The sequence below is a fragment of the Streptomyces silaceus genome, assembly GCF_001419745.1.
Lineage (GTDB): Bacteria > Actinomycetota > Actinomycetes > Streptomycetales > Streptomycetaceae > Streptomyces > Streptomyces silaceus.
The window spans coordinates 1-52,978 of the sequence record NZ_LIRJ01000040.1; the positions used below are offsets into that span (position 1 = coordinate 1).

The following is a 52,978-nucleotide window of genomic DNA, read 5'->3' on the forward strand; positions in this document are numbered from 1 at the left end:
CTCTCTGCTTCCGGTCGCGGAGCGGTCCGGGCTCTGTAAAAAATGTACAGGACGGACGTTTCTCGGGGAGTGGGAGAAGTGAGGTGTGCCGCCGTGCGGGGCCCGCACACCCTCTTCGGGCGATGAGGGACGACGCGGGGGAGTGGGCGATGGCCGTGCACGGCGGCGCTCCCGTGCCGATCTGCCACACCAGGGCCGCCAACCGCGCCTCCCGCGCGGTGGCTCGGGCCCTCGGCCTCGCCCTGCCGGGCTGGATCTGGGCCGTGCGCTGAGCCGGCATCCCCGGAGGGCGGGCGGCGGCTCGCCCCGGCGGCCCCGGAAGGACGGCGTCTAAGCTGGAGGCATGGCCTACGAGATTCCGGTGACGCAAGCCCGCGCAGAACTCGCGGAGCTGATCAACCGCGTCGTCTACGGCGGCGAACGGGTCGTGGTCACCCGCCACGGCAAGCCGCTCGTGGCGCTCGTGTCCGCCGCCGACCTGGAGCGCCTCGAACAGCTCGCGGACGCGGAGCGGGAGCGGACCGTCAGTACGGTCACCTCGATCGGCTCCGTGTCGTCCGCGCCGTCCGAGCCGCGGCGCTTCGGCATAGCGGCCGAGCACCGGGGGCCCAACGCGACGTAACGCGGGAGTCGTTGGCGCCCCGGCGGCGCACGCGCACATGGCCGTACGTCCCCGTCCGCTACAGCGGGGGCGTACGGCCGTTCCTGTACGGCGCGGACCGGCGGGCGTCAGCCGACCGGCGCCGGCTCCGGATGCGCGGCAGCGGCCTGCGGGGTGGGCGCGGGCCGCCCGCGGCGGGCACCGAGCAGCACCGCGGCGAGGCCGGCCACGGCCCAGACGCCGAGGGTCAGGGCCGGGCCCCCGGCCCCCGCGCCGTCGAAGAAGGACACCGAGCGCAGCAGCGAGCCCCCGGCTCCCGGTGGCAGCAACTGGCCGAGGAATCCGACCGGTTCGGGCAGCAGCTGCGGCGCTGAGGTCACGCCGGAGAACGGGTTGCCGAGCAGCACCATCAAGAGCGCGCCCACTCCGATGCCCGCCGGTCCCAGCAGCGCCGCGAGCCCGGCGACGGCGCCGCCCACCGCGAGGGTGGCGAGACTCAGCACCCCTGCTTCCGCCCACCAGTTGCCGGTCAGTACGCCCAGCCAGCTGTGCGTGAGCGCGGCCGCGACGACGCCGACGAGCGCGGCGGCGACGAGCAGCGTCAGTACCGCGCGCACGCCGCGCAGCCCGCGCACCGTGACGAGCGCGCCGGCCGCGACGCCCGCCATGGCCAGCGGCAGCACGCTCGACCCGAGCGCGGCGCCCCGGGGGTCGGCAGCGGGCGCCGGCACCACGTCGACCACCGGCACGGCGGCGCCCTCGGGAGCCTGCTTCTGGACGGCCTGCCGCAGCAGCTGCGCGACGACCGGGCTCGCGGCCGTCGCGGTGAGGAGCTTGGGCCCCCGGGGCGTGGCGACGACCGCGCCGTACACGCTCCGGTCCTCGACGGCGTCCCTGGCCGCGGCCTCGTCCGCGTACCGGTGGATCTCGAACGCGCCGTCGTGCTGCTGGAGTTGACGGCTGATCGGCTCCGCGGCGGCGGCCGGTCCGGCGACGCCGAGGGGCAGGTCGCGGGGGGCGGTGCGGGTCGCGGGCCAGGCGAAGGCCCAGAGCGCGAAGGTCACGAGCACGGGGACCAGGACGGCCACCATCACCATGCGGGGGCCCTGGGCGGGCGCGCCGGTGGACGGTGTGGACATGGGGTTCTTCCTCCAGGGAGAGGGGAGGTCGCTTTATAGAGAAGGATCGTTCGTTTTACGTGTGGGCCCACTGTCCTGCGGTGCGGCACGCTTGTCAAGAATGAATGTTCGTTTTACGTTGAGGGCATGGCCCGCGTATCCCAAGAACACCTCGACGCACGTCGTCGGCAGATCCTCGACGGCGCCGCGCTGTGCTTCGCGCGCAACGGCTTCCACGCCACGTCCATGCAGGACGTGCTGAAGGAGGTGGGCCTGTCGGCGGGCGCGGTCTACCGCTACTTCCGCGGCAAGGACGAGCTGATCGCCGCCATCGTCGCCGAGGTGCTCACCGACATCAGCGGGATCTTCGAGGCGGCGGCCCGGCAGAGTCCGCCGCCCCCGCCGGACGTCCTGGTGGGCAAGGTGCTCTCCGAGGTCCTCGATCTGCGGCCCGGCATGCGGGAGGGCCCGCGGACGTACTTCCCGCGGCTGATGATCCAGGTGTGGACGGAGACTCTCCGCAACGACGAGCTCTCGGCCCTCATGGCGGACATCTACGTCAAGGTGCGCGCGGCGTGGGTGAAGATCGTGACGGGCTATCAGGAGGCGGGCATGATGCGCGCCGACATCCCCGCCGACCATGTCGCGCGGACGATGATCGCGGCGGCGCAGGGGTTCGCCGCGCAGTACGCGCTCTTCGACGAGGTGCCCGTGGGGGCCCTCCAGGACGGTCTACGGGCACTGATGAGTATGGCGCAGACCAGCTGATGGTCATGAGCCGGTCAATGGCTGGTTAACCTCGTTGAAACTCCTCCCAACTACCCTCCCGTGCCACGCCACCAGCGGATTTTGTATCCGGGGTGCGCAAGATCGCGCATCTTCGCTGTGTGTTACATCTATATCCGTCGCGGTGGCCGCGGCAACCGGACCCCGCACGGTTCGGAGCGAGGACTGTGAGGTGGGACGCGTGCAACTGACCCCGCACGAGCAGGAGAGACTGCTCATCCATGTGGCCGCGGATGTGGCCGAGAAGCGAAGGGCGCGGGGGCTGCTGCTCAATCACCCCGAAGCGATCGCCCTCATCACCTCCCACATCCTCGAAGGCGCCCGGGACGGCCGCACCGTCGCCGAGCTCATGTCGTCGGGCCGGAAGATCCTCACCCGCGACGACGTCATGGAGGGCATCCCCGAGATGATCCACGACGTCCAGGTCGAGGCCACCTTCCCGGACGGCACGAAGCTCGTCACCGTCCACGATCCGATCGTCTGACGGGAGTTCGCGCCTCATGCATGCCGCAACGCACGGCACGGGTCAGGGGATGATCCCCGGAGAGATCCTCTTCGCGGACGAGCCCGTCTCCTTCAACGAGGGCCGCGAGGTCACCCGCCTCACCGTCCTCAACGCCGCCGACCGCCCCGTCCAGGTCGGCTCCCACTACCACTTCGCCGAGGCCAACCCGGGTCTGGACTTCGACCGCGGCGCCGCACACGGAAAGCGGCTCAACATCGCCGCCGGGACCGCCGTGCGCTTCGAGCCCGGAATCCCCGTCGACGTCGAACTCGTCCCGCTGGCCGGCAAGCGCATCGTGCCCGGTCTGCGCGGCCAGACCGGAGGTGCCCTCGATGCCTGAGCTGTCCCGTGCCGCGTACGCCGATCTGTTCGGCCCCACGACGGGCGACCGGATCCGGCTCGCCGACACCGATCTGCTGATCGAGATCGAGGAGGACCGCTCCGGCGGCCCCGGACGCTCCGGCGACGAGTCGGTGTTCGGCGGCGGCAAGGTCATCCGCGAGTCGATGGGCCAGGCCCGCACCACGCGCGCCGAGGGCGCCCCCGACACCGTGATCACCGGCGCGGTGATCATCGACCACTGGGGGATCGTCAAGGCCGACATCGGCATCCGCGACGGCCGTATCACCGGCATCGGCAAGTCCGGCAACCCGGACACGATGGACGGCGTCCACCCCGACCTCGTCATCGGTCCCGAGACCGAGATCATCGCGGGCAACGGCAAGATCGTCACCGCGGGCGGCATCGACACCCACATCCACTTCATCTCGCCGACCATCGTCGACGAGGCGCTGGCCTCCGGCGTCACCACGCTCTTCGGCGGCGGCACCGGGCCCGCCGAGGGCAGCAAGGCGACCACCATCACCCCCGGCGCCTGGCACCTCGCGCGGATGTTCGCCGCGCTGGAGTCGAGCCCGGTCAACGTGGGCTTCCTCGGCAAGGGCAACACCGTCAACGCCGAGTCGATGCACGCCCAGCTGCGCGCCGGCGCCGTCAGCTTCAAGATCCACGAGGACTGGGGCGCGACGCCCGCCACCATCGACGCCTGCCTGAACGTCTGCGAGGAGACCGGCGCCCAACTCGCCGTCCACACGGACACGCTGAACGAGGCCGGCTTCGTCGACGCCACCTTCGACGCGGTCGCGGGCCGGACCCTGCACGCCTTCCACGTCGAGGGCGCGGGCGGCGGGCACGCCCCCGACATGATCACGGCGGTCTCGCTGCCCAACATGCTGCCGAGTTCGACCAACCCGACCCGGCCGCACACCGTCAACACCGTCGAGGAGCACCTCGACATGCTGATGGTCTGCCACCATCTCAACCCCGCCGTGCCCGAGGACCTGGCCTTCGCCGAGTCCCGCATCCGGCCCACCACGATCGGGGCCGAGGACATCCTGCACGACCTCGGCGCCATCTCGATCATGTCCTCCGACTCCCAGGCCATGGGCCGCATCGGCGAAGTGATCATGCGTACGTGGCAGACCGCGCACGTGATGAAGCGGCGCCGAGGGTTCCTGCCGGGGGACATCCGCGCCGACAACCACCGCGCCCGCCGCTACGTCGCCAAATACACGATCAACGCGGCCGTCGCCCAGGGCATCGAGCACGAGCTCGGTTCGGTCGAGAGCGGCAAGCTCGCCGACCTGGTGCTGTGGGAACCGGCGTTCTTCGGCGTCAAGCCGCAGGTGGTGCTCAAGGGCGGACAGATCGCGTACGCGCAGATGGGCGATGCCAACGCCTCCATCCCGACCCCGCAGCCGGTCCTGCCGCGCCGCATGTACGGCGCGCACGGCAGGGCCCCCGCGCTGAACTCGATCAACTTCGTGACCCAGTCGGCCCTGGACGACGGGCTGCCCGAACGCCTGGGCCTGGAGAAGCAGTTCACCGCGATCCGTTCCACGCGCGGCCGCACCAAGGCCGACATGCGCGAGAACGACGCGCTGCCCCGGGTCGAGGTCGCCCCCGACAGCTTCGCCGTCACCATCGACGGTGAACTCGTCGAGCCGTCGCCCGCCGCCGAACTGCCGCTCGCGCAGCGGTACTTCCTGTTCTGACGGCACGACGAACCTGGCGACGACACCCATGTCCCGAGCAGCACTACTCGTTCTGGCCGACGGCCGCTTCCCCGCCGGCGGGCACGCCCACTCCGGCGGGGCCGAAGAGGCCGTCAAGGCGGGCCGCATCACCGGGGCCGCGAGTCTGGAGGTCTTCTGCCGGGGACGGCTGCACACCTCCGGGCTCGTGTCGGCCGCCCTCGCGGCGGCCGCCGCCCTCGGCGCCGACCCGGTCGCCCTGGACACGGCGGCCGACGCGCGCACCCCGTCGCCCGCGCTGCGCACCGCGGCGCGGCGGCTCGGACGGCAGATGATGCGGGCCGCCCGCGCCACCTGGCCGCACCCCGAACTCGACGCGCTGGCACGGCGGTTCCCCAAGGGCGCGCATCAGCCCGTCGTCCTCGGGCTCACCGCCCGCGCCGCCGGGCTCGGACCCGAGGACGCCGCGTACTGCTCGGCGTACGAAGCGGTCAGCGGACCGGCGACCGCCACCGTGCGGCTGCTCAGTCTCGACCCCTTCGACGCCACGGCGGTCCTGGCCCGGCTCGCCCCGGACCTCGACCACGTGGCACTCCGGGCGGCCGACGCCGCGCGGCGCGTGGCCGACGAGGGCGTCGACGCGCTGCCCGCGGCCTCCGCGCCGCTCCTGGAGATCGGCGCGGAGGCGCACGCCGCCTGGCCCGTACGCCTCTTCGCGTCCTAGCGCCCACGCCCCGGGACGCCCCTGCCGGGCGTCCCGCGACCAGGCGCCCGCACAGACCACTCGCACCACCGGCACCACCATGAAGGAGCAGCATCATGCACCTCGACCACTCCCACGACGGCCCCGCCGCCGTCTCCGCCGACGCCCACCGCCCCGACGGAACCCGCCGCGCGGTGCGCATCGGGCTCGGCGGGCCCGTAGGCTCCGGCAAGACCGCGACCGTCGCCGCGCTCTGCCGCGCGCTGCGCGACGAACTCTCGCTCGCCGTCGTCACGAACGACATCTACACCCGTGAGGACGCCGACTTCCTGCTGCGCGAGGCCGTCCTGCCGCCCGAGCGCATCACCGCCGTCGAGACCGGCGCCTGCCCGCACACCGCGATCCGCGACGACATCTCCGCCAACCTGGAGGCCGTGGAGGACCTGGAGGACGAGGTCGGGCCGCTCGACCTGATCCTCGTCGAGTCCGGCGGCGACAACCTCACGGCCACCTTCTCCAAGGGCCTCGTCGACGCACAGATCTTCGTCATCGACGTGGCGGGCGGCGACGACATCCCGCGCAAGGGCGGCCCCGGCGTCACCACCGCCGACCTTCTCGTCGTCAACAAGACCGACCTCGCCCCGCACGTCGGCTCCGACCTCGCCCGGATGGCCGCCGACGCGAAGGCGTCGCGCGCCGAACTCCCGGTCATCTTCCAGTCGTTGAGGTCCGAGGAGGGTGTCGGCCCGGTCGCCGCCTGGGTGCGCGAGCAGTACGCCGCTTGGACCGCGTCGGCGTGACGATGGACCTCGCCCCTCGGGGCGCCGGCGAAACGAGGGGCATCTACCGTCAGGGCAGCGCGGGCGTCCGCGCCACCGCCCGCGTCGAGGCGCGTGCGGACAAGGGGGGCCGGACCGCGCTGCCCGTGCTGGACGGCGAGGGGCCGCTCGCGCTGCGCCGCACGCGCTCGACCACGGGCGCCGCGCGCGTCACGCTGGTCGGCGCGATGAGCGGTCCCCTCGGCGGCGACCGGCTCACCGTCGAGGCCGCCGTCCACGAGGGGGCGGCGCTGCACATCGGCTCCGCGGCGGCCACCATGGCGCTGCCCGGCCAGAGCGAGGCGGCGGCGCACTACGACGTGCGTCTGAGCGTGGCCGACGACGCCGAACTGCACTGGCTGCCCGAGCAGTTGATCTCGGTGCACGGCAGCGACCTGCGCGTCACCACCCGCGCCGACCTCGCCGAGGGCGCGCGCCTGGTGCTGCGCGAGGAGCAGGCGCTGGGCCGCACGGGTGAACCCCCGGGCCGCCTCACCAGCCGCCTCACCGTCCGTCGCGCCGGCCGTCTCCTCCTCGACCAGGAACTGGCCTGCGGCCCCGGCGCCCCCGGTGGCTGGGACGGCCCCGCCGTCCTGGGCGGACACCGTGCGGTGGGGCAGCTCGTCGTCGTGCGACCGGAGTTCGAGGACGTCAAACCGTCGGCGGCCCCCGTCGGGGAGTGGGCCGCCCTGACGCCCCTGGCGGGCCCCGGCGTCCTGGTCACGGCGGTGGCCCCGGACGCCCTCCAGGTGCGCCGGGCCCTGGACGAGGCCCTGCACCGGCTGGCGTGAATCGCCGCCGCGGCGCGGCCGGCCGCGCCGCGGCGACCGGTCAGGTGCTGCCACCGCCGGTTCGGGCCGTCCGCAGGGCCAGCCAGTCGTCCTCCGCGGCATAGTCGAACAGATCGCCCAAGGGGCCGTCCGCCATCTTCGGGAAGGCCTCGCGCCAGTCGTCACGACCCGCGAGCCGCGCGGCGAGCCAGTCCACCGTCTCCTTGAGGCTGTCCGCGTACGTCGTCACGGCGCGGTAGCCCAGTTCACGCTCCGCCGCCGACATGTCGTACACCACCGGGTGTCCCGTGGACCACGGCGTGTCCCCGACGTTCGGCGCCGGCGGCGCGCCCGGCACCGTCACCGTCTCCGTCGCGACCCCCATCACGGCGTCGATGGCCGCCCCGATCTCCGCGACCGTGGGCGCCTCGGGATCGCCCGCGTTGAGGACCCGCGACCCGGGCCGGGCCGCGGCGAGCCGCACCAGCTCGGCGAGGTTGTGGACGCTCACCGGATGGAAGCGGCTGCCCCCGCCGTGGGCGAGGACGCGCGTGCGCCGCCCGTCCAGGTTCCGCTTCACGAAGTACAGCTCGCGGGAGGCGTGGCAGTGCGGCCCGTGGATCGCTCCCGCGCGCAGGAGCGTCACCGGCAGCCGCTCGCCGAGCGCCAGCAGCCCGCGCTCCAGCGCGATCTTGCGGGTGCCGTACGTCGAGTCGCCCGGCGCCACCGTGCGCTGGCTCTCCGGGAGCGGCACCGGGTACCGGGGAAATCCGTCGGGCTCTTCCTGGGTGTCGAAACTGCGGCCCCACTCGTCCTCGTAGACGGCGCCACTGGAGAGGACCACGGCCGACCCGATCCGGTCGGCGAGGGCCTCGTACTGCCGGGCGTGCGCCGCCGTGAACGCCACCATGTCGACCACGAGGTCCACGCCGTCGCCGACCGCCTCGGCGAGCGCCGCGTCGTCCTCGCGGTCCAGCCGTACCGTACGCACGTCGCCGGGCCACGCCGCGTCGCGGCCCGCACCCCGCGACGCCGCCGTCACCGCCCAGCCGTCCTCGGCGAGCGCCTTCACCGTCACGCGCCCGGTCTGCCCTGTCGCACCGATCACCATCGCGTTCTTCATGATCGGACCGTACGTTCCGGCGGCCGGGCGGGACAGACGATCTGCTCTCGGCAGAGGCCGGCAACCCGGGCCTCGGCGGACACGTCGCCACGGCAGCGGGCCGGCGCTTCAGCTCAGCGGCATCCTCGGGAACTTCCGCTGGTCCTTGGCGCCCGCCTCGGCGCGCTCGGCCTCCTCCGCCTTCACGACGGCCGCGTACTTGTCGACGTACTCCTGGCCGGAGAGCCCGAGGATCGCGTACATGATCTCGTCGGTGACGGCCCGCAGGACCGCCTTCTCGTTGTCCATGCCGACGTAGCGGGAGAAGTCGAGGGGCTCGCCGAAACGAATCGTCACGCGCTTGAGGTTCGGGACCTTCTGGCCGGGCGGCTGTGCCTCGAACGTGCCGATCATCGCGCACGGCACCACCGGCACCTGGGCCTTGAGCGCCATCGCGGCGACGCCGACCTTGCCCTTGTACAGCCGGCCGTCGTGCGACCGGGTGCCCTCCGGATAGATGCCGAGCAGCTCGCCCTTGCGCAGCACGCCGAGGCCCTCACGGATCGCCGCCTGGCCCGCCTCCTTGCCGGAGCGGTCCACGGGGATCTGTCCCGCGCTGCGGAAGAAGGCGGCCGTCAGCCGGCCCTTGATGCCGGGGCCCGTGAAGTACTCGGCCTTCGCGAGGAAGGTGATGCGGCGTTTGATGATCGCGGGCATCAGGAAGTGGTCGGAGAACGACAGGTGATTGCCCGCGACGATCGCCGCGCCGCTCTCCGGCACATGCTCCAGGCCCTCGATTCTGGGCCGGAACATCAGCCGGAGCAGCGGGCCGAGGATCACGTGCTTCAGCAGTAGATAGAACATGGCGGCCGCCTTCCCCGTGGACCAGGTGCCGACGCACAGTAGCCAATCGAGCGCGCGTACGCGAGAGCCCGTTCGGGCCCTTGCGTGCGCCCCAGCGGGGGAACGGACGGCGTGGCGGCTCGCCCCGCGGCACGGACGGGGGTGCTCTGGCCTCTTCCCGATGTCACCGTCCGTTCCCGGAGGTCACCGATGCGCCCGCTCACCGTCACAGCCGCCGCCCTGCTCGCGCTCGCCGCCGTGGCGCCCGCCGCCCACGCCGCGCAGGAGATCCCCACCCCGCAGCGCGGCCTCTTCCTCACCGTCTCGGGATCGGACAACACCTGGATCCGCGGCGTGCTGCTGCACTGCGAGCCCGAGCCCTCGGGGCACCACCCCCAGGCGGCCAAGGCCTGCGAGGCGCTCGCCGAGGCCGGGGGAGACCTCGACGCGCTCCCCGAGGACCCGCACGCGTGCACGAAGGAGTTCGACCCGGTCACGGTCAGCGTGACGGGGACCTACCAGGGCCGGACGATCGGCTGGCACAAGACGTACCCCAACGCCTGCACGATGGACGCGGACACCGGGTACGTCTTCCGGTTCTGAGCCGCGGGGCCCTCCGTGCCGGGCCGGGTCACCCGCTCACGTGGCGCGCGACAGCACCATCGCCAGCGTGATCAGGCCCAGCACGACCCAGCCGAACCACAGCCAGCCGTTGCTTCCGAGTGCCACTGTGTAGGCCGTCACCATCACCAGGCCTCCGATGGTGAACCCACCCATGGTCTTCGTGGAACCGGGCATCGCTCAGCCTCCTCCCGGCAGCCCTGTGCGCCCACGCGCCGCGGCTGCGGTCCGAGGTCCATCGTCCCCCGTGACGCCCGGTTGCCGCTAGCGTCCGCGTGCGGCCAGTGAGGCCAGATAGGCGTTGTACTCCTCGAGCTCCTTGTCCCCGTCGCGGTCCGCGGCGCGGTCCTTGCGCCGGGCCTCGCGCTCCTCGGACTTGCGCCACTGGAACAGCAGCGCCACCAGGACCACCACGGAGGGGATCTCGCTGAACGCCCAGGCGATGCCGCCCGCCGCCTCCTGGTCCTGGAGGGCGTCGATGCCGAGCGAGGCGGGCGGATGCATGTACGTGCCGATCATCGGCTGCGTCGCCATCATCAGCGCGATGCCGAAGAACGCGTGGAACGGCATGCCCGCGAAAAGCTCCAGCATCCGCATCACGTAACCGGGCCGGTGCGGACCCGGGTCCACGCCCATGATCGGCCAGAAAAAGACCAGGCCGACGGCGAGGAAGTGGACCATCATCCCGATGTGGCCCGCCTTGGAGCCCATCAGCGTGTCGAAGAGCGGCGTGAAGTACAGCGCGTACAGGCTCGCGATGAACAGCGGGATCGTGAACGCGGGGTGCGTGATGATCCGCATGTACCGGCTGTGCAGCAGCCACAGGAGCCACTCGCGCGGCCCCTTGCTGCCGCGAGCCGCCACGGGCAGCGCGCGCAGCGCCAGCGTGATCGGCGCGCCGAGCAGCAGCAGGATCGGCGACAGCATGCTGATCACCATGTGCTGCACCATGTGCACGCTGAACATGACCATGCCGTAGTCGTTCAGCTTGGTGCACATCACGAGCAGGACGGTGAGGACGCCGAGCACGAAGGAGACCGTGCGGCCCACCGGCCACTTGTCACCGCGCCGCACGAGCCGGGCCACGCCCCACCCGTACAGGGCGAGGGCCACCAGGCAGCCGATGAGGAAGAAGGGGTCGGCCGAGGGTTCCAGGCCTCGCCCCAGCGTGAACGGCGGCAGATCCATGTTCATGCCGTGCCCGCTGTGATCCATCCAGTGGCTCCTGATTCGTGCGGATTGTGCGACGTGTTCGGCACCAGAGTAGAACCGCCCCCGGCCGCTGACGCGACCGGGGGCAGGTAGTTCAACAGGTGATGAGTTGGGCTACAGCACGCACTCCGCCTCGGCGTACCGCTCGTCCGGCACCGTCTTCAGCGTCGCGACCGCCTCGGCGAGCGGCACCATCGTGATGTCGGTGCCGCGCAGCGCGGTCATCCTGCCGAACTCGCCCCGGTGCACGGCCTCGACGGCGTGCCAGCCGAACCGGGTCGCGAGCACCCGGTCGTACGCGGTGGGCGTGCCGCCGCGCTGGACGTGCCCGAGGATGACGGGACGCGCCTCCTTGCCGAGGCGCTCCTCCAGTTCGAGGGAGAGCTGCCGGGCGATGCCGGCGAAGCGCTCGTGGCCGTAGACGTCCTTGCCGCCCTCGTCGAACTCCATGGAACCCTCGCGGGGCTTGGCGCCCTCGGCGGCCACGACGATCGCGAACTTCTTGCCCGCGGAGAAGCGCTCGCCGACCTTCTTGGCCAGCTCCTCGATGTCGAAGGGCCGCTCGGGGACGACGATGGCGTGCGCGCCGGCCGCCATGCCGGAGTGCAGGGCGATCCAGCCCGTGTGCCGGCCCATCACCTCGACGATGAGCACCCGCTGGTGCGACTCGGCGGTCGTCTTGAGGCGGTCGAGCGCCTCCGTCGCGACACCGACGGCGGTGTCGAAGCCGAAGGTGACGTCGGTGACCGCGATGTCGTTGTCGATGGTCTTGGGCACCCCGACGATGGGCAGGCCCGCGTCCGACAGGAGCCGGGCCGCCTTCAGCGTGCCCTCGCCGCCGATCGGGATGATCGCGTCGAGACCGAGCTCGGCGACGTGCCCCCTGGCGCGCTCCACGCCGTCCCGCAGATGGGCGGGCTGGACGCGCGAGGAGCCGAGAATCGTTCCGCCGCGGGCGAGGATGCCGCCCACCGCGTCGAGGTCGAGCTTGCGGTAGTCGCACTCCAGGAGGCCTTTCCAGCCGTCGTGGAAGCCGATGACCTCGTCGCCGTGGTCCGCCACCGCGCGGTGCACGACGGATCGGATGACGGCGTTCAGACCGGGGCAGTCGCCGCCGGAGGTCAGGACACCAATGCGCATAGCCCGGAATACCTTTGCAACGTGGGCCGAAGACCGGACCACGTCGTCCGGCGGGGTTCCCGCCACACCCTATAGGCGCCGGGGGGCGGGACCGCATCAGGCGTCCGAGGGCTGGACGCCCCCGCTCACATGTGCGGGCGGGGCGTCAACCGGGCCCTCGGGCCGGGGTGTTACGCGGGCTGCTGGGCGGCGTTGATCCGCTCGTTGCGCAGCGCCTCGTACCACCGGTCGTCCGTCGGCGGCAGCGCGTTCACGTCGAGGGCCAGCTTGAGCAGCAGGTCCGCGATGAGCGGGTTGCGGGCCAGGACCGGGCCGTGCATGTACGTACCGAACACCGTGCCGTTGTACGCGCCCTCGGTGCCGTCGCCCGTGCCGTTGCCCCGGCCGAGCTGGACGCGGGCGAAGGGGCGGGCGGAGGGACCCACGTGCGTGACGCCCTGGTGGTTCTCGAACCCGGTCAGCTGGGGCAGGCCCAGCTGCGGGTCGATGTCGGCGAGCACGTCGCCGACGCACCGCTCGCCCTCGCCGCGCGTGGAGACCACGTCGAGCAGGCCGAGGCCGGGCTCGCGCTGACCGAGGTCGTTGATGAACTCGTTGCCGAGGATCTGGTAGCCGGCGCAGACCGAGAAGACGATCGCGCCGTTGCCCACGGCGCGCTGCAGGCCGCCGTCGCGGCGCAGCCGCTCGGCCGCGAGGCGCTGCGGGCGGTCCTCGCCGCCGCCGATGAGATAGATGTCACCGGAGGTGGGCACCGGCTGGTCGCTGCGTACGTCGTAGCGCTCGACCTGGAGGCCGCGCTGGCGGGCGCGGCGCTCCACGACGAGGGCGTTGCCCTGGTCTCCGTACGTGCTCAGGAGGTCGGGGTAGACCCAGACCAGACGCAGGCTGTTGTCGCTCATGCTCATTGTCCTTACCCGGGGTCAGTTGCCGACGCGGCGGCGCAGGTCCTGGAACGCGGTGTAGTTCGCGATGGTCTCGATGCGTCCCGGCGGGGCGAGCTGCACCGCCTCGTCGACGGACTCGCAGACCCGGAAGTCCAGGCCCGCGACCTCCAGACGCACGGCGAGGTCCAGCTTGCGGTCGCCGAGGACGAAGATCGGGTGACCGGCCAGGCGGGTGTAGTCGACGTCCCACAGCCAGGAGGTGTCCGTGCCGTCCGCGCCGCGGGCGTTCACGGAAAGGATCACCGGGGTCGGCGGCGGGTCGATCAGCGAAAACGTTTCGAGCCAGCCGGCCGGGTTCTTCGCCAGCAGCAGGCGCAGGTCGCGGCCCTGGAACTGCACGACGTCGTAGCGTCCGGCGACGGCCTGCACCTGGTACATGCGCTCCAGGGCGACCTGCGGCGGCACGCCGAAGACGGCGGCGACGGCGGCCGAGGAGGCGGCGTTGGCCTTGTTGGCGCGGCCGGGGAGCTGGAGGTGGATCGGCCAGGCCGAGCCGTGCGGGTCCAGGACGTGGTCGCCGGAGAGCACCCAGCTGGGCGCGGGGCGGCGGAAGCCGCACTCGCCGCAGAACCAGTCGTCCCCGGGGCGCTGCATGACGCCGCCGCAGGACGGGCACGACCAGGCGTCGTCCTTCCACTCCTGGCCGGCGGCCACCCACACCACGTTCGGCGAGGAGGAGGCGGCCCAGACGACCAGCGGGTCGTCGGCGTTGGCGATGACGACGGCCTTGGAGCCGGCCAGGCCCTCGCGCCACTTCTCGGCGAGCATGCGGGTCTCCGCGGCGCGGTCCAGCTGGTCGCGCGAGAGGTTGAGCAGCGCGATCGCCTTCGGGTCGACGTCACGGGCGACGCCCGCGAGGTACTTCTCGTCGACCTCGATCACGCCGAACTTCGCGTCGGAGCCGCCGGCCAGGGCCGAGGTGATTCCGGCGGGCATGTTCGCCCCGAGGGCGTTCGAGACGACCGGGCCGCTGGCCCGCAGTGCCTCCGCGATGAGACGCGTGGTGGTCGTCTTGCCGTTCGTGGCCGACACGAGGACCACGTCCAGGTGCTGGGCGAGCCGTCCGAGCAGTTCGGGGTCGAGCTTGAGCGCGACCTTGCCGCCGATCACCGATCCGCTGCCGCGGCCCGCCGCGCGCGACACCGCCGCGGCCGCCTTGCCCGCCGTCACGGCCAGCTTGGCCCGCGGCGACAGCGGGTCCGTGTTGCCTGACATCTGTCGAGATCCTCCTTGCGTACGGCGCCGCGCCTGCCCCCGGCATCGTTTCGCTGCTCAGCCTATCGAGATCCACTGGCAAGCCCGAATCACGGCACCACCTCGATGCCGCTCGCTCACCTGGACCGTACTCTTGCCGCCATGCGACACGGCTCGATCCCGGGCGCCTCGGGGCGCGTACGACCTCTGACCCTGCTCGGTGACCCCGTGCTGCACACACCCTGCGAGGAGGTCACCGACTTCGGCCCCGAACTGGCGGACCTGGTCGAGGACATGTTCGCGACCATGTACGCCGCGAACGGCGTGGGGCTCGCCGCGAACCAGATCGGCGTGGGCCGGCGGGTGTTCGTGTATGACTGCCCCGACGACGAGGACGTCCGCCATCTCGGGTACGTGGTCAACCCGCGGCTCGTCGAGGCGGACGGCGTGACGGTGCGCGGCCCCGAGGGCTGTCTGTCGCTGCCCGGCCTGGAGGCGCTCACGCCGCGCTTCGACCACGCGGTGGTCGAGGGGGTCGATCTGCGCGGCGAGCCCGTGCGGGTGCACGGGACCGGCTGGTTCGCGCGCTGCCTCCAGCACGAGTGCGACCACGTGGACGGCGGGGTCTACACCGACCGCGTCACGGGCTGGCGGCGGCGCAGGGTGCTGCGGGCCGCCGCCAGGGCCTCCTGGAACGCCTGAGCGCCCTCTGAGGCGCCCGGGATCAGAAGCCGGGGCCGCCGACGCGGTTGCCCGCCGCCGCCAGCCGGCCCCACAGGAGGTCGGCGAGGCTGCGCACCAACTGCGCGCGCGGGCAGGGCCGTTCGCCGAGCCACCAGTCGCCGGCCGCGTGCATCATGCCGACGATGCCGTGGCCCCAGACACGGGCGAGTTCGGCGCTCTCCGGGCCGAGGTCGACGCGCTCCTCGATGACCTCGGCGAGCTCCTCGCCGAGGCGGCGGAGCAGGGGCGCGGAGTGCAGTCCGACGTCGAAGCCCTGCTCTCCGGGGGAGGGGGATTCCGACGGATGCATGAGGAAGCGGTAGACCTGCGGGCGTGCCTCGATCGCCGCGAGATAGGTGTCGAGCGTCGCCTCGACCCGCTCCCTGCGTTCGGCGGGGGCGTCGAGCGCGGCGCGCAGCGCTTCGAGCAGCGCGTCGGTGTGGCGCTTGGCGAGCGCCGCGTACAGGCCGCCCTTGTCGCCGAAGTGGCGGTACAGGATCGGCTTGGTGATGCCCGCTTCCGCGGCGATGGCGTTCATCGAGGCACCGGGGCCGTCGCGGAGGACCACCCTGTCCGCGGCCTCGAGCAGTTCCCGACGCCGGTGCTCGGCGGACCGCTGCTGATCGGTCCGCTGCGTGGTCTCCATGGCTTCTCCCCGCCCGTGGTGATTCGGTGACGCACGCGCAACGTAACACCCGGGGACGTGTGCGCATCGAACGGGCTGCCGGGAGTTGACATGGACTACTGGCCAGTAACAGACTGCGGTTACCGCAAGTAACGCCGCAGTTGATCGCAGGTCCTGGAGGGGTCATGGCCGAGTTCACCATGGAGCTCAACGACGAACAGAAGGAGGTCCGGGACTGGCTCCACGGGTTCGCCGCGGACGTGATCCGCCCCGCGGCCGCCGAATGGGACGAGCGCGAGGAGACTCCCTGGCCCATCATCCAGGAAGCGGCGAAGCTCGGGATCTACTCCCTCGATTTCTACGCCCAGCAGTTCTTCGACCCCTCGGGCCTCGGCATCCCGATGGCGACCGAGGAGATCTTCTGGGGCGACGCCGGCATCGGTCTGTCCATCATGGGCACCGGCCTGGCCGCCGTGGGCGTGCTCGCCAACGGCACCGAGGAGCAGATCGGCACCTGGATCCCGCAGATGTACGGCGACGTGAACGACGTGAAGGTCGCCGCCTTCTGCTCCTCCGAGCCGGACGCCGGTTCCGACGTGGCGGCCATGCGGACGCGTGCCGTGTACGACGAGGCCAAGGACGAGTGGGTCCTCAACGGCACCAAGACCTGGGCGACCAACGGCGGCATAGCCAACGTCCACGTCGTCGTCGCGGTCGTCGACCCGGAGCTCGGCTCCAAGGGCCACGCCTCCTTCATCGTGCCGCCGAACACGCCGGGCCTGTCCCAGGGGCAGAAGTTCAAGAAGCACGGCATCCGCGCCTCGCACACCGCCGAGGTGGTCCTGGAGGACGTACGCGTCCCCGGTCACTGCCTGCTCGGCGGCAAGGACAAGCTGGACGAGCGGCTGGCCCGTGCCCGGGAGCGCGCCAAGTCGGGCGGCGAGCGCGTGAAGAACGCCGCGATGGCCACGTTCGAGGCGTCCCGCCCGGCGGTCGGCGCGATGGCCGTGGGCACCGCCCGCGCCGCGTACGAGGAGGCCCTGGAGTACGCCAAGACGCGCACGCAGTTCGGCCGCCCGATCATCGACAACCAGGGCGTCGCCTTCCAGCTCGCCGACATGCGCACCCAGATCGACGCGGCCCGCCTCCTGGTGTGGCGCGCCTCCTGGATGGCCACCACGGGCAAGAAGTTCGAGTCGGCCGAGGGTTCGATGTCGAAGCTGTACGCGAGCGAGGTCGCTAAGAAGGTCACCGCGCAGGCCGTCCAGATCCTCGGCGGCAACGGCTTCACCCGCGAGTACCCGGTGGAGCGCATGCACCGCGACGCCGCGATCTACACCATCTTCGAGGGCACGAGCGAGATCCAGCGCCTGGTCATCGCCCGCACCCTCTCGGGCATGCCGATCCGCTGACCCACCCGGTCCCCGGCGACCGATGTTGCACGTGAAACATCCGCTTTTGCCGCTTTGGCGGCAGGGGCGGATGTCGTGTGTCACACCTTCATGTGCGCCAGGGCGCCACGTACCCCTCCCGGAGGGGCCCGCCGAGAACCCCGAGCACCTGCTCGGCGGCCAGGGCAAGACCAGCGGGATCGGCGCGCTCGGCGACGGCCCGGTGGCCCTCCAGGAGTGCTTTGCCGAGCACGGGGTCCGCGCCGAGCAGCCTGCGCGGCAGCCACTTGCCGACGCCGGTCCAGCCACCGTGGTGGGCGATCAGGAGCTGCGCCGCCTCGCGCAGGGTGAAGTCGGCGAGCGCCAGTTGCTCGTGGCGTTCGGTCGGTGGCGCGTCGGCGAGGTCGTCCATGTAGCAGGTGAGGACGTAGCGCCCGCGGTCCCACTCCGCCGGGGCGAGCGGGGGCGGGCCCGCGGCGAGCGCCGCTCGCGCCTGTGCGCGTACGGAGGCGACGAGGCCGTGCGGGTCGGCCAGGGTCAGGCCCTGGTCGTAGAGGAAGAGGATGGTGCCCCGGCGCAGGAGGCGGTCCCTTTCGAAGTGTTCGGGGACGTCCTCCAGGGTGTGCAGGAAGAGCTCGGCCGGACGGCCGTCGTGGCGGACGACCTCGCGTCGGCTCGGCTCCCCTTCCGGGAGGAGCACGGCCACGTCCAGGTCGCTGCTCTCGGTGGCCCGGCCCTGGGCCGCTGATCCGCCGAGTACGGCGCCCAGGGCGCGGGGGAAGCGTTCCTCGACCAGGGCTGAGGCCTGGAGTCGGGCCCGGTCGGAGGGGGTGGTGGGGGCGTTCATCGGTTGTCAGCGGGTCACGCGGATCAGGGTCTGCCCCTGGCGGTCGAAGCTCTCCCGGATGCGTGCCTGCGTCTCGGGGCCGGCCTGTTCCTGCCGCGTCTGCTCTGCCACGTGCTCTCCGTCCGCCAGGGAAACGTGCCGATGGCGATCATCATGGCATTGGCCCCGGCGGCCGCGAATATCGGTTGCGGGCCCTCACCGCGTGCGTGAGGGTTCCGGAGTGAAGCCTTCCCAATGTGCCCTGCTGAGCTGGCAGTTCGAGCTGACCTGGTCCCTCTTCGAGTATCACCTGGAACGCCTGGAGCCCGAGGACTTCCTGTGGGAGCCGGCGGAGCTGTGCTGGACCCTGCGGCCCGACAGTGAAGGGCGCTGGGTGCCGGACTGGGCGGACGAGGAGCCCGACCCGGTGCCGGTGCCCACCATCGCCTGGGTCGGCTGGCACCTCGGCTGGTGGCTGGGCGTGGCGACCGACCACGCGGCCGGCCGCCCGCCGCGCGAACGCGCCGAGATCCTCTGGCCGGGCGAACAGGCCGCGGCCGACTGGCTGCGCCGCGCGCGCGACGACTGGGCGGGCGCCCTGGAACGGCTCACGGACGAGGACCTGGAGTGTCCCGCCACGTTCCCCTGGCGGGACGACCCGCGGTTCACGCTCGCGCACACGGCGGCCTGGGTGAACGCCGAACTGATGAAGAACGTCGCGGAGATCGGCCAGCTGCGGCTGCTGCGGGCCCAGTCCGGGAAGCCGTGAGCCGACTCCGAAGCCGTCCGCGTAGCCGCCTCCAGAGCCGTCTCGGAAGCCCCTTTGGAGCGGCACCGCCTCAGATCAGTTTGTCCTTGTACGCGATGTTGGCGCGCCGGTCGCCCTCGGCCCCCGAGGCGAAGCCGAAGGTCAGGCGCGGACGGTAGCCGCCGGGCCCGGCCGCGTCCGGGACCAGCATGACGTTCATCCCCTCCGGCTCCCGGAAGGCGAGGCTCTTCAGGGCGCGGGTCAGCGCCTTCTCGGTGACGCCGGTGTTGAGGTCGAGGCGGGTGATGTACGTGTTGCCCGTGTCGTCCGCGTTGCCGGGACCACCGTTCTTGTAGGCCTCGCCCTCGTAGATGTACATGAACGAGCCGTAGAGGCAGAAACCCTGCGCCACCGGCGGCTTGTAGAGGCCCGCGCGGTGGGCGAGCGGGGCACCCAGGGGCGAGGACACCGCCGCGTCCAGGTCCCAGACGGCGCACTGCTGAGTGCCGCCGCGGTCGAAGCGCACGAGGACGCGGCGGTGGTGCATGTCGACCACCGGGCGGGGCGAGGTGAGCGTGGCGCCCGTGCCGGGGAGCTTCGCCGGGTCGGGGGTGCGGTCCTTGAAGTCCATGGCGGTGCGGTCGGCCGCGTCGTCCCAGTGGAAGCTCCGGGGCGGCTGCGAGGCGGGCGGGCCCAGGTACTTGATGCGGCAGATCTTCGTACCGAACCCGGTCCTGCCGTCGGCGGCACGTGCGTCGTACTCGATCCAGAGGTAGGGCGGCCGGCCCGCCGCCGTGGGCTCGACGCCGATCTGTGCGCCGTGCCCGAAGCCCCGCAGATACATGCGGCCGATCTTGGTGGCGCCGTCCGCGCTGAGCGCGGTGATGGCGATGTCGCCCTCTTTGAGCCGCGTCGCGTAGGGGACGCCGTCGCCGGGGTTGTACATGACCTGGGCGACGTACCACCGCTTGTTGAGGTGGTCGTAGCCCGCGCTCTGCATGACGGTCGGGCACCAGGTCGGCCGGTGCATGAACACCGGGTCGGAGGGGTCGGCCAGGTCGAAGGCCTGCGACACGGGCAGGCCGAGCGGGGCGGCGCCGGACCCGGCGGGCGGCGCGGGCGCGGCTGCTGACGCCGAGGACGGCTGCGAGGCTCGTGCCGTGCCGCCGAACGGACCCGTCCCGGCCAGGCCCGCGCCGGTGAGCGCGGCGGTGACGGCGGCGCCCGAGCCGAGGCGTATGAGGTCCCTGCGACTGACGTGTTGCCCCATCATCTGCCTTTCTGTGGAGGTGAGTTGAGCCTGATGGGGGTGAGCGTAGGGGCTCGTGGGGCGGGGGTGTACCCGGTGTGCGCGTGAGGCGGGCCGGAATCGCGTGTGAGGGACGACAGGTAAGGGTCAGGCTCGAAGGGCGGTCGTGATGAGAGTCGGCAGGGCAGCTTGCAAGGATGCCTTGCAAGGCCATCTTGCAAGCTGAACTTGCAAGTTTGACTGCCCGTCTCGTACGGTGCGGACATGAGCGGACACCCTGGCGAACCCACTCCCGAGCAGGTCTCCGCCGACCTCGCGAACGTGGTCGGCCGCTTCGTGCGCAGGCTGCGCGGCGCCGCGCCGGACACCGGGCTCAGCCCGTCGCAGCGTTCCGTCCTCGCCCACCTCAGCCGCGAGGGCCCGGCCACGACCGCCGCCCTGGCCCGCGCGGAGCTCGTGCGGCCCCAGTCGATGCGGATGACCGTGGGGGCACTGGAGAGCATGGGCTTCGTCACGCGCACGCCCGACCCGGACGACGGGCGGCAGTCCGTCGTCTCCGTGACGGACGAGGGACGCCGCACGTTCGCCGACATGCACGCGGCCAAGCGCAGCTGGCTCTCGGTGGCCATCGCCGACGAGCTCGACCCGGCGGAGCGCCGCCAGCTGGCCGACGCCGTCGCCCTGTTGGAGCGGTTGGTGCGGAAGTGAGGGCTGTGTCCGTCGCACGGGGTGATCCGGCGGCGGGGGAGCAGCCCGGCTTCGGCGCGCGGCTCACCGCGCCGCTGCTGCTCGGCTCCCTGCTCAACCCGCTCAACACCACGATGATCTCCACCGGCCTGGTGGCGATCGGCCACGACTTCGGCGTCGGCGCCGCCGACACCGTGTGGCTCGTCTCCGTCCTCTATCTCGCGAGCGCCGTCTCCCAGCCCGTGCTCGGCAGACTCGCCGACGGGCTCGGGCCGCGCCGGGTCTTCCTCGCCGGCCTGATGGTCGTCGCCGCCTCGGGCCTCGTCGGGGCGCTCGCCGCCGGCTTCGGGTGGCTGCTCGTCTCGCGGCTGCTGCTCGGCATCGGGACGTCCGCCGCGTACCCGGCCGCGATGGCCGTGCTGCGCGACGAGTCCGCGCGGCTCGGCCGCCCGACCCCGCGCACCGTCCTCGGCCGCCTCTCCTTCGCGGCGCTCGGCAGCGCCGCCGTGGGGCCGACGCTCGGCGGACTCCTCGTCGCCACCGCGGGCTGGCGGGGCATCTTCGCCGTCAACGTGCCGGTGGCGCTCATCGCGTACGCGAGCGCGCTGCGCTGGATCCCCAAGGACGTGCCGCGCGAGGAGCGTGCCGTGGCGGACGGAGAACTCAAGGGCGCACAGGGCGGAGGGAAGACGGCAGGCGCACTCGACCCGCTCGGCATCCTCCTCTTCACCGGCGCCCTCAGCTGTCTCGTCGTCTTCCTGCTCGACCTGCGCCATCCGATGTGGTGGCTGCTCGCCCCCGTCGCCGTGCTCTCCACCGTGCTGACCTGGTGGCAGCTGCGTCACCCCCGGCCCTTCATCGACCTGCGCATGCTGGGCGCCAACCGCGCGCTCGCCCGCACGTATCTGCGGCACGGGGTGAGCTATCTCGTCGTCTACTGCGTGATGTACGGCTTCACGCAGTGGCTGGAGGAGGAGCGCGGCCTCTCCTCGCTGCACACGGGACTCGTCATGCTGCCGATGTCCCTCGCGGCACTGGCCTGCTCACTCCTCGGGGCGCGTACGAAGGGCATCCGCGCGCCCTTGACCGTCGCCGCCGTGCTCCTCGCCGTCGGAAGCGCGCTGCTGTTGTTCACGACGGGGGCCACACCCCTCGCCGTGCTGCTCCTGACGGGGGCGTGCTTCGGCGTCCCGCAGGGGCTCATGGGGACGGCCAATCAGGCGGCCGTGCAGATGTACGCGCCCGCCGAGGCCATCGGATCGGCCGCGGGACTCCAGCGGACCGCCCAGTACCTCGGCGCGATCACGGCCTCCGGTCTCATCGGCCTCGCGTACGGACAGCGGGCCGACGACGCGGGGCTGCACCTCATGGCGGGCGTCGGCGCGGTGCTGGCAGTGGCACTGGTCGGCCTGACGGTGACGGACCGCGCGCTGCGGGCGCGACCGGCAGGGACGCGGACCGGCCGGTGAGCGGCCCGGTTTCTGAGTGGCCCGGTCGCTGGAGGCAACTGCCTCACGAAGCCCGAGGAGCACGACAAGCGCCACAGAAGAAGCACCGCACCACGCCCGATGCACCACACCTCACGCACCACACCCCATGTACCACGCAAGAGAAAGGCAACTCCCATGGCTGCCACGACGCTTGACCCCACCACCGCCCTCGTCCTCGTCGACCTGCAGAAGGGCATCACCGCACTGCCCACCGTCCACCCCGCGCAGGAGATCGTCGCGCGGTCCGCCGAACTCGCCGGGGCCTTCCGCGCGCACGGCCTGCCCGTGATCCTGGTGCGGGTGACCGGCGGCGCCCCCGGACGCACCGAGGCACCCGCGCGCGGGGGTCAGCCGCCCGCGGACTGGGCCGAGCTGGTGCCGGAACTCGGCCGCGAGGACAGCGACATCGTGGTCACCAAGCAGCAGTGGGGCGCCTTCTACGGCACCGACCTCGACCTCCAGCTGCGCCGCAGGGGCGTCACGCAGGTCGTGGTCGCCGGCATCGCGACGAGCATCGGGGTGGAGTCGACGGCCCGTGCCGCGCACGAGCACGGCTATCACGTGACCGTGGCCGTCGACGCGGTGACCGACATGGATGCCGACGCGCACCGCAACAGCGTGGAGAAGATCTTCCCGAGGCTGGGCGAGACGGACACGGCGGCGGCGATCGCCGAGCTGCTCGGCTGACTGTCCGGCCTACGGCTGGTAGATGTACGGCGTCGTCGTGCAGAGCGTCGCGAAGCCGAGCCGGTCCAGGATCGGACGGCTGTCGTCCGAGGCGTCGACCTGCAGATAGCGGTAGCCGCGGGCGACGGCGATGCGGGCGCGATACGCGACGAGCGCGCGGTAGATGCCCTTGCCGCGCCATTCGGGGGCGGTGCCGCCGCCCCAGAGGCCGGCGAAGTCGGTGTCCGGACGGAACTCCATCCGGGCGCCGCACACCGGTCGGTCGCCGGCCATGGCGACGACCGCCACGATGGCGTCCGGCGTCTCGGTGAGCTGGGCGAGGACGCGCCCGGCGATCCGCTCGCTCAGCGCGGCGTCGCCCTCGCCGAAGGCGGCCAGATGTGCCTCGGCCATGAGCTTCACGCTCGCCTCGTCCGTGACCGGCAGCAGCCGGATGCCGTCGGGCAGTTCGGGCCTCTGGGGCAGGGCCGCGGCCTCGGCGACCATCACGGTCTCCAGCTCCTCGGCCCGGAATCCGGCCGCGAGGAGACGCTCGGCGAGGTCGGCGGGGCGGTCGTAGGAGTGCAGCTTCCACTCGAACTCCCGCCCGGCTGCGGTGTAGTGCCGCACCTGCTCGGCGATCACGGAGTCCGCGTTCGCCGCGTCGGCGTCGGACCACAGCACGCCGTTCCAGTCGTGCGGGCCCCCGGTCACCCGGACGACGCCACCGGCCCGCTCGACCCGAGTGCCGGGCCCCTCATCGCCCGCATCGCGCCGAATCTGCCGGTCGTACGCGGCGAGCACCGCTTCATGATCCATGGGGTCACTCCAGCAGGCGGGTGGGGGGACGGCAACTGATTTCTCCGGCCGCCGGAGAGCAGGCCTACGCGTGCCAGCGGCAGCGCAGGGCAGCCGTGGCGAAGCCGGGGCCATAGGCGACGGCGATGCCCTGGGCGTCGTGCGCGGGCGGTTCCCCATGCGTGCGTTCGAGGACGCGGAGCACGCTGACACCGCCGAGGTTCCCCTCGTCGGCGAGCGTGTCGGTGGAGTGGCGGACGTCGTGGGCGTCGAGATCGAGGGCCGCCGCGGTGTCACTGATGATGCGGGGGCTGCCGGGGTGGACGACCGCGAAGTCGGCGCTGTACGGGCCGAGCCAGTCGAGGACGGCGGGAAGGACGTCATCGGCCGCGGTGAGCGCCTCCTTGGTGGAGTCGAAGTGGAAACCGTCCTGGGCGATGCGGCCCCGGTACCGGTCGAGGCTGTTCGGCAGCACGTACTCGAGCGAGTCGTCGATCGCGATCCCCGGGCCCAGGGGTGTGCTGGTGACGACCGTCGCGGCGGCCGCGTCCCCGAACAGTGCCTTGTAGATCATCGATTCGATGCTGGTGTCGTTGTGGTTGTAGACACTGGAGATGGTCTCCGCGGCCACCACGAGCACCTTGCTGCCCGGCTGCGCGGTCACGAGGTCGGCGGCGCGGATCAGCGCCTGCACGCCTCCCGCGCAGGCCAGCGTGGTGAGCGCGATGTGCCGGGCGGTGGGGCGCAGACCGAGCCGGTCCATGAGCCGGATGTCGAGATTGGGGACCGCGAAGCCGGTGCAGTGCGCCGTGACGATGGCATCGATGTCACCACCGGTGAGCCCCGCGGCGTCGAGTGCGGCGGTCGCGGCGCGCTCGGCCATGGCGAGCGCGTCGTCGAAGGCCACGGCGGCGCGCTCCTCGATGCCCGCCGTGCCGGCCACCGTGGGAGAGTCGACGGGCCGGGTGAAGTGACGCGTGACGACGCCGCAGTTGCCCACTACGCGCAAGATCGCCCGAAGGCGCGGATGGTCCGCATGATGCGTACGTATGTCGTCGGCTATCTCACCCGTAGTGATCTTGTGGTCACCGAATATGGTCGATGGTCTGGAGACATAGGCTGGCACGGCGTTGCTCCCACGGGCTCGGTCGGATGTGGGGGGTGCGGCACAACGTACTTCACCGCGCTGAACCCGTCGCCCCTGCTGAAGGGGCGTGAGAGACGCATATGGGGAGGGTTGGGGTCAGAACGCCCGCAGCATGGGTGCCCGCACGTGAGCGCGCTGCTCGCCCGGGTGGAAGACGAGGATGATGAGCCGTGCGCCGGGCGCGGTCATGGGCTGCGCCGCGCACATGGTGACCCACCCCGGACCGAACTCGGCGTGCAGGAGCGGGCGCTCGTCGCCGTCGGGGTGGGGGAAGCTGTCACCCGCTCCGTAGAGGGGGGCGGCCTCCGGGTCCGTGAGGATCTCCTTCTCGATCTGCCGCAGGACCTCGTCCTCGGGCCGGGCGGCGAGCGCGGCCCGCAGCTGCGGCAGGACCAGCGGGGCCCAGGCGGTGTGCCAGTTCGTCAGGACCTCACGCCCTTCGAGCAGCATCCACCGCATCGTGTTGGCCGGGACGTTCCTGCCGGGGAAGAGGGCCGCGAAGGGTTCGTTGTAGGCGAGAAGGTCCCAGGAGGCGTCCGACACGTACGCGATGTGCCGGATGCCTTCGACGGCCTCCTGCCACACGCCCGGTATCTCCTTGCCGGAGGTCGGATGGAGCGGGCCCGGGGGGTCCTGCAGGAGTGCGTACCTGCACAGGGACACCCATTCCTGTTCGTTCAGGCCGAAGAGCCGCGCGACGTCGCGGAGCAGGGCGGTCGGTGGATTGGGGTAATTGCCGGACTCGAGACGGTGATATGTCCCGAGGGTGCGATGCAGCAACTGATCGACCTGATGTTGCGACAGGCCCGGAGCGCGGCGGCCCTGCCCCGTGGGGCGGGCGAAGCCGTGTGATTCGGGGGCGATGAGGGCGCGTCGTTCGCGGAGCAGAGCGCGGAGCGCCGTCTTGTTCATGATGGGTAATCCCTCTTGGTGCACGCCGAGTTGGAGCGTGATCAGTCTAAATATTCACATCGGCTTTGGTAATAAACATTGCCCGAAGAAAACGATCAGTCGCTGCGGCATCATGGACTACGCGAGCTCGCCGACCTGCAGGTTTGATCGTCGGAGGGCGCGTACGCACAACAGTGGGGCATCTTGTCCGGGGAGCCAGAGAATGGCTGAAATTCCCCGGCATTGGGTACCCCCCAGGCCCAGGGCCGATGTGGGAAGCGTGTGGGACGGGTTGCTCATATTCCGATCCGTGTGGTCGGAAACGTGGCAGCGCAGGACCCACGACCGTCTTCTCGCGGCGGTTCCATGGGGCCACCGGCTGCGGTCGGTGCCGTCACTCGCCATTACGTAGCGGCCACGGTACCGACCGCGCGTGCGTTTTCCCGGGCGGTTCACGCGGCCGAGATCCGCTCCTCCGCGCGCGCCAGGATCTCCGTCACCCGCAGCCCGAACCGGACGTCGCACGGGTGTGCCGTGCCGGTCCGCGCCGCCTCGGCGAGCGCGTCGATCGCCGCGGGGAACGCCTCGTCCGCCCCTTCCCACGCCGGCAGCACCGCCGTCCCGCTCTCACCGCGCAGCTCCATGGCCAGACCCGCCGCCTTCACCGGAGCCGTCAGACTCAGCGCCGCCGTGCTGGACGCCCCGCCCGCGTGCCGCAGGATCAGATGGACCGTGTCCCCGGGACCCGGCGCCGCCGTCACGTCGGTCACGTCGCCGAGAACGGGCAGCAGCAGCGACAGCGCGTGCGGGCCCACGTCCCACAGCCCGCCCTTGCTCGCCCGCCACGGCGAGGAGAACGCCGCGCCGCCCCCGTCCGGGGCGAAGAACGAGCCGTACCAGTCGACGCGGCCGGTGAACCAGCCGCCCGCCGCGCTCTGTTCGGCCAGCCAGCCCGAGCTGACGTCGGCGAACCGCAGCGTGAAGAAGACCACGGACGCCACCCCGGCGCGCTCGGCCGCCTCGGCGAGTCTCCTCGCCCCCTCGGGCGTCGTGGCCACCGGCTTGTCGAGCAGGAGATGGCAGCCGGCCGCCGCGGCGCGCTCGGCGAGCGGTGCCTGGACGTCCGGCGGGACCGCGAAGGCCATGGCGTCGCTCGCGGCGAACAGTTCGTCCACGTCCGCGTACGCGGTCGTCTTGTGCGTATCGGCGAGCGCGGCGGCGGCCTCGGGGCGGCGGCCCCATATGCCGCTGAGTTCGACGCCCGGATGGCCGGCCAGGGCGGGGGCGTACGTGGCGGAGGCCCAGGGGCCGGTGCCCACCAGGCCGATTCGGAGTGGATTCATGGGCGGCAGTATGACCGAAGCCGCCCGGGGTGGAACTGTCGCGGAAGGAGGTCCTTGCCTGCGAGGGCGTCGAGAGCCGGCGGGAAGGCCGCCCGGGGGCGCGGCATGGGCGCGGTACGGGTACGGAAGGGGGCGGCGAGGTGCGTGATGCCCAGGGTGCGTTGATGTGGGCGGATTTGAGGCAGGAATGGGCATGTTCGCCGGGCACATGCCGAATTCCTGGCGGTGAATGCCCATTCACCCCTATGGTGAATTGCCATTCACCTCAGGTGGGCGGGGGGAGACTTTGTGGGGGACGTCCCGATATCCGGTGATGCGCGGGCATCCGACAGCGCACCGGGCGCGCAGGGTGTGCCGGGCGCGAAAGGTGTGCAGGGCACACAGAGCGTGCAGGACACACCGGGCACGCGCGACGCAGGAGGGGCGCGAGGCGCAGGAGGAACTCAGGGCACGCCAGGCCCCGAGGGGCCACGAGGCCTCCGCGCTCGGCTCACCGTTCCCGTCCTCGCCTTCGGCGGCATCCTCATGGCCGTCACGCAGACGGTCGTCGTGCCGCTCCTCCCCGATCTGCCCCGGCTGACCGACAGTTCGCCGGGTGCCGTCTCCTGGCTGGTGACCGCCACCCTGCTGTCCGGCGCGGTCCTCACGCCCGTCCTCGGCCGGGCGGGCGACATGTACGGCAAGCGCCGCGTCCTGCTCGCCGCCCTCGGTCTGATGGCCGCGGGATCGGTGCTCTGCGCGTTGACCTCCGACATCCGGCTGCTGATCGCGGCGCGCGCCCTGCAGGGCGCCTCGGCCGCGGTCGTACCGCTCTCCATCAGCATCCTGCGCGACGAACTCCCGCCGCACCGCACGGCCTCGGCGGTCGCCCTGATGAGCTCCACGGTCGGGATCGGCGCCGCGCTCGGGCTGCCGCTGGCCGCGCTGATCGTGCAGTACGCGGACTGGCACGCCATGTTCTGGGCGACCGCCGGGCTGAGCGCCTTCGGTCTGCTGCTCGCCGCGTGGGCCGTGCGGGAGTCGCCGGTGCGCTCGCCGGGGCGGTTCGACACCTGGGGCGCGCTGGGGCTGGCGGCCGGTCTGGTGTGCCTGCTGCTCGCGGTGTCCCAGGGCGGCCAGTGGGGATGGCTGAGCGGGCCCGTCCTCGGTCTCTGCGCGGGGGCCGTCGTCATCCTGTCCCTGTGGTGGCGCATGCAACTGCGGGCGAAGCAGCCGCTGGTGGACCTGCGTCTGGCGTCCGGACGGCGCGTGGCGCTGCCGCACGTGACCGCGCTGCTCGCCGGTTTCGCCTTCTACGCCAACTCACTGGTGACCGCCCAGCTGGTACAGGCGCCCGCCGAGACCGGGTACGGCCTGGAGCTGTCGATCGTGGCGACCGGACTGTGCCTGCTGCCCAACGGCGTCATCATGCTGCTCCTCTCCCCGGTGTCGGCCCGCGTCTCGACGGCGCGTGGCCCCCGGGTGACGCTGGCGCTCGGCGCCGCGTTCATGGCGCTCGGATACGTCGTACGGATCATCGACAGCAGTGAGTTGTGGGTGATCATGGTGGGCGCCGCGGTCGTGTCGACCGGGACCACCTTCGCGTACTCGGCGCTGCCCACGCTGATCCTGCGGGCGGTGCCGGTCGCGCAGACCGCGTCCGCGAACGGGGTGAACGTCCTGATGCGGACGATCGGGCAGAGCGTGTCCAGCGCGGCGGTCGCCGCCGTGCTCGTGCACCACACCTCGGCCGTGCAGGGCGCGCAGGTGCCGACCCTGGGCGGCTACCAGCTCGCCTTCGCGCTGGCGGGCGCCGTCGCGCTCGTCGCGTGCGCCGCCGCGTTGGCCATACCCTCGGACACGGCGCCGGACGGCGACCGGCCGACCGCCGTCGGGCGTGGGGGACCCGCCCAGGAGACGGCTCTGGAGGGGCGGTGACCATGGGCGCGAAGAAGGCGACCACGGCGCGGACACCGTCGGCGGGGGGCCCGGCGCCTCCACCGTGCGTCGGCCGCAGGGACGCCGAGGCGACCAAGGCGGCCATCGTCCGTGCCGCCCGGCATCTGCTCGCGCGGCACGCGCACGGCGACATCACGCTCAAGGCGGTGGCCGAACGGGCCGGTGTCAGCGCGCCGTTGATCCTCAAGTACTTCGGGAACAAGGACGCGCTGTTCTCCCGGATCATGTCGTTCGAGGCCGACGCCTGGGGTTTCCTCGACGCTCCCGTCACGGACCTCGGCCGCCACATGGTCCACCACGTGCTGGCCGGCCAGGCCGAGCAGGGCGCCGACCCGATCCTGCGCATCGTCTTCGCGCCGCTCCACGGCGAGCAGGGCGACATCCTGCGGGCCAACTTCCGCGCACAGGTCGTCCAGCGGCTGAGCGACCGGCTGGCGGGCCCGGACGCGGGCCTGCGGGCCGAGCTGGCCGTCGGCATGCTGATCGGCCTCGGCGCGATGTACGGCATCGCGCGGGGCCCGCACGTGCGCGCCGCGCGGCTCGCCGACATCACCGACCGGTACGCGCCCGCGGTGCAGGCTCTGCTGACTCCGGGGTGACCGGCGACCCCGGCGGATCCCCGGCCGCCTGCCCCCGTGGCGCGGTCCGGCGGCGATCGTGGACAAGTCTTTGCCCATGGCCGGAATGTTTCCTTCCGTGACGGGTGCCGCACCCTCTCTGGCGCGGCGAGCGGGCGTGAGGCCCCCGCGCGACCCTCTCTGGCCTTGGTAAAACGCGGCCGGAACCCACGGGGTCTGCGAGACGCTCGCGTTTCGATGACGTTGACCGTACGCAATCGCAGGCGCACGCTCACCTATGTAGGTGCTAGCTACATCTATGTAGATGCTAAATACATCTACTGTGACGAGCGGGAGGAAAGCGCATGTGCGGCATCACCGGCTGGGTCTCCTTCGACCGTGATCTGACGGTCGAGTCCACCACTCTGGACGCCATGACGGAGACGATGTCCTGCCGCGGCCCCGACGACCGGGGCACCTGGACCGGCGGGCCCGCGGGGCTCGGACACCGCCGCCTCGCGATCATCGACCTGCCCGGCGGGCGCCAGCCCATGACGGCCGAGACCCCGGCCGGCACCGTCGCCCTCGTCTACTCGGGGGAGACCTACAACTTCACCGAGCTGCGCCGTGAACTGGCGGGCCGCGGGCACCGGTTCACCACCGAGTCCGACACCGAGGTCGTGCTGCGCGGCTATCTGGAATGGGGCGAGGCGCTCGCCGAGCGGCTCAACGGCATGTACGCCTTCGCGATCTGGGACGCCCGCCACGACCGGCTCGTCATGATCCGCGACCGCATGGGCATCAAGCCGTTCTACTACTACGAGACCCCCGACGGCGTCCTGTTCGGCTCCGAGCCCAAGGCGATCCTCGCCAACCCGCTGGCCCGCGCCCGCGTCACCCTGGACGGGCTGCGGGAGGTGTTCGCCACGGTCAAGACGCCCGGTCACGCCGTGTGGGACGGCATGCGCGAGGTCGAGCCCGGCACCGTCGTGACCGTCGACCGCTCGGGGCTGCGCCGCCACGTCTACTGGTCCCTGGAGACCCGGCCGCACACCGACGACCGCGACACGTCCATCGCGCGGGTCCGCGAGCTGCTCGACGACATCGTGCGCCGGCAGCTCGTCTCGGACGTGCCGCGCTGCACCCTGCTCTCCGGCGGCCTGGACTCCTCGGCGATGACGGCGCTCGCCGCGCGGCAGCTGGCGGAGGCGGGCGAGACGGTCCGCAGCTTCGCCGTCGACTTCGTCGGGCAGACCGACAACTTCGTCGCCGACGAACTGCGCGGCACGCCCGACACCCCCTTCGTGCACGACGTCGCGAAGACGGCGGGCACCGACCACCGCGACATCGTCCTGGACTCGCACGCCCTGGCCGACCCGGAGGTGCGCGCGAAGATGATCCGCGCGCGGGACATCCCCATGGGCTTCGGCGACATGGACGCCTCCCTATACCTGCTCTTCCGGGCCATCCGCGAGCACTCCACGGTCGCGCTGTCCGGGGAGTCCGCCGACGAGGTCTTCGGCGGCTATCTGCAGTTCTTCGACGAGGGTGCGCGCCGCGCCGACACCTTCCCCTGGCTGGTGCGGTTCGCCGACCACTTCGGGGACGACTCCGGCGTCCTGCGCCCGGACCTGAACACCGCGCTCGATCTGCCCGCGTACATCAAGGACGGCTACGCGACCGCCGTCGCCGGGATCCGGCGCCTGGACGGCGAGAGCGACTTCGAGTACCGGATGCGGAAGATCTGCCATCTGCACCTGACCCGGTTCGTGCGCCTCCTGCTCGACCGCAAGGACCGCGCCAGCATGGCCGTGGGCCTTGAGGTGCGCGTGCCGTTCTGCGACCACCGGCTCGTCGAGTACGCGTACAACGCGCCCTGGTCGGTGAAATCCTTCGACGGCAGGGAGAAGAGCCTGCTGCGCGAGGCGACGGCCGATGTGCTGCCGCAGTCGGTGTACGACCGGGTGAAGAGCCCGTATCCCTCCACGCAGGACCCGAAGTACGCGATCGCGCTCCAGGGGCACGTGAAGGACCTGCTCGCCCGGCCCGGCCATCCGGTCTTCGACCTCGTGGACCGGGAGCGGGCCGCGCGGGCGGCGGAGCGGGGTGCTCCGCAGATCACCCAGGCCTCCCGCCGCAGCCTGGAGCGGACCCTCGACCTGGCGCTCTGGCTGGACCTCTACAAGCCGGAGATCGTCCTGTCCTGACCCTCGTCCCGCCGGGCCCCCGCGCCGTCACGGTCCGCGCTGCTCCTTCGGCTCGGCCGAGGCGGCGAGGGTGTCGAGGAACCGCTGGAGCGCGGGCGTCCCGTCCGCGTCGAGGCTCCGCTGGACCGGCGGCACGGTCGCCCCGCGCCGGGTGTCGGCGGCCTGGCAGGGGCCCGCGTCGTCCTCGTCACGGACGGTCGCCGCGCGCCGTACGAATTCTGCTACCGGCACCCCGAGACGATCCGCGTGCCGCAGGATCTCGGCGTACTCCTCGGGCGTGAACAAGACCTGCACAGGCTTGGCACCGTCCATGGACCGCATGATGCACGTCGGGCGTGTGTGACGCGCTGCGGTTGGCATATTCGCGCTCGAAGGCGTGAAAACAGGAGAAGACCACAGCGCGAACGGAAAGTGACCCCGACCGGACGGGGGAATCTCGGTCGGGGTCACATCATGTTCAACGATAAACCATAAGGTGGTGTTCCCAGGTGAGGGGCCCGCGCGTGTGAGCTGGGTCATGGGGCCCGCGGTCACGGGCCCCGCCGTCCCGGTGCGTCACCGCGGTGGGCGGGGGCCGCCCGGCCGTGACCGGCTAGCGCAGGATCATGATCGTCGAAGCCGTGACGCCCACGATCACGATGAAGGCGCGCATGGCCGTCGGCGGCAGCCTGCGACCGAAGCGGGCGCCGATCAGCCCGCCGGCCGTCGAGCCGAGCGCGATCAGTCCGGCCGCCGTCCAGTCGATCTCGGCGACCGCGATGAAGATGACGGCCGCGACGCCGTTCACGATCGAGGCCAGAACGTTCTTCGCGGCGTTCAGGCGCTGCAGGTCGTCCTGGAGGAACGTACCGAACAGGGCCATGAGCAGCACCCCTTGGGCCGCCCCGAAGTAGCCGCCGTAGACGCCGGTGGCGAGGACGCCGCACCACATCGGCACGCCGCCGTCGCTCCTGCCGTTCTCCGATCGGCCCTTGAGCCTGCGGCTCAGCCAGGGCTGGAGCAGCACCAGGACGCACGCCGTCAGGATCAGGGCGGGCACCACCGCCTGGAAGGCGTCGGCGGGCAGCTTCAGCAGGAGCAGCGCGCCGACCAGCCCGCCGATGAGCGAGGCCGTGCCGAACCGCACCAGCCGTCTGAACTGCCCCTTCATCTCCCTGCGGTAGCCGTACGCGGCGCTGAGCGTGCCCGGCACCAGGCCGAGGTTGTTCGACACGTTGGCCAGCACCGGCGGGAAACCGAAGGCCAGCAGGGTGGGGAAGGTGATGAGGGTGCCGGACCCGACCACCGCGTTGAGCCCGCCGGCCGCGACACCGGCGGCTCCGACGGCCACCATCTCGAGCGCTTCCACACGTCACCTTTCCCGTGGAGTCGGACGGCCCGCGCGCCGGGTCCCGACTGCTGGTCCCCGGGTCGACGCCCGTCGCAGGGTCACCGCCCGGGCCTGCAACGATCTTTGTGCACCGTCAAAACCCAAGTCAATCCTCGGGTTTCCTTGCAGGGCCCCAAGGATTAACTTCATCCTTCGTGACCCTCGACGACCTCCGCACCTTCATCGCCGTGTGCCGGGCCGGCAGCCTCAGCGCCGTGGCCCGCGAGCTGTCCTGTACGCAGTCGGCCGTGAGCCAGCACGTCAAACGCCTGGAGCGGGAACTGGGTGTGAGCCTGCTGGAGCGCCACGCCAGGGGAGTGGTGCCCACCTCGGCCGGGCGGATCCTGCAGGCCGCGGCCTCCGACGGGATCGGCGGCATCGACCTCGCCGTGCGCCGGCTGCGGGAGCAGGTGCGCGGCGACGGCGGGGCGGTGCGGATCACCACGGGCGCCACCTCCGTACGGCACTTCATGGCCGAGGGGGTCGTCGACTTCCGGGACCGCTATCCGCGGGTCAGCCTGGAGTTCCAGACCGTGAGCTCCAGCCGCAGCTGCTTCGACGCGCTCGCCGCCGACGACCTCGACCTGGCGTGGATCACGCTCGGGGAGCCCGTGCGCGGCATCGAGCTGCGGCCCGTCGTCGAACTGCCCTGGGTCCTCGCCGTGCGCGCCGACGATCCGCTGGCCGGCCGGCCGCGCGTCGATCCCGCCGAGCTGGCCGCGGGACAGCTCATCACGCCGCCGGGGAACTCCACCTCGCGCGGCCAGCTCGACGCGCACCTCGGTGAACTGGGGGTCTCGCTGCCGACCGTCACCAGCGTCGCCGACTGGGACACCGCCGTCCTGCTCGCCGAGCTCGGGCTCGGCCAGGCCGTCGTGCCCGCCCTGCCCGGCTGGCGCGACCAGGGCCCCGAGGGGGTCTGCCTCGTCCCCGTCCCCGCGCTGCCACCGCTGTCGGTCGGGTGGGCGGTGCGCCGCTGGGACGCGCTGAGCCCGCTGGCCCGCGCCTTCGCCGACACCGTCGCCGAGCACTGCGCGCCGCTCGGTCCGGCCCCCGCCCGGGTTCCGACTCAGGACGGCAGCCTGGCCGCGCGCGTACGGAGGTAGTGGGCCTCCGGGCCGCTGAGCGTTCCCTGCGCCGCCAACTGGTAGGCGGTACGGGCCCCTTCGGTGTCGCCCGCCCGCTCAAGGAGGTGGGCCCGCACGGCATCGAGGCGGTAGTGCCCCTTCAACTGATCCTCCAGCGAGGCGAGTTCGTCGAGGCCTGCCCGCGGGCCGTGCACCATCGCGTGCGCCACGACCCGCCCCAGCTCGGCCATGGGCTCGGGCGTACGGTGCACGAGATGGCCGTACAGGGCGAGGATCTGCGGCCAGTCGGTGTCCTCGGAGCGCGGCGCCTCGTCGTGCAGCGCCGCGATCGCCGCCTGCAACTGATAGGCGCCGGGCGGCCCTTGGGACAGCGCCTCCTCGACGAGGGCCGTGCCCTCGGTGATCGCCCGCCGGTCCCAGCGGGTGCGGTCCTGCTCGTCCAGCGGGACGAGCTCGCCGTGCGGACCGGTCCGGGCGGCGGCGCGCGCCTCGGTGAGCAGCATCAGCGCCAACAGGCCCGTCACCGCGCCCTCCTGGGGCAGCAGGCGGCGCACCGAACGCGTCAGACGGATCGCCTCGCCCGCGAGATCGGCGCGGTGCAGGGCCTCGCCGGACGTCGCCGTGTACCCCTCGTTGAAGATCAGGTAGAGCACCTGGAGCACGACGGCTAGCCGTGCGTCGCGGTCCTCGGGGCCCGGCTGCCGGAACGGCACCCCTTTGATCCGCCCCTTCGCCCGGCTGATCCGCTGCGCCATCGTGGCCTCGGGCACCAGATGCGCGCGGGCGATCTCGGCGGTGGTCAGGCCGCCCACCGCACGCAGGGTGAGGGCGACCTGCGCGGCCGGGGTCAGCTCCGGCCGGCAGCACAGGAAGAGGAGCGTGAGCGTGTCGTCCTCCGACGGCGCGCGGCCCTCGCCCGGCGGGGGAGCGGTGAACGCGTCGCGCGGCGTGAGGGCCGCCGCGTCCTCCTCGCGCCGCTTCCGGGCCTCGTCCGCACGCAGCTGGTCCATGAGCCGGCGTGAGGCGACCTTGATCAGCCAGCCCCGCGGATTGTCCGGCACCCGCTGTCCCGGCCACTGCCGTGCCGCCGCGAGCAGGGCCTCCTGCACGGCGTCCTCGGCGGAGGCGAAGTGGCCGTACCGGCGCACGAGCGCGCCGAGGACCTGCGGCGCATCGCGGCGCAGCAGGTCCTCGACCTCGCTCCTGCGTCTCAGCACTCGCCTCCCGCGCCGTCCTGGACGGGGCGGATCACGACGGGCGGCTCGACGAGCCCCTCGGGCCCGGGGCACTCCGTGATGCGCCGGGCGATCTCCGTGGCCCGCTCCAGGCCGGCGCAGTCCACCAGCCAGTACCCGGCGAGCACCTCCTTCGTCTCGCCGTAGGGGCCGTCCGTGACGACCGGTCGGCCGTCCTTGTCCCTGCTGACGAAGCGGGCCTGCGCCGGCTCGGTCAGGCCCTGCGCGTCGACCAGCTCACCGGACTCGGCGAGGTCGTTGCTGATCTCGCCCATGAAGGCGAACATCGCCTGCAGTTCCTTCTCGCTCCAGGCCGGGCTGTTCCCGGACGGCTTGCCCGCCATCGCCTCGTAGTCGGCCTGCGAACCCTGGACCATGATCAGATACTTCATGACGTCGCTCCTCGGCTGCGCCGTCACCCCTCGTGGGCGACTCTCACAGGGGACGTCGGAGCGGGCGGCGCGTTCTCGACAGTCGCGGTGACATCTCTTCCGAAGAATTTTATCGACGGACGGGCCCGGTTTCCCGGCGAACGCCGGCGCCCGCGGACGGGCGCCGCGCTTGTCGCCGCACACGACGCTCCCACCCGCGCTACCGCGCACGCGTCGCGTCCCCCACCGGTTCCGCGTCCGCGTCCGGCGGCTCCGCACCGCCCTTCCCGTTCCGCTTCTCGTCACCGTGCCCCGGCCACCAGGCCGCGTGCCCGATGAGTGCCGTCAGCGAGGGCGTGAAGATCATCGCCATGACGAAGGCGGCGATGGCGATGCCGAAGGAGAGCGAGAAGCCCATCTGGGAGAGCGTCGAGTTGCCCGCGAGCATCAGCGTCGCGAACGTACCCGCGAGGATCACGCCCGCCGAACCGATCGTCGGCCCGGAGTGGCGCACCGCCGTGCCCGCCGCGTCGTGCGGGTCGCGGCCCTCGCGGGCCTCCTCGCGCAGCCGCGACACCATGAGGATGTTGTAGTCCGTGCCGAGCGCGACCACGAACAAGTACATGATCACGGGCAGCATGAACATCAGGCCGGGCTGGCTGCCGATCTGCTGGAAGATCAGCGAGGTCGCGCCGAGCGTCGCGCCGAAGCCGAGGGCGACGGACAGCATCAGGTACCAGGGCGCCACCAGGCTGCGCAGCAGCAGCCCGAGGATCACCATGATGGCCAGGGCCGCCACGGGGAAGACCACCGAATAGTCGCGGTCCACCGCCTTGTTGATGTCGACGTACACCGCGGTGGTGCCGCCGACGAGCGCCTGCGTGCCGGCCGGGGCGTCCTCGTGCGCGGCGGGGCGCAGCCGGTCCTTGACGGTCGCGAGCGCCTTCTCGGAGGCCGGCGGGTCCGCGAGGATCACGGAGTACGAGGCCGTGGTGCGGTCCGGGCTCAGGCGCGGTGGTGCCACCTGGCCCACCCCCTGGACGCCGGCGAGCCGGCCCCGGAAGGCCGCCGCGTCGGCGTCCGTCACGGGTTTGTCGGTCGTCGAGGTGAGATAGACGGACGTCGGATCGGTGGTGCCCGCGGGGAAGCCCTTCTGGAGGTTGTCCATGGCGACCATGGACTCCTTGTCCTTGGGCAGCGAGGACCCGGCCAGGTCGAAGTTGGCCTTGTAGCCGAGCGCGCCGAGGGCGAGGGCGCCCATGAAGAGACCGGAGACCACCGTCCACACGGCGGGCTTGCGGGCGATGGACGCGCCGAGCCGGGCGTAGCCGGTGCCGTGCGGCTCGCGCTGCCAGGACTTCGAGGGCCAGAACACCTTCGTACCGAGGAGCGACACCACCGCGGGGACGAGGGTGAGGCCGGCGAGCAGGGTCACGAACACCGCGATGGCCAGCGCCGGGCCCATCGACCGCAGCATGCCGAGCGAGGAGAGCGTGAGCGCGGCGAACGCGACGATGACGGCGCCCGCCGCCGAGGTGATGGCCTCGCCGACCCGCTCGATGGCGTGCACCATGGCGCTCTTGGAGTCCTCGCCCGCGCGCAGCGCCTCCCGGTAGCGGAAGAGCAGGAACAGGATGTAGTCCGTGCCGACGCCGAACAGGACGACGGTGAGCAGCTCCTGGATCGAGGAGTCCGCCTTCATGTCGAAGGCCTTGTTCGCGGAGGCGATCAGACCGGTCGCCATGGGCGAGATCAGGCCGATCAGAACCACTGGCAGCAGCGCGATGATGGGGCTGCGGAAGATCACGAGCAGCAGCACGATGATGATCACGATCGTGCCGACCCCGACGAGGATGCCCGCCCGCTCGGAGGCGTCGCTCTCGTCGAGCGCCTGCGCCGCGGAGCCGGTGATGCCCGCCGACAGGTCCGTGCCCTTCAGTTCGGGACCGAGGTCGTCGCGCAGCTGCTTGACGGCGTCCTGCTGCGCGGTGTCCTCGGGGTTGGTGATCTTCGGCATCGCGACGACCGACGTCTGCACCAGCTTGTTGGGCGAGACCTCGCCCGGCACGACGGCCTGCACCTCGGGGATCTTCTGCGCCTGGAGGTCCTTGGAGATCCGGGCCACGTCCGCGGAGTCCGCGGCGGTCAGCTTCTCGCCGTCGGAGCGCTGGAAGACGATGATGGCGCCGATGTTCTGCTGCTTGGGGAACTCCTTCTCCTGCACGTCGGCGGCGCGAATGGACTCGTAGTGGTCGGGAAGGAAACTCGCCTCGTCGCTGCTGGAGGTGAGCTTCGGCGACAGCGAGATCACCGCGCCGGCCACCACCACCCACGCCAGGATGATCCACCAGGGGCGGCGGACCACGAATCGGCCAAGGCCAGAGAACATCGGCTACTGCCTCTCCTCGCCCCCGAGGCATCAGAGTCGTGTTCCGCCCAGGATCGGCCGGACCGGGCGGCCCCGCCACTTGAACCGATCTGTTCCGGTCAATCGTGTCGTGGCGGGGCGTCCGGGGGTTCCGTCAGAAGTTGATCATGTGTCCGGCCAGGCCGTGCACCGCTTCCTTGACGGCCTCGCCCAGCGTCGGGTGCGCGTGGACGTTGCGCGCCACCTCGTGGACGGTGAGGTCCCACTGCTGGGCCAGGGTGAGCTCGGGAAGCAGCTCGGTGACGTCCGGGCCGATCAGGTGCGCGCCGATGATCTCGCCGTACTTCGCGTCGCTGATGATCTTCACGAAGCCGACGGTGTCGCCGAGGCCGTGCGCCTTGCCGTTGGCCTGGAAGGGGAACTTCGCGACCTTGACCTCGAATCCCTTCTCCTTGGCCTGCGCCTCCGTCCAGCCGAAGCTCGCGATCTGCGGCTGCGAGTAGGTGGCGCGCGGGATCATCGGGTAGTCGAGTTCCATCGTCTCGGCGTCCGCGAGGGTCTCCGCGGCGACGACGCCCATGGACTCGGCGGTGTGCGCCAGCATCAGCTTGGCGGTGACGTCGCCGATGGCGTAGATGTTCGGGACGTTCGTGCGGCAGCGGCCGTCGACGTCGATCGCGCCGCGCTCGGTGAGCCGCACACCGGTGGCCTCCAGGCCGTAGCCGGTGACGTTCGGCGCGAAACCGATGGCCTGGAGGACCTTGTCCGTCTCCAGGACCTGCTGCTTGCCGTCCTTGCCCGTGACGGTGACCTTGACCTGCTCGCCCGACTCGTCGATGGACTCCACGCGCGTCGAGGTCAGCACGTCGATGCCGAGCTTGCGGTACTGCTTGGCGAGCTCCTTGGAGACGTCCGCGTCCTCCAGCGGCGCGATGCGGTCGAGGAACTCGACGATCGTCACCTTCACGCCGTAGTTGTGCAGGACGTACGCGAACTCGATGCCGATCGCGCCGGCACCGGCGATCACGATGGAGCCCGGCAGCGAGTCGGCGAGGATCTGCTCCTCGTACGTCACGACGCGCTCGCTGCGGCTCGTGCCGGGCAGCAGCCGGGGCGTGGCGCCGGTGGCGATGATGCAGTTGTCGAAGCCGATCGTGGCGGTCGTGCCGTCGGACTTGGCGACCTGCAGCGTGTTCGCGTCCAGGAAGGTGCCCCGGCCGTCGAACTCGGTGATGCCGTTCTTCTTCATCAGGAAGTGGACGCCCTTGACGCGGCCGTCCGCGACGGTGCGGCTGCGGTTGTACGCCTCGCCGTAGTCGAAGGACACCTGGCCGTCGACCTTGATGCCGTACGTCTTCTGCTCGTGCGTGAAGAGGTGGGCGAGCTCGGCGTTGCGCAGCAGCGCCTTCGTCGGGATACAGCCGACGTTGAGGCAGACACCGCCCCAGTACTTCTCCTCGACGACCGCGACCCGCTTGCCCAGCTGGGCGGCGCGGATGGCGGCCACGTAGCCGCCGGGTCCTGCTCCGAGTACGACGACGTCGAAGCGGTCTTCCATGGGGAGGTCCTCTCTGGGTGGTACGGATCCGTCCGTGCGGATGGCTCTCTGCCACGATCATGCGCCATGCGGGGGCCCGGACGGCGAGCGGGTGGGCCACGCCACAGTCGCAGGGGCGCGCCGCGCACGGGAAGGGGCCCGGCGTGCCCCTCAACCGCCCTTCCGTCAGGGTCTGTTGGAGATCCCGTGATCGGTTCACCCGAACGTGGATCACCGGATAGTGTCACGGTCAGGAACACGTTCCGTGAACTCCGTGGGAGAGGTGGAGAGCGCACTGTGGTGAGCGACAACCGGCCCGGGGCGGCGTCCCTTCCGTCCGTTCCCTACGACATCCCGACGTCGGCGCGCGCCTACGGCTGGATGCTCGGCGGCAAGGACAACTACGAGGTGGACCGGGACTTCCTGCTCTCCACGCTGCCGTCGTTCCCGGAGTGCGTCGACATCGCCCGGCAGAACCGGGAGTTCCTCTTCCGTGTGGTGCGCCATCTGACCCGTGAGGAGGGCATCCGCCAGTTCATCGACATGGGCTGCGGACTGCCCACGGACGACAACGTCCACCAGGTCGCCCAGCGCTTCGCCTCCGACGCCCGCGTCGTGTACGTCGACATCGACCCGATCGTCCTGGCACACGGCCGCGCCCTGCTCGCCGACGACTCCTCCACGACGGTCATCACCGGCGACATGCGTGACCAGGAGGCGGTCCTCGCCCACCCCGACGTCGTGCGCCTCATCGACTTCGGCCAACCGGTCGCCGTGCTCTTCCTGTCCGTGGGCCACCACCTCACCGACGCCGACGGACCCGCCCGGATCCTGCGGACCGTCATCGACCGCGCGGCCCCCGGCAGCTTCCTCGGTTTCTCGCAGGTCGTCGCCGACGACCCGGGGCGGGGCGCCGCGATGACCGCGCACATCTCCGCAGGCGGCGTCCCGTGGCAGACCCGTACCCCCGCCGAGGTCGACGCGCTCCTCACCGGCCTCGATCCGCTCGCGCCCGGCCTGGTGAACCTCGTCGACTGGCGCCCGGACGCCGATCAACCGCCGCTCGCGCCGGTCGCCCCCGACCTGCTGCCGTACCTCGGCGCCACGCGGTCCAACAAGGGGATCTACGAGTACGGGGGAGTGCTCCGCACACCGCGCCGGAACGGCTGAACCGACGGGGGTCCCCGAGGCGGCTGTTGACCCGGAGGGACCCGCGCCCCACAATATCGACCATGATCCAGCACCTCACCGCCGCGTGTCGGACGTTCGACGTCCCCTGGCGGCGCGGGTGCGAGCGATCGGGCCGCTAGCCGCACGGAGCCATACGACTCCCGCACGCTCGCCCGTCCGTTCCGCATCGAAGGATCAGATCCCCATGACCACCGCGTCCCTGCGTGAAGCACGTGTCCCCGCCGACGGCATGTACGAGGGCCGTCGCTCCCTGCGCCGCCTGCCCGACGGCCGGCGGGAGCGGCCCTACGAACTCTTCGACGTCGTCCCCCAGGGGCGGATCATCGGCGCCGAGATCCGCGGCGTCGACCTCGCGCGCCCGCTGACGCCCGCCCTGCGTGAGGAGCTCAACCGCGCCCTGCTGGAGTGGAAGGTGCTCTTCTTCCGCGGCGCCGGCATCACCGCGCAGCAGCAGCGCGCCTTCGCCCTCAACTGGGGCGAGCTGGAGACCAATCCGCTCCTTGCGCGCGGCTCCGCCGACGACGTCGCCCGTTTCGCCAAGGGCGGCGACGCCGAGCCCACGTACGAGAACGTCTGGCACGCGGACGTCACCTTCCGCGAGCGCCCCGCGCTGGGCGCGGTGCTGCACCTGCGCGAGGTCCCGCCGTTCGGCGGCGACACCCTGTGGGCGGACATGGCCGCCGCGTACGACAACCTCTCCGACGACATCAAGGCCCGCATCGACGGCGCGCGGGCCGTGCACGACTTCATCCCCGGCTTCGCCCGCTTCTACGGTCCGGACCGGCTCGCACCGCTCCAGGACCGCTTCCCGCCCGTCACCCACCCCGTGGTGCGCACCCATCCGGAGACCGGGCGGCGGATGCTCTTCGTCAACACCTCCTTCACGACGCACATCGTCGGCATGGAGCGCGAGGAGAGCGACCGGCTGCTCGGCCACCTCGTGCGCCAGGCCCATGTGCCGGAGTACCAGGTGCGGTTCCACTGGCAGGCGGGCGACGTCGCCTTCTGGGACAACCGCGCCACACAGCACTACGCGGTCGACGACTACGCTCCGCACCGCAGGGTCGCCGAGCGGGTCGCCATCGCGGGCGACCGGCCGTACTGACCTCAGGCGTCGCGCGCCGACTCCCAGCGGATCTCGCCGTCCTGGACCACATCGGTGGCGGCGAGACCCGCGGCCCGCGCGACCGCCGCGGACGCCGCGTGGTCGGGGTGGACGTGCGCCACGCACGTGCGCACGCCGTGCCCCGTCAGCCAGTCCACCAGGCCACGCGCCGCCTCCGAGGCGAGGCCGCGCCCCTGCCAGGGCGTCCCGACCACCCACGCGATCTCCGCGGACCCGCCCCGGGCGACCGTCGCCTGCACCGTCCCGACCAGCGGTCCGAGCCCGTCCCGCCCGCGCAGGCGCAGCACCCAGTTGCACCAGGAGACGGCGGGGTCGGGTGAGCCGGCGAGCATCCGCCGGTAGCGGGCGCGCAGGGCCTCGACGTCGTCGGGGGTGCCGCCGATGAACGTGTGCAGCGCCGGATCGCCGAGGACGAAGGACATCTCGTCGGCGTGCTCGACGCGCAGCGGCAGCAGGTCGAGCCGTTCGGTGCGGAACGCGGTGGGGATCATGCGGGCATTGTGCCTTCGGCCTGCTGGGCCGCCCCGAGCCGGGTCGCCACGGAGGCGGCCGCGTCCACCAGCGCGTCCGCGATGTCGGCGAGACGCGCCGCGGTGCGCGAGGTCGGGCCGGCCACCGCGACCACCGCGCGCAGCCGCCCGTCCACCAGGACCGGCCGCGCGGCCGCCGTCACATCGGGCAGCGTCTCACCGCGGTTGAACGCCACACCCGTGGCCCGGACCTCGGCCAGCTCGGCCTGCGCGGCCGCGCGCGCCGCCGGATCGGCGATCAGCGTCCGGAGATACGCCTCGCGCCGGGCCCGCGGGCGGTGGGCCAGGAGGACCTTGCCCGCGCTCGGCGGGTACAGCGGGCGGCGGGTGCGCAGCGGCGCGGAGTAGCGGATCAGCTGCGGGGACTCGGCGGCCGTCGCGTACACGAGGGAGTCGCCCACGGCGGTGCCCAGCATGGCCGTCTCGCCGAACCGGTCGCGCAGCGTCTCCAGGGTGGGCAGCGCGGCGCCCGCGAGGTCGTGGGCGGGCCGCGGCAGCAGGTTGCCGAAGGCGGGGCCCAGGCGGTACACGCCCTGCTCCTCGACCAGATAGCCCGTCGAGACGAGCCCCTTGACCAGACCGAAAACCGACGACTTGGGCGCTTCGAGGACGTCGGCGAGTTCCTGCATACGGGCGCCGCCGCGTCGCGACACGCACTCCAGGATGCCCGTCACCCGGCTCACGGTCCGGTGCTCCTTGGGCGCTCCGGCCTCGCTCACGGTCCGACTCCCCCTTCCCGGGCGGCTCTTGACCGGCCGATCATACGGCTCCTAGCCTCTCGTATATCCGACTCGGCGATCGTATATACGAACTGAGGCTGTGATCCATGGACTTCGCGCCGACCGTGGAGCAGGAGGACATCCGCCGCGCCGTCGCCGGACTGGCCGCCCGCTTCCCGGACACGTACTGGGCCGACCACGACGAACGAGCGGCCTTTCCGCAGGAGTTCTACGACGCCTTCGCCGAGGGCGGCTGGCTCGGCATGGCGATCCCCGAGGAGTACGGCGGCGGCGGGCTCGGCATCCAGGAGGCGTCGCTGCTGCTGGAGGAGATCGCCGCGTCGGGCGCGGGGATGAACGGGTGCAGCGCCCTGCACCTGACCATCTTCGGCCTCAACACGCTGGTGAAGCACGGCAGTGAGCAGCTGCGGGCGGAGATCCTGCCGAGTGCCGTCGACGGCTCGCTGCACGTCTGCTTCGGCGTCACCGAGCCCGACGCGGGCACGGACACCAGCCGCATCTCCACCGTCGCCCGGCGCGACGGCGGCGACTACGTCATCAGCGGCCGCAAGGTGTGGATCACCAAGGCGGGCCACTCCCAGAAGATGGTCCTCATCGCCCGTACGGCGCCGCGCACCGACGAGCGGCCCACCGACGGCATGACGCTGTTCGTCGTCGACATCGACTCCGAAGCCGTGCGCCTGAGGGCCATCCCGAAGATGGGCCGCAACGCGGTCGCCTCCTACGAAGTCCTCATCGACGAACTGCGCGTGCCGGCCCGCTGCCGCGTGGGGGAGGAGGGCCAGGGCTTCCGGTACCTGCTCGACGGCCTCAACCCCGAGCGGATCCTGCTCGCCCACGAGGCCCTCGGCATCGGCAGGGCGGCCCTGCGCCGCGCCGTCGACTATGCGCGCGCGCGTGTCGTCTTCGACCGCCCGATCGGCCAGAACCAGGGCATCGCCTTCCCGCTCGCCGAGGCCGCCACCCGGCTGGACGCCGCCGCACTGATGGCCCGCAACGCCGCCTGGCGCTACGACCGGGGACTGCCCTGCGGCAAGGAGGCCAACATGGCCAAGTGGCTGTGCGCGGACGCCGGTTACCAGGCCGCCGACCGGGCCGTGCAGACACTCGGCGGGATGGGCTACGCCAAGGAGTTCCATGTGGAGCGCTACTTCCGGGAGTCACGGCTGCTGCGCCTGGCCCCCATCAGCCAAGAGATGATCCTCAACTACGTCTCCGGCCATGTGCTGGGTCTGCCGAGGTCCTACTGATGACGACACCGAACCCCCGGCCGGACACGCCCGGCGGCGCCCTCGCCGGACTCAGGGTGCTCGACCTGTCCCGGGTCCTCGCGGGCCCGTACTGCGCCCAGATGCTCGCCGACCACGGCGCCGACGTCATCAAGGTCGAGCCGCCCGCCGGGGACGAGACCCGCGGCTGGGGCCCGCCGTTCGTCGCACCCGGCACCTCCGCGTACTACCGGAACCTCAATCGTGCCAAGAAGAACGTCGTCGTCGACCTCTCGGTGCCCGAAGGGCGGGACATCCTCGACACCCTGCTGCGCGACACCGACGTCCTCGTCGAGAACTTCAAGGCGGGCACGCTCGCCAAGTGGGGCTGCTCCGACGACGAGCTGCGCCGCCGCTTCCCCGCCCTGATCCACTGCCGCATCACCGGCTTCGGCACGGACGGGCCGCTCGGCGGGCAGCCCGGCTACGACGCGGTGCTCCAGGCGTACGGCGGCCTGATGAGCGTCAACGGCGAACCGGACGGGGCGCCGCTGCGCGTCGGCGTGCCCGTCGTCGACCAGGTCACCGGCATCCTCGCCTTCTCCGGCATCCTGCTCGCCCTGCACGAACGCCACCGCTCCGGAGTCGGCCAGCTCATCGACTGCACCCTCCTGGACACCGCGGTCAGCCTGCTCCACCCGCACTCGGCGTCCTGGCTCGCGGACGGCACCGTGCCCCGCCGCACCGGCTCCGCCCACCCCTCCATCGCGCCCTACGACTCCTTCGCCGCCGCCGACGGCCCCCTCTTCGTCGCGGTGGGCAACGACCGGCAGTTCCGCGCGCTCACCGACGTCCTGGGCGTGCCGGAGCTGGCGGACGACCCGCGCTTTCGCACCAACCCGGACCGCGTCCGCCACCGGGAGGAACTGCGGGCCGCCCTGGAGAAGGCGCTCGCCGCGCGGCCCCGCGCGGAACTGGCCGCGCTCCTGACGGAGCAGGGCGTCCCGGCCTCGCCGGTGCACGACGTCGCCGAGGCGCTGACCGCACCCCAGGTGCGCCACCGCGGTCTGGTCGTGGAGGCCGACGGCTACCGCGGCCTCGCCTCGCCCGTGACCCTGTCGCGCACCCCGGCGCGGGTGCGGCCCGAGGTGCGGGGTGCGGGAGCGGACACGCGCGAGGTGCTCACGGACGCGGGGTACGACGAGGAGGCCGTGGACAGAGCCGTGGCGGACGGGGTCGTGCGGGCCGCCGAGGCGTGATCGGTCGCGTTGTCAGTGGCGGGTGCCATGGTGGGCGGCATGACTCCTTTGCTGCTCACCGACATCGAGGCCGCCGTCCGCGCGAGTTGGGGCCCCGACACCACCACGCCCGAGCATCGCCCCCAGCGGAGCGCCGACAATCCGGCCAGGGACCAGTGCGGTGTGACCGCCCTGGTCCTGCACGACCTGCTGGGCGGCGACCTGCTGCGCGGCGAGGTCCATGTCGACGGGGTGCAGACGGACTTCCACTGGTGGAACCGGCTCGCCGGAGGCCATGAGATAGACCTCACCCGCGAGCAGTTCGCGCCCGAGGAGATCGTCACCGAAGGCACGGTCGTGGTGCGGCCGCCACAGATCCGCCGCTGCCGGGAGGAGTACGAGCTGTTGCGCGCCCGGGTCCTGGAGCGGCTCGACGCGCGGGTCCGGGAGCGCGCGGCCCGGCCGGTGGCTCACGCCACGTCGTAGACGTCCAGGCGCCCGCACATCCCGAACCTGCCCCGGGCGGCGGGCTGTTCGGCGCGGACCGTCGCCCCGGCGAGATAGCCGGCGTCCGCGCGTTCGACCCGGTCGAGCTGGGCGGCGGTCGCCTCCGCGGCGGCGGCCGCACTGGCCCGCCAGCGCTCCCGCCACCGCGCGGCCAGCGGACGGACCAGGGCGACCGCGGCCCGGTGGAAGGCGGCCAGCGGCTCCGGGTCCCCGGCCTCGGCCGCCTCGCGGAGCGCGGTGAACCCCTCGAGGGCCAGGTCGCGGCGGCGCCGGGCCGCGTCCGCGAGCTCCGCGTCCGTGGCGTCGGCGGGCAGGGCGACGGCGGCGCGGTAGACGTCCGGGTCGGCGAGCAGCCGGGGCGGCAGGGTCAGCACGGCGTCGCCGGCCTCGGGCAGCCCGCAGTTCTGCATCAGGACGTTGATCGTCAAGTCGCCCTCGTTGACCAGGCGGTGGATGGTGCCGGGCGTGAACCACACCAGGGCGCCCGGCGTGAGTGGCGTCTGGCGGAACCCCGCCGTGGTGAGCGTCTGCACGGCACCGCGCCCGCCGGTCACGGCGTACCCCTCCGAACAGGTCAGGTGCAGATGGGGAGTTCCCCCGCGCAGCCCGTCCGCGGCCGGCCAGTCGTACACGGTCAGCCTCGACACCCCGATCCCGCCGGGCAGTCCCTCGTACTGGTCCACCGTGAACTCCTCGCGACGTCGGATGCGGCTGTGAGAAGTGGTACCGAGGAGACACTACGGCCCCCGGTGCCGTCCGGCACCGGGGGCCGACCCGCGTTCCGGAGTCCTTCCCCCACGAAAGGCCACCGGAACTCCCCTGAGTGTGGTTCAGGGTCGTGATCCCGTCAGAAGGTGAGTGCGGCACCCTCCCCGAGACCGGCCTTCATCGCGCAGTGGTTGGAGAAGGTGGTGGACCACCCGACGTGTCTGCCGTTCCAGACGCCCGCCACGGTCACCGTGACCGGTCGCCACTCCTTCGTACACGCGATGTCGGACGTGGAGCCGACCAGCTGCGCGAACTGGGCGTCGACGCCCTTGAGTTCGGCGCAGGCGGCCGCCGCCGCGGGGTGGCTGCCCGCCGGGCGCGGCGCGCAGGTCAGCGTGACGGCGCGCTGCACGGCGGCGGTGGTGGCGTCCTCGCCCTGGCCGACCGTGAGCACCAGGGCGGAGGGCGCGTAGAGGCTCGTGGGCTTCGGGGCCTCGGCCTGCGCGGTGCCTGATGTCGCGACGAGGACGCAGGCGGCCGCCGTGGCAGCCGCGCCCACGGCCTTGAGGGTGCGACGCATGGTGTTTTCTCCTTCACTCGGTGTGGTGGTGACTGCGGTGAGGAGTCTCGCCGGTGCGGAGAGTGAGTGCCATGCGGATGGTCGATTTCCGGATGTGTCGCTCCGGTAAGCGGTACCCGTACGATCGTTCGGGCAGCTCAGGGGCGGTGGGGCGGCTCCGCGCCCGGTGTCCAGCATATGGACAAACGTTATTGGTATAAGTAAGAACTAAGTCCTGACCTGCAAGGATGGAAAATTGGTTCTTTCTTCGACGATCTGCATCGACCGGAAATGATCGGTGTATGAGGGTCGTTCGGCGGTGATACGGGGAGAGTGTCGCGGCGCTGTGGGGTCATCCGCGCGGTACGGGCCGCCTCACGCCTGAGGGTTCGCGTCCGCGCCCTCGGTGCTGACGAGGACGAGCGTCGAGCCGGATCCGACCCCCAGTGCGGCGCGACGCTCGGCGGCACCCCCGCCGGTGAGGGCGGCCCGCACTCCGGCCAGCGACGCGGCGCCGCAGGGCCCGGACGAGACGCCCAGCTCCGCCAGGTCACGGGCGGCCCGCGCCGTGGCGGCGTCGGTGACGGCGACCGCCGCGTCCAGGCCGTCCCGCAGCACGGGCCAGGCGAGGGCGGACGGCGTGCCGCAGTTCAGGCCGGCCATGGTCGTGACGCCGGTCGGCACGCTGGTGAGCTCGCCCGCGCGGAGGCTGGCCAGCACGCCCGCGGCCGTCACCGGCTCCACGGAGAGCACGGCGGACGGAGCGTCACCGCGGGCGGCGTCCGGTGTGGACCGGCCGCGGTAGTGCGTGACGGCGGCCTGGGCGAGCGAGCCGACCCCGACCGGGACCGCGACCAGCGCGGGCGGTGGCGCGCCCGCCGCGCCCAGTTGGGCGTCGACCTCGGTGAACAGGGTCGCGTACCCCTCGACGATCAGCGTCGGGATCTCCTCGTACCCGTCCCACGCCATGTCCTGCACCAGGACCGAGTCCGGCTCCGTCGCCGCCTGCGCGGCCCGGCGCACCGCAGTGTCGTACGACCCCGGGACGGCCGTGACCTCGGCGCCCTCGCCCTCGATGGCGGCCACCGCAGAGGGGTGCACGCCGTCGGGGACGAAGACGAGCGCGCGCCGGCCCAGCCGCCGCGCCAGCCGCGCCACGGCCCGGCCGTGGTTGCCGTCGGTCGCGGTGACCAAGCGCAGGGGAGTCCCGGAGGAGCCGGCCTCCGCGGAGTCCTCCGCGTGCCGGGCCACGATCCGGTCGATCGCCCAGGACGCGCCCAGCGCCTTGAACGCCGGCAGGCCGAACCGCGTCGACTCGTCCTTGACGAAGACCCGCGCCACCCCGAACTCCGCCGCCAGCGACGGCAGGTCGTGCAGCGTCGTGGGGGCGTACCCGGGCAGTGCGGTGTGGAAGTTCCAGGCGTCGGGCGGGGGCGGCGCGCAGGTCCACGACCGCGCGGCGGGCCGCGCGTACCAGGAGTCGGAAGGGGCGGATGCGGGCACGGAGGCGGCGTCTTGATCGATCACGGGACCAGCGTGCGGCCCGGACCTCCCTTCGGTCCAGCGCAGGTGTCCGACCCATGAACGGCCGTCACCTGGCGCCCATTTCCCGCCAACCCCGCCCGGCACGGGGAACACCGGATCACCCGTGTTCGTCGTCGAAGTGGCAAGCGGGGTACTTGAGTTCGAATGAGTGCTCTGACGTGAGGATTCACCAGGGGAGCCACGGTGAGACGTGCCGCACGACGACCTGCTTCGGGAGCCGCTTCGAGATCCATCTCGAGACGAGTTCCACGCGTGGCGACCGTGGCGTTGGCCTTCGTCACGTTCGCCACTCCACCTGCTATGGAGGCGAACCGCGCGACACGAGCTGGCCCTGCGGTCCCGGCAAGAAGCCGATCCCGAGCCACCGGGGCTTCCTGCGGGCCCAGCAACTGCTGGCCTCCCAGGGAGTGGCCGACGTGCCCTCCACGACGATCCTGCCCGGGTGCGACGGAGACGTGTCCGACCTGGCGGGCCAGTTCTACGTGGACGGGACGCGCGGCGTCAGCCGCGGTACGGCCCTGCACAGCGCGGTGTACATTGTCGGCGCCAACCACAACTTTTTCAACAGCAAGTGGACTCCGGGGCAGGCGACGGCGCCCGCGGAGGACGACGCCTCGGACCCGTCCGACCCCGTGTGCGCGAAGGGCGCCGGGACCCGGCTGACCGCGGAGCAGCAGCAGGCCGCGGGAGCGACGTACATCGCCGCGGCGGCCCGGCTGTTCGTGGCGGGCGACGACCGGGCGCGCCCGCTGCTCGACGGTTCGCACCGCCGTGCTCCCTCGGCGGGCCCCGCGCAGGTGCTGACCAGCGCCGTGGGCGCGCACCGCACGCCGGCGCCGGTCCCGGACGCCGCCACTCGGATCGAGGGCGGCCGGCTGTGCGCGCAGGAGCGTCCCGGTGACGCCCGTGCCTGTCTGCCGACCACCGAGCCGTGGAGGTCGGGCTCCCCGCACTTCTCCCGCTGGTGGGTCTCGCCCGAGACCGGCCGGCAGGCCGTGGCCATGAGCTGGTCGCGGGCGGGCGGCCCGGTACGGATGAGCCCGGCGCGCCCGGTCTCCCTGACCGGCGCGCGGGCACTGGCGCTGCGCGTGTTCGTGCCGCCCAACACCACGGGCACCGCACTGGACGTCTCCCTCGTCGACACGTCGGGCCGGCGGGCCGCGCTCGGCCGGGTCCGCGTCGACGGACTGCCGGGCAGCGGCACTACGGCCTCCTCCTGGGCGCGCGAGGTCCGCGTGCCGCTGGCGGCGGCCGGGCAGAAGCTGGACCTCCAGCAGGTCAGGACCGTGGAGCTGACGCCGCGCACGCGCTCGGGCAACGCGTGGCTGATGGACGCCTGGGGCTGGCGCCCCGGCACCCCCGACGCGACGCCGGCCGCGCTCCCGCGGGTCGACATCGGCCGGCTGACCGTCAAGGAGGGCGACTCCGGTGAGCGCACCTACCGTGTGCCCGTGCGCGTCTCGGGCCAGGGCAGCGGCCGGGTCCGGGTGTCACCTGGCGGATGACGCTGTCCGAACCCGTCGACGTGGACATGCGCGGCGAGCTCACCTTCCTGCCGGTGAGCGGCGGTAGGGAACTGTCGACCCTGGACGTGGACCCGCGCTGGCTGGACAGCGAGTTCCGGGCGGAGCCCCGCCCCGAGCGGCCGCTGTCCGAGCTGACGAGGAGCGGCCGACCCGAAAATGAGTGCGCGCGGTGGGCCGCGCCCTCGTAAGGTGCCCGCATGCCCGCACCCGTGACCACCCCCGAACTCCAGCTCCTGCGCGCCGACCACGCGCCCGAGCTGCTCGCCTTCGAGCAGGCGAACCGCGCGTACTTCGCGGCGACGGTGCCCGACCGGGGCGACGCCTACTTCCGCGCATTCGACGCGCGGCTCGCCGCTCTCCTCGCCGAACAGGCCGCGGGAGTCTGCTACTTCCATGTGCTGGTGGCCGAAGGGGGCGAGATCCTCGGGCGGATGAACCTGGTGGACGTCGCCGACGGCGGGGCCGAACTCGGCTACCGCGTCGCGGAGAAGGCCACCGGACAGGGGCTCGCCACGCGGGCCGTCCTGGAGGTGTGCGACCTCGCCGTCGGCGCGTACGGACTGACCGGGCTGCGGGCCGCGACGACGCTCGACAACCCCGGCTCGCACGCCGTGCTCACCCGCACCGGCTTCGTGCCCGGCGGCGACATCGTGCTCGACGGGCGCCCGGGGACCCGCTACACCCTGACGCTCTGACGCCCGCCCACCGGGCGGCCCCTCGCGGGGCTCAGCCGGTGCGGGGCCGCGACTCGTGCAGCCGCGTGTGATAGCGGCCCGCCGACTCCAGGCCGGTGGGGTCCTGGCCCGCCAGGATCACCTGACGGACGGCGTCGCGCCGCTCCTCCGGGCTGGTGAAGAGCCGTTGCGGATACGTCCGTGAGGAGTCCGTGACCGTGCCCAGGCCGTGCGCGGCGAGCGTCGCGGCGATGCGCTCGTACGGCACCGTGCGCAGCACGAACGCGCTCACCCACACCGGCCGCCGAGCGCAGCCGAGCAGCGCGTCGAAGGTGCGGTGCGAGATGTAGCCGATACCCCCGGTGACCGTGATCAGACCGGTCCGTGCGACCGCGCCGCACAGCTGCGGACTGGGCGGGACCCGCTCCAGGTTCTCGGCATACGCCTCGTCGAGCAGCCCCGCGTCCAGGGCGTAGCGGGTGGCGTTCTCCGCCATGTCCAGGCCGATGACCGGGGTCGCGTCGGCGCGCCGCCGCGAGGCGTAGAACTCCTTGTCCCGCTCGACGAGTTCGGCCGGCGTGAGCGCGGCGGCCTCGGCCGAGGTGTAGTGCGCGTACAGGTCGTCGAGCGTGAGGTCGTGGTTGAGGAGCGCGGCGTTGATGCCGTACGAGCAGCACACGTCCAGGACGGTGACGGGGCCCTCGTCGCCGGGGACCCGGGCGCGCAGCTCACGGGTGCGGCGGAAGACCGTCTGGGCGTGGTGCGGTATCTCGTACGCGTAGGGGGCGAGCGTCCGGAAGTAGGCGCGCGGGTCCGGCTGGTCGTAGATGTCGTCGAACCGGGTCTTGCCCGATGCTGTCCTTGTCCTGTGCCGGTCTGTGGCCATGGAGCACCTCCGGGTGGCGAGGAGCGGTCTGGGGCAGACGTGCACCTCTACCGGACCCCTGCCACCCCCGGTAGACCTCGTGGCGGTAACAGGCCACGGCACCGCCCGCTCGCCGCGCCCGTGCCACCGCCCCGCTGGATACCCTGGAGCCGATGTTCACCTCCCAGGGTCCCACGCTGCGTGAGCTGGCCGTTCAGGCGCTCTCCTCCACCGAGCACGGCTACGACCTGCTCGCCCCCAAGTTCGACCACACACCGTTCCGCACGCCTGACCGATTTCTGGCGGCCACCGCCGACGCCCTGCGCCCCCTCGGCCCCTTCGAGGCGGGCCTGGACGTGTGCTGCGGCACCGGGGCGGGCGTCGAGGCGCTGCTGCCGCTGTGCCGCGAGCGGGTCACGGGCGTGGACTTCAGCGCGGGGATGCTGGCCGCCGCCGAGGCCGGGGTGCCGGTGCCCCAGGACGGCCCCGCGGTCGACTGGGTACGGGCCGACGCCCGCGCCCTGCCCTTCACCGGGGGTTTCGACCTGGCCGTCAGCTTCGGCGCGTTCGGCCACTTCCTCCCCGCGGAGCGGCCCGCGCTCTTCGCGGGCGTCCACCGGGCGCTGCGCCCCGGCGGCCTCTTCGTGTTCCCGATCGGCGCGCCGCAGTCCTTCGCCTCCCCGTGGTACTGGGCGCTGCTCGGCTTCGACGGCGTGATGCGGGCGCGGAACCTGCTGTGGCGGCCGCCGTTCGTCATGTACTACCGCACCTTCCCGCTCGGCGGGGTGCGCGACGACCTCGTGGATGCCGGGTTCGAGGTGCGGCTGCGGCCCCTGGAGGAGTTCGGCCGCCGCCCCGACGGCAGCCCGCACTGGCGCCTGGTGGTGGCCAGGAAGGCGGAGGGAGCGGCCGGCCGC

At 72.2% G+C, this 52,978-nt stretch carries 54 protein-coding genes and 1 pseudogene; 28 read left to right on the top strand and 27 right to left on the bottom strand.

The genetic code is table 11. The features are described 5' to 3' along the window. The first annotated feature begins 122 nt into the window (after positions 1–122). Both AOK22_RS41305 and AOK22_RS04520 read left to right on the top strand, forming a co-directional pair. Positions 123–272, top strand: a complete 150-nt coding sequence (locus AOK22_RS41305) for a hypothetical protein (RefSeq protein ID WP_157872176.1) — start codon at positions 123–125, stop codon at positions 270–272. 71 nt (positions 273–343) lie between these two features. After that, complete coding sequence (locus AOK22_RS04520) at positions 344–622, top strand: type II toxin-antitoxin system Phd/YefM family antitoxin (protein ID WP_055697237.1); 279 nt, start codon at positions 344–346, stop codon at positions 620–622. A 107-nt stretch (positions 623–729) separates the two neighbouring features. Here the strand turns inward: AOK22_RS04520 and AOK22_RS04525 are convergent, their stop codons facing one another. Beyond that, positions 730–1,740, bottom strand: a complete 1,011-nt coding sequence (locus AOK22_RS04525; RefSeq protein WP_055697238.1) for a hypothetical protein — start codon at positions 1,738–1,740, stop codon at positions 730–732. 126 nt (positions 1,741–1,866) lie between these two features. On the opposite strand from AOK22_RS04525, the gene AOK22_RS04530 reads away from it, so the two are divergent. The 7 genes from AOK22_RS04530 to AOK22_RS04560 all read left to right on the top strand — a co-directional run bounded on the left by AOK22_RS04530 (position 1,867) and on the right by AOK22_RS04560 (position 7,355). Next, a complete protein-coding gene (locus tag AOK22_RS04530) occupies positions 1,867–2,487 on the top strand; it encodes a TetR/AcrR family transcriptional regulator (RefSeq protein ID WP_055697239.1) in 621 nt (206 codons plus the stop codon). Between the two features lie 199 nt (positions 2,488–2,686). Further along, the gene (locus AOK22_RS04535; protein WP_055697283.1) at positions 2,687–2,989 is read left to right on the top strand and encodes an urease subunit gamma; all 303 of its coding nucleotides are present in this window, start codon (positions 2,687–2,689) and stop codon (positions 2,987–2,989) included. A 49-nt stretch (positions 2,990–3,038) separates the two neighbouring features. Then, positions 3,039–3,350, top strand: coding sequence for an urease subunit beta (locus tag AOK22_RS04540; protein ID WP_055697240.1), 312 nt, complete (start codon positions 3,039–3,041; stop codon positions 3,348–3,350). Next, positions 3,343–5,064, top strand: coding sequence for an urease subunit alpha (locus AOK22_RS04545; RefSeq protein ID WP_055697241.1), 1,722 nt, complete (start codon positions 3,343–3,345; stop codon positions 5,062–5,064). Before AOK22_RS04540 ends, AOK22_RS04545 begins: the two co-directional genes overlap by 8 nt. A 28-nt stretch (positions 5,065–5,092) precedes the next feature. Then, positions 5,093–5,767 (top strand): urease accessory protein UreF, encoded by a 675-nt coding sequence (locus AOK22_RS04550; RefSeq protein ID WP_055697242.1) that lies wholly within the window; start codon positions 5,093–5,095, stop codon positions 5,765–5,767. A gap of 95 nt (positions 5,768–5,862) precedes the next feature. Then, a complete protein-coding gene (ureG, locus tag AOK22_RS04555) occupies positions 5,863–6,546 on the top strand; it encodes an urease accessory protein UreG (RefSeq protein WP_055697243.1) in 684 nt (227 codons plus the stop codon). 2 nt (positions 6,547–6,548) lie between these two features. Then, positions 6,549–7,355: an urease accessory protein UreD gene (locus AOK22_RS04560; RefSeq protein WP_055697284.1), complete on the top strand. Its 807-nt coding sequence runs from the start codon at positions 6,549–6,551 to the stop codon at positions 7,353–7,355. Between the two features lie 40 nt (positions 7,356–7,395). Here AOK22_RS04560 and AOK22_RS04565 read toward each other — a convergent pair whose 3' ends face one another. Together AOK22_RS04565 and AOK22_RS04570 are read right to left on the bottom strand one after the other, a co-directional pair. Further along, positions 7,396–8,445 carry an NAD-dependent epimerase/dehydratase family protein gene (locus tag AOK22_RS04565; RefSeq protein ID WP_055697285.1) on the bottom strand — a complete coding sequence of 350 codons (1,050 nt, stop codon included), beginning with the start codon at positions 8,443–8,445 and terminating at the stop codon, positions 7,396–7,398. A 120-nt stretch (positions 8,446–8,565) separates the two neighbouring features. Beyond that, positions 8,566–9,300, bottom strand: a complete 735-nt coding sequence (locus AOK22_RS04570; RefSeq protein ID WP_055697244.1) for a lysophospholipid acyltransferase family protein — start codon at positions 9,298–9,300, stop codon at positions 8,566–8,568. Between the two features lie 189 nt (positions 9,301–9,489). Here AOK22_RS04570 and AOK22_RS04575 point away from each other — a divergent pair, with 189 nt between their 5' ends. Further along, positions 9,490–9,882, top strand: a complete 393-nt coding sequence (locus AOK22_RS04575; RefSeq protein WP_055697245.1) for an SSI family serine proteinase inhibitor — start codon at positions 9,490–9,492, stop codon at positions 9,880–9,882. A 36-nt stretch (positions 9,883–9,918) separates the two neighbouring features. Here the strand turns inward: AOK22_RS04575 and AOK22_RS41805 are convergent, their stop codons facing one another. The 5 genes from AOK22_RS41805 to AOK22_RS04595 form a co-directional block, all read right to left on the bottom strand. Next, the gene (locus AOK22_RS41805; protein WP_167357829.1) at positions 9,919–10,077 is read right to left on the bottom strand and encodes a hypothetical protein; all 159 of its coding nucleotides are present in this window, start codon (positions 10,075–10,077) and stop codon (positions 9,919–9,921) included. Positions 10,078–10,164: 87 nt separating this feature from the next. Next, positions 10,165–11,115 carry a cytochrome c oxidase assembly protein gene (locus tag AOK22_RS04580; protein ID WP_055697246.1) on the bottom strand — a complete coding sequence of 317 codons (951 nt, stop codon included), beginning with the start codon at positions 11,113–11,115 and terminating at the stop codon, positions 10,165–10,167. Between the two features lie 111 nt (positions 11,116–11,226). Then, entirely contained in the window at positions 11,227–12,252 is a 1,026-nt protein-coding gene (locus AOK22_RS04585; RefSeq protein ID WP_055697247.1) for a 6-phosphofructokinase, read from the bottom strand. Between the two features lie 170 nt (positions 12,253–12,422). Continuing rightward, entirely contained in the window at positions 12,423–13,151 is a 729-nt protein-coding gene (locus AOK22_RS04590; protein WP_055697248.1) for a type 1 glutamine amidotransferase, read from the bottom strand. Between the two features lie 21 nt (positions 13,152–13,172). After that, the gene (locus tag AOK22_RS04595) at positions 13,173–14,411 is read right to left on the bottom strand and encodes a Mur ligase family protein (RefSeq protein ID WP_055697249.1); all 1,239 of its coding nucleotides are present in this window, start codon (positions 14,409–14,411) and stop codon (positions 13,173–13,175) included. A gap of 141 nt (positions 14,412–14,552) precedes the next feature. On the opposite strand from AOK22_RS04595, the gene def reads away from it, so the two are divergent. After that, complete coding sequence (def, locus tag AOK22_RS04600) at positions 14,553–15,092, top strand: peptide deformylase (protein ID WP_069884497.1); 540 nt, start codon at positions 14,553–14,555, stop codon at positions 15,090–15,092. Between the two features lie 22 nt (positions 15,093–15,114). On the opposite strand, the gene AOK22_RS04605 is transcribed toward def, so the two are convergent. Continuing rightward, positions 15,115–15,759: a TetR/AcrR family transcriptional regulator gene (locus tag AOK22_RS04605; RefSeq protein WP_055697251.1), complete on the bottom strand. Its 645-nt coding sequence runs from the start codon at positions 15,757–15,759 to the stop codon at positions 15,115–15,117. Between the two features lie 164 nt (positions 15,760–15,923). On the opposite strand from AOK22_RS04605, the gene AOK22_RS04610 reads away from it, so the two are divergent. Then, the gene (locus tag AOK22_RS04610; RefSeq protein WP_055697252.1) at positions 15,924–17,150 is read left to right on the top strand and encodes an acyl-CoA dehydrogenase family protein; all 1,227 of its coding nucleotides are present in this window, start codon (positions 15,924–15,926) and stop codon (positions 17,148–17,150) included. 88 nt (positions 17,151–17,238) lie between these two features. Here the strand turns inward: AOK22_RS04610 and AOK22_RS04615 are convergent, their stop codons facing one another. Next, on the bottom strand, positions 17,239–17,976 hold the full coding sequence (locus AOK22_RS04615) for a nucleotidyltransferase domain-containing protein (RefSeq protein WP_055697253.1): 738 nt from the start codon (positions 17,974–17,976) through the stop codon (positions 17,239–17,241). A gap of 220 nt (positions 17,977–18,196) precedes the next feature. Here AOK22_RS04615 and AOK22_RS04620 point away from each other — a divergent pair, with 220 nt between their 5' ends. Further along, a complete protein-coding gene (locus tag AOK22_RS04620) occupies positions 18,197–18,724 on the top strand; it encodes a DinB family protein (protein WP_055697254.1) in 528 nt (175 codons plus the stop codon). Positions 18,725–18,794: 70 nt separating this feature from the next. Here the strand turns inward: AOK22_RS04620 and AOK22_RS04625 are convergent, their stop codons facing one another. Next, positions 18,795–19,976 (bottom strand): hypothetical protein, encoded by a 1,182-nt coding sequence (locus AOK22_RS04625; protein ID WP_055697255.1) that lies wholly within the window; start codon positions 19,974–19,976, stop codon positions 18,795–18,797. A gap of 240 nt (positions 19,977–20,216) precedes the next feature. Here AOK22_RS04625 and AOK22_RS04630 point away from each other — a divergent pair, with 240 nt between their 5' ends. The 3 genes from AOK22_RS04630 (at position 20,217) to AOK22_RS04640 (ending at position 22,816) form a co-directional block, all read left to right on the top strand. After that, positions 20,217–20,660 carry a MarR family winged helix-turn-helix transcriptional regulator gene (locus AOK22_RS04630; protein ID WP_055697256.1) on the top strand — a complete coding sequence of 148 codons (444 nt, stop codon included), beginning with the start codon at positions 20,217–20,219 and terminating at the stop codon, positions 20,658–20,660. A gap of 113 nt (positions 20,661–20,773) precedes the next feature. Next, complete coding sequence (locus tag AOK22_RS04635) at positions 20,774–22,108, top strand: MFS transporter (RefSeq protein WP_107101850.1); 1,335 nt, start codon at positions 20,774–20,776, stop codon at positions 22,106–22,108. A gap of 156 nt (positions 22,109–22,264) precedes the next feature. Then, positions 22,265–22,816 carry an isochorismatase family protein gene (locus AOK22_RS04640; RefSeq protein ID WP_055697258.1) on the top strand — a complete coding sequence of 184 codons (552 nt, stop codon included), beginning with the start codon at positions 22,265–22,267 and terminating at the stop codon, positions 22,814–22,816. A gap of 9 nt (positions 22,817–22,825) precedes the next feature. Here AOK22_RS04640 and AOK22_RS04645 read toward each other — a convergent pair whose 3' ends face one another. The 4 genes from AOK22_RS04645 to AOK22_RS04660 form a co-directional block, all read right to left on the bottom strand. Continuing rightward, a complete protein-coding gene (locus AOK22_RS04645; protein WP_055697259.1) occupies positions 22,826–23,614 on the bottom strand; it encodes a GNAT family N-acetyltransferase in 789 nt (262 codons plus the stop codon). Positions 23,615–23,678: 64 nt separating this feature from the next. Then, on the bottom strand, positions 23,679–24,719 hold the full coding sequence (locus AOK22_RS04650; RefSeq protein ID WP_055697260.1) for a beta-ketoacyl-[acyl-carrier-protein] synthase family protein: 1,041 nt from the start codon (positions 24,717–24,719) through the stop codon (positions 23,679–23,681). A gap of 117 nt (positions 24,720–24,836) precedes the next feature. After that, positions 24,837–25,652 (bottom strand): MmyB family transcriptional regulator, encoded by an 816-nt coding sequence (locus AOK22_RS04655; RefSeq protein ID WP_079036338.1) that lies wholly within the window; start codon positions 25,650–25,652, stop codon positions 24,837–24,839. Between the two features lie 431 nt (positions 25,653–26,083). Further along, on the bottom strand, positions 26,084–26,974 hold the full coding sequence (locus AOK22_RS04660) for a Gfo/Idh/MocA family protein (RefSeq protein WP_055697261.1): 891 nt from the start codon (positions 26,972–26,974) through the stop codon (positions 26,084–26,086). Between the two features lie 387 nt (positions 26,975–27,361). Between AOK22_RS04660 and AOK22_RS04665 the strand changes: the two genes are divergently transcribed. The 3 genes from AOK22_RS04665 to asnB all read left to right on the top strand — a co-directional run bounded on the left by AOK22_RS04665 (position 27,362) and on the right by asnB (position 31,676). Next, positions 27,362–28,891, top strand: a complete 1,530-nt coding sequence (locus tag AOK22_RS04665; protein WP_425263998.1) for an MFS transporter — start codon at positions 27,362–27,364, stop codon at positions 28,889–28,891. Positions 28,892–28,893: 2 nt separating this feature from the next. Beyond that, a complete protein-coding gene (locus tag AOK22_RS04670; RefSeq protein ID WP_055697263.1) occupies positions 28,894–29,511 on the top strand; it encodes a TetR/AcrR family transcriptional regulator in 618 nt (205 codons plus the stop codon). A gap of 323 nt (positions 29,512–29,834) precedes the next feature. After that, on the top strand, positions 29,835–31,676 hold the full coding sequence (gene asnB, locus AOK22_RS04675; protein ID WP_055697264.1) for an asparagine synthase (glutamine-hydrolyzing): 1,842 nt from the start codon (positions 29,835–29,837) through the stop codon (positions 31,674–31,676). Between the two features lie 27 nt (positions 31,677–31,703). Here the strand turns inward: asnB and AOK22_RS04680 are convergent, their stop codons facing one another. Beyond that, the gene (locus AOK22_RS04680) at positions 31,704–31,988 is read right to left on the bottom strand and encodes a plasmid mobilization protein (RefSeq protein ID WP_141753742.1); all 285 of its coding nucleotides are present in this window, start codon (positions 31,986–31,988) and stop codon (positions 31,704–31,706) included. A gap of 280 nt (positions 31,989–32,268) precedes the next feature. Next, positions 32,269–33,024, bottom strand: coding sequence for a sulfite exporter TauE/SafE family protein (locus AOK22_RS04685; RefSeq protein ID WP_055697266.1), 756 nt, complete (start codon positions 33,022–33,024; stop codon positions 32,269–32,271). Positions 33,025–33,200: 176 nt separating this feature from the next. Between AOK22_RS04685 and AOK22_RS04690 the strand changes: the two genes are divergently transcribed. Then, complete coding sequence (locus AOK22_RS04690) at positions 33,201–34,151, top strand: LysR family transcriptional regulator (protein ID WP_055697267.1); 951 nt, start codon at positions 33,201–33,203, stop codon at positions 34,149–34,151. On the opposite strand, the gene AOK22_RS04695 is transcribed toward AOK22_RS04690, so the two are convergent. The 4 genes from AOK22_RS04695 to lpdA all read right to left on the bottom strand — a co-directional run bounded on the left by AOK22_RS04695 (position 34,115) and on the right by lpdA (position 39,665). Continuing rightward, positions 34,115–35,350: an RNA polymerase sigma factor gene (locus AOK22_RS04695; protein ID WP_425263999.1), complete on the bottom strand. Its 1,236-nt coding sequence runs from the start codon at positions 35,348–35,350 to the stop codon at positions 34,115–34,117. The genes AOK22_RS04690 and AOK22_RS04695 overlap by 37 nt on opposite strands. Next, complete coding sequence (locus tag AOK22_RS04700) at positions 35,344–35,760, bottom strand: YciI family protein (RefSeq protein ID WP_055697268.1); 417 nt, start codon at positions 35,758–35,760, stop codon at positions 35,344–35,346. Before AOK22_RS04700 ends, AOK22_RS04695 begins: the two co-directional genes overlap by 7 nt. A 199-nt stretch (positions 35,761–35,959) precedes the next feature. Next, positions 35,960–38,128: an MMPL family transporter gene (locus AOK22_RS04705; RefSeq protein WP_055697269.1), complete on the bottom strand. Its 2,169-nt coding sequence runs from the start codon at positions 38,126–38,128 to the stop codon at positions 35,960–35,962. Between the two features lie 133 nt (positions 38,129–38,261). Next, on the bottom strand, positions 38,262–39,665 hold the full coding sequence (lpdA, locus tag AOK22_RS04710; protein WP_055697270.1) for a dihydrolipoyl dehydrogenase: 1,404 nt from the start codon (positions 39,663–39,665) through the stop codon (positions 38,262–38,264). A 279-nt stretch (positions 39,666–39,944) separates the two neighbouring features. Here lpdA and AOK22_RS04715 point away from each other — a divergent pair, with 279 nt between their 5' ends. Together AOK22_RS04715 and AOK22_RS04720 are read left to right on the top strand one after the other, a co-directional pair. Then, positions 39,945–40,814 (top strand): SAM-dependent methyltransferase, encoded by an 870-nt coding sequence (locus AOK22_RS04715; RefSeq protein WP_055697271.1) that lies wholly within the window; start codon positions 39,945–39,947, stop codon positions 40,812–40,814. Positions 40,815–41,019: 205 nt separating this feature from the next. Beyond that, positions 41,020–41,940, top strand: a complete 921-nt coding sequence (locus tag AOK22_RS04720; RefSeq protein ID WP_107101849.1) for a TauD/TfdA dioxygenase family protein — start codon at positions 41,020–41,022, stop codon at positions 41,938–41,940. A 2-nt stretch (positions 41,941–41,942) separates the two neighbouring features. Here AOK22_RS04720 and AOK22_RS04725 read toward each other — a convergent pair whose 3' ends face one another. Together AOK22_RS04725 and AOK22_RS04730 are read right to left on the bottom strand one after the other, a co-directional pair. Further along, positions 41,943–42,452, bottom strand: a complete 510-nt coding sequence (locus tag AOK22_RS04725; protein WP_055697272.1) for a GNAT family N-acetyltransferase — start codon at positions 42,450–42,452, stop codon at positions 41,943–41,945. Continuing rightward, complete coding sequence (locus tag AOK22_RS04730; RefSeq protein ID WP_055697273.1) at positions 42,449–43,210, bottom strand: IclR family transcriptional regulator; 762 nt, start codon at positions 43,208–43,210, stop codon at positions 42,449–42,451. The genes AOK22_RS04725 and AOK22_RS04730 overlap by 4 nt, the downstream gene beginning before the upstream one ends. A gap of 107 nt (positions 43,211–43,317) precedes the next feature. On the opposite strand from AOK22_RS04730, the gene AOK22_RS04735 reads away from it, so the two are divergent. The 3 genes from AOK22_RS04735 to AOK22_RS04745 are packed head-to-tail and all read left to right on the top strand — an operon-like array spanning position 43,318 to position 46,163. Beyond that, positions 43,318–44,481: an acyl-CoA dehydrogenase family protein gene (locus tag AOK22_RS04735; protein ID WP_055697274.1), complete on the top strand. Its 1,164-nt coding sequence runs from the start codon at positions 43,318–43,320 to the stop codon at positions 44,479–44,481. Beyond that, positions 44,481–45,698 (top strand): CaiB/BaiF CoA transferase family protein, encoded by a 1,218-nt coding sequence (locus AOK22_RS04740; RefSeq protein WP_055697275.1) that lies wholly within the window; start codon positions 44,481–44,483, stop codon positions 45,696–45,698. The genes AOK22_RS04735 and AOK22_RS04740 overlap by 1 nt, the downstream gene beginning before the upstream one ends. Before the next feature lie 39 nt (positions 45,699–45,737). Next, the gene (locus tag AOK22_RS04745; protein ID WP_055697289.1) at positions 45,738–46,163 is read left to right on the top strand and encodes a YunG family protein; all 426 of its coding nucleotides are present in this window, start codon (positions 45,738–45,740) and stop codon (positions 46,161–46,163) included. Here AOK22_RS04745 and AOK22_RS04750 read toward each other — a convergent pair. The 3 genes from AOK22_RS04750 to AOK22_RS04760 form a co-directional block, all read right to left on the bottom strand. Beyond that, positions 46,148–46,867: a cupin domain-containing protein gene (locus tag AOK22_RS04750; protein WP_055697276.1), complete on the bottom strand. Its 720-nt coding sequence runs from the start codon at positions 46,865–46,867 to the stop codon at positions 46,148–46,150. The two genes, AOK22_RS04745 and AOK22_RS04750, sit on opposite strands and share 16 nt — an antisense overlap. Before the next feature lie 164 nt (positions 46,868–47,031). Then, a complete protein-coding gene (locus AOK22_RS04755; RefSeq protein ID WP_055697277.1) occupies positions 47,032–47,472 on the bottom strand; it encodes an SSI family serine proteinase inhibitor in 441 nt (146 codons plus the stop codon). Positions 47,473–47,826: 354 nt separating this feature from the next. Next, entirely contained in the window at positions 47,827–48,975 is a 1,149-nt protein-coding gene (locus tag AOK22_RS04760) for a diaminopropionate ammonia-lyase (RefSeq protein ID WP_425264000.1), read from the bottom strand. On the opposite strand from AOK22_RS04760, the pseudogene AOK22_RS04765 reads away from it, so the two are divergent. Beyond that, a pseudogene (locus AOK22_RS04765) lies at positions 48,945–50,656 on the top strand (hypothetical protein); the annotation flags it as partial. The gene AOK22_RS04760 and the pseudogene AOK22_RS04765 overlap by 31 nt on opposite strands. A 63-nt stretch (positions 50,657–50,719) precedes the next feature. Then, positions 50,720–51,217 carry a GNAT family N-acetyltransferase gene (locus AOK22_RS04775; protein ID WP_055697280.1) on the top strand — a complete coding sequence of 166 codons (498 nt, stop codon included), beginning with the start codon at positions 50,720–50,722 and terminating at the stop codon, positions 51,215–51,217. 31 nt (positions 51,218–51,248) lie between these two features. Here the strand turns inward: AOK22_RS04775 and AOK22_RS04780 are convergent, their stop codons facing one another. Then, complete coding sequence (locus tag AOK22_RS04780; RefSeq protein ID WP_055697281.1) at positions 51,249–52,082, bottom strand: hypothetical protein; 834 nt, start codon at positions 52,080–52,082, stop codon at positions 51,249–51,251. A gap of 152 nt (positions 52,083–52,234) precedes the next feature. Between AOK22_RS04780 and AOK22_RS04785 the strand changes: the two genes are divergently transcribed. Beyond that, positions 52,235–52,978 (top strand): class I SAM-dependent methyltransferase (locus tag AOK22_RS04785; RefSeq protein WP_055697282.1); only part of this gene is annotated, 744 nt, incomplete at its 3' end.

Coding starts and splice junctions, on each gene's coding strand:
- AOK22_RS04725 (WP_055697272.1), bottom strand. CDS start 42,452: ATGATCCCCACCGCGTTCCGCACCGAACGGCTCGACCTGCTGCCGCTG.
- AOK22_RS04635 (WP_107101850.1), top strand. CDS start 20,774: ATGATCTCCACCGGCCTGGTGGCGATCGGCCACGACTTCGGCGTCGGC.
- AOK22_RS04540 (WP_055697240.1), top strand. CDS start 3,039: ATGATCCCCGGAGAGATCCTCTTCGCGGACGAGCCCGTCTCCTTCAAC.
- AOK22_RS04585 (WP_055697247.1), bottom strand. CDS start 12,252: ATGCGCATTGGTGTCCTGACCTCCGGCGGCGACTGCCCCGGTCTGAAC.
- AOK22_RS04590 (WP_055697248.1), bottom strand. CDS start 13,151: ATGAGCGACAACAGCCTGCGTCTGGTCTGGGTCTACCCCGACCTCCTG.
- AOK22_RS04745 (WP_055697289.1), top strand. CDS start 45,738: ATGACTCCTTTGCTGCTCACCGACATCGAGGCCGCCGTCCGCGCGAGT.
- AOK22_RS04520 (WP_055697237.1), top strand. CDS start 344: ATGGCCTACGAGATTCCGGTGACGCAAGCCCGCGCAGAACTCGCGGAG.
- AOK22_RS04605 (WP_055697251.1), bottom strand. CDS start 15,759: ATGGAGACCACGCAGCGGACCGATCAGCAGCGGTCCGCCGAGCACCGG.
- AOK22_RS04720 (WP_107101849.1), top strand. CDS start 41,020: ATGACCACCGCGTCCCTGCGTGAAGCACGTGTCCCCGCCGACGGCATG.
- AOK22_RS04580 (WP_055697246.1), bottom strand. CDS start 11,115: ATGGATCACAGCGGGCACGGCATGAACATGGATCTGCCGCCGTTCACG.
- AOK22_RS04700 (WP_055697268.1), bottom strand. CDS start 35,760: ATGAAGTATCTGATCATGGTCCAGGGTTCGCAGGCCGACTACGAGGCG.
- AOK22_RS04545 (WP_055697241.1), top strand. CDS start 3,343: ATGCCTGAGCTGTCCCGTGCCGCGTACGCCGATCTGTTCGGCCCCACG.
- AOK22_RS04775 (WP_055697280.1), top strand. CDS start 50,720: ATGCCCGCACCCGTGACCACCCCCGAACTCCAGCTCCTGCGCGCCGAC.
- AOK22_RS04570 (WP_055697244.1), bottom strand. CDS start 9,300: ATGTTCTATCTACTGCTGAAGCACGTGATCCTCGGCCCGCTGCTCCGG.
- AOK22_RS04525 (WP_055697238.1), bottom strand. CDS start 1,740: ATGTCCACACCGTCCACCGGCGCGCCCGCCCAGGGCCCCCGCATGGTG.
- AOK22_RS41805 (WP_167357829.1), bottom strand. CDS start 10,077: ATGCCCGGTTCCACGAAGACCATGGGTGGGTTCACCATCGGAGGCCTG.
- asnB (WP_055697264.1), top strand. CDS start 29,835: ATGTGCGGCATCACCGGCTGGGTCTCCTTCGACCGTGATCTGACGGTC.
- AOK22_RS04625 (WP_055697255.1), bottom strand. CDS start 19,976: ATGATGGGGCAACACGTCAGTCGCAGGGACCTCATACGCCTCGGCTCG.
- AOK22_RS04670 (WP_055697263.1), top strand. CDS start 28,894: ATGGGCGCGAAGAAGGCGACCACGGCGCGGACACCGTCGGCGGGGGGC.
- def (WP_069884497.1), top strand. CDS start 14,553: ATGCGACACGGCTCGATCCCGGGCGCCTCGGGGCGCGTACGACCTCTG.
- AOK22_RS41305 (WP_157872176.1), top strand. CDS start 123: ATGAGGGACGACGCGGGGGAGTGGGCGATGGCCGTGCACGGCGGCGCT.
- AOK22_RS04530 (WP_055697239.1), top strand. CDS start 1,867: ATGGCCCGCGTATCCCAAGAACACCTCGACGCACGTCGTCGGCAGATC.
- AOK22_RS04780 (WP_055697281.1), bottom strand. CDS start 52,082: ATGGCCACAGACCGGCACAGGACAAGGACAGCATCGGGCAAGACCCGG.
- AOK22_RS04640 (WP_055697258.1), top strand. CDS start 22,265: ATGGCTGCCACGACGCTTGACCCCACCACCGCCCTCGTCCTCGTCGAC.
- AOK22_RS04565 (WP_055697285.1), bottom strand. CDS start 8,445: ATGGTGATCGGTGCGACAGGGCAGACCGGGCGCGTGACGGTGAAGGCG.
- ureG (WP_055697243.1), top strand. CDS start 5,863: ATGCACCTCGACCACTCCCACGACGGCCCCGCCGCCGTCTCCGCCGAC.
- AOK22_RS04560 (WP_055697284.1), top strand. CDS start 6,549: ATGGACCTCGCCCCTCGGGGCGCCGGCGAAACGAGGGGCATCTACCGT.
- AOK22_RS04615 (WP_055697253.1), bottom strand. CDS start 17,976: ATGAACGCCCCCACCACCCCCTCCGACCGGGCCCGACTCCAGGCCTCA.
- lpdA (WP_055697270.1), bottom strand. CDS start 39,665: ATGGAAGACCGCTTCGACGTCGTCGTACTCGGAGCAGGACCCGGCGGC.
- AOK22_RS04740 (WP_055697275.1), top strand. CDS start 44,481: ATGACGACACCGAACCCCCGGCCGGACACGCCCGGCGGCGCCCTCGCC.
- AOK22_RS04735 (WP_055697274.1), top strand. CDS start 43,318: ATGGACTTCGCGCCGACCGTGGAGCAGGAGGACATCCGCCGCGCCGTC.
- AOK22_RS04645 (WP_055697259.1), bottom strand. CDS start 23,614: ATGGATCATGAAGCGGTGCTCGCCGCGTACGACCGGCAGATTCGGCGC.
- AOK22_RS04705 (WP_055697269.1), bottom strand. CDS start 38,128: ATGTTCTCTGGCCTTGGCCGATTCGTGGTCCGCCGCCCCTGGTGGATC.
- AOK22_RS04755 (WP_055697277.1), bottom strand. CDS start 47,472: ATGCGTCGCACCCTCAAGGCCGTGGGCGCGGCTGCCACGGCGGCCGCC.
- AOK22_RS04610 (WP_055697252.1), top strand. CDS start 15,924: ATGGCCGAGTTCACCATGGAGCTCAACGACGAACAGAAGGAGGTCCGG.
- AOK22_RS04595 (WP_055697249.1), bottom strand. CDS start 14,411: ATGTCAGGCAACACGGACCCGCTGTCGCCGCGGGCCAAGCTGGCCGTG.
- AOK22_RS04660 (WP_055697261.1), bottom strand. CDS start 26,974: ATGAATCCACTCCGAATCGGCCTGGTGGGCACCGGCCCCTGGGCCTCC.
- AOK22_RS04630 (WP_055697256.1), top strand. CDS start 20,217: ATGAGCGGACACCCTGGCGAACCCACTCCCGAGCAGGTCTCCGCCGAC.
- AOK22_RS04550 (WP_055697242.1), top strand. CDS start 5,093: ATGTCCCGAGCAGCACTACTCGTTCTGGCCGACGGCCGCTTCCCCGCC.
- AOK22_RS04575 (WP_055697245.1), top strand. CDS start 9,490: ATGCGCCCGCTCACCGTCACAGCCGCCGCCCTGCTCGCGCTCGCCGCC.
- AOK22_RS04655 (WP_079036338.1), bottom strand. CDS start 25,652: ATGAACAAGACGGCGCTCCGCGCTCTGCTCCGCGAACGACGCGCCCTC.
- AOK22_RS04680 (WP_141753742.1), bottom strand. CDS start 31,988: ATGGACGGTGCCAAGCCTGTGCAGGTCTTGTTCACGCCCGAGGAGTAC.